44 protein-coding genes, 1 tRNA gene and 3 pseudogenes (1 of these 48 running past the window's edge) are annotated in these 57,671 nt (G+C 45.5%); 38 read left to right on the top strand and 10 right to left on the bottom strand.

Features of this window, described 5'->3' with window-relative positions; all coding sequences use genetic code 11:
- From AC6CIF_RS20940 to AC6CIF_RS20915, 6 genes and pseudogenes are all read left to right on the top strand, one after another.
- Nucleotides 1-516: the 3' portion of a GldG family protein gene (locus AC6CIF_RS20940; RefSeq protein WP_498201412.1), read on the top strand. The gene continues 879 nt to the left of window position 1, outside the view; only the last 516 of its 1,395 coding nucleotides appear in the window; its start codon lies beyond the left edge, outside the window; it ends in the stop codon at nt 514-516.
- A complete protein-coding gene (locus AC6CIF_RS20935) occupies nt 513-1,529 on the top strand; it encodes a DUF4340 domain-containing protein (protein ID WP_498201411.1) in 1,017 nt (338 codons plus the stop codon). Before AC6CIF_RS20940 ends, AC6CIF_RS20935 begins: the two co-directional genes overlap by 4 nt.
- A gap of 267 nt (nt 1,530-1,796) precedes the next feature.
- The gene (locus AC6CIF_RS20930) at nt 1,797-2,786 is read left to right on the top strand and encodes a YhcN/YlaJ family sporulation lipoprotein (protein ID WP_498201410.1); all 990 of its coding nucleotides are present in this window, start codon (nt 1,797-1,799) and stop codon (nt 2,784-2,786) included.
- A 284-nt stretch (nt 2,787-3,070) separates the two neighbouring features.
- Nucleotides 3,071-3,529, top strand: coding sequence for a type IV toxin-antitoxin system AbiEi family antitoxin domain-containing protein (locus AC6CIF_RS20925; protein WP_498201409.1), 459 nt, complete (start codon nt 3,071-3,073; stop codon nt 3,527-3,529).
- 204 nt (nt 3,530-3,733) lie between these two features.
- Nucleotides 3,734-4,409, top strand: a pseudogene (locus tag AC6CIF_RS20920) (nucleotidyl transferase AbiEii/AbiGii toxin family protein).
- Between the two features lie 173 nt (nt 4,410-4,582).
- Complete coding sequence (locus AC6CIF_RS20915) at nt 4,583-4,807, top strand: helix-turn-helix domain-containing protein (RefSeq protein WP_017692532.1); 225 nt, start codon at nt 4,583-4,585, stop codon at nt 4,805-4,807.
- A 202-nt stretch (nt 4,808-5,009) separates the two neighbouring features.
- Here the strand turns inward: AC6CIF_RS20915 and AC6CIF_RS20910 are convergent, their stop codons facing one another.
- The gene (locus tag AC6CIF_RS20910) at nt 5,010-5,303 is read right to left on the bottom strand and encodes a hypothetical protein (RefSeq protein ID WP_498201408.1); all 294 of its coding nucleotides are present in this window, start codon (nt 5,301-5,303) and stop codon (nt 5,010-5,012) included.
- A 217-nt stretch (nt 5,304-5,520) separates the two neighbouring features.
- Between AC6CIF_RS20910 and AC6CIF_RS20905 the strand changes: the two genes are divergently transcribed.
- Nucleotides 5,521-6,069, top strand: a complete 549-nt coding sequence (locus tag AC6CIF_RS20905) for a DUF4303 domain-containing protein (protein ID WP_498201407.1) — start codon at nt 5,521-5,523, stop codon at nt 6,067-6,069.
- Between the two features lie 136 nt (nt 6,070-6,205).
- Here the strand turns inward: AC6CIF_RS20905 and AC6CIF_RS20900 are convergent, their stop codons facing one another.
- A complete protein-coding gene (locus AC6CIF_RS20900; RefSeq protein WP_498201406.1) occupies nt 6,206-6,550 on the bottom strand; it encodes a hypothetical protein in 345 nt (114 codons plus the stop codon).
- 146 nt (nt 6,551-6,696) lie between these two features.
- On the opposite strand from AC6CIF_RS20900, the gene AC6CIF_RS20895 reads away from it, so the two are divergent.
- The 4 genes from AC6CIF_RS20895 (at nt 6,697) to AC6CIF_RS20880 (ending at nt 10,051) form a co-directional block, all read left to right on the top strand.
- Entirely contained in the window at nt 6,697-7,560 is an 864-nt protein-coding gene (locus AC6CIF_RS20895; RefSeq protein ID WP_498201405.1) for a MurR/RpiR family transcriptional regulator, read from the top strand.
- A 9-nt stretch (nt 7,561-7,569) separates the two neighbouring features.
- On the top strand, nt 7,570-8,298 hold the full coding sequence (nagB, locus tag AC6CIF_RS20890) for a glucosamine-6-phosphate deaminase (protein ID WP_498201474.1): 729 nt from the start codon (nt 7,570-7,572) through the stop codon (nt 8,296-8,298).
- Entirely contained in the window at nt 8,295-9,515 is a 1,221-nt protein-coding gene (nagA, locus tag AC6CIF_RS20885; protein ID WP_498201404.1) for an N-acetylglucosamine-6-phosphate deacetylase, read from the top strand. The genes nagB and nagA overlap by 4 nt, the downstream gene beginning before the upstream one ends.
- Nucleotides 9,516-9,679: 164 nt before the next feature.
- The gene (locus AC6CIF_RS20880) at nt 9,680-10,051 is read left to right on the top strand and encodes a hypothetical protein (protein WP_307416297.1); all 372 of its coding nucleotides are present in this window, start codon (nt 9,680-9,682) and stop codon (nt 10,049-10,051) included.
- A 631-nt stretch (nt 10,052-10,682) separates the two neighbouring features.
- On the opposite strand, the gene AC6CIF_RS20875 is transcribed toward AC6CIF_RS20880, so the two are convergent.
- Nucleotides 10,683-12,038, bottom strand: coding sequence for a dipeptidase (locus AC6CIF_RS20875; protein ID WP_498201403.1), 1,356 nt, complete (start codon nt 12,036-12,038; stop codon nt 10,683-10,685).
- A 215-nt stretch (nt 12,039-12,253) separates the two neighbouring features.
- Here AC6CIF_RS20875 and AC6CIF_RS20870 point away from each other — a divergent pair, with 215 nt between their 5' ends.
- The 7 genes from AC6CIF_RS20870 (at nt 12,254) to AC6CIF_RS20840 (ending at nt 24,905) form a co-directional block, all read left to right on the top strand.
- Nucleotides 12,254-14,659 (top strand): AraC family transcriptional regulator, encoded by a 2,406-nt coding sequence (locus tag AC6CIF_RS20870; protein ID WP_498201402.1) that lies wholly within the window; start codon nt 12,254-12,256, stop codon nt 14,657-14,659.
- A gap of 333 nt (nt 14,660-14,992) precedes the next feature.
- A complete protein-coding gene (locus AC6CIF_RS20865) occupies nt 14,993-15,922 on the top strand; it encodes an ABC transporter permease (protein ID WP_498201473.1) in 930 nt (309 codons plus the stop codon).
- Nucleotides 15,923-15,934: 12 nt separating this feature from the next.
- Nucleotides 15,935-16,822, top strand: a complete 888-nt coding sequence (locus AC6CIF_RS20860) for a carbohydrate ABC transporter permease (RefSeq protein WP_017692544.1) — start codon at nt 15,935-15,937, stop codon at nt 16,820-16,822.
- Between the two features lie 18 nt (nt 16,823-16,840).
- Nucleotides 16,841-18,346 carry an extracellular solute-binding protein gene (locus AC6CIF_RS20855; RefSeq protein WP_498201401.1) on the top strand — a complete coding sequence of 502 codons (1,506 nt, stop codon included), beginning with the start codon at nt 16,841-16,843 and terminating at the stop codon, nt 18,344-18,346.
- Nucleotides 18,347-18,478: 132 nt separating this feature from the next.
- On the top strand, nt 18,479-21,832 hold the full coding sequence (locus tag AC6CIF_RS20850) for a glycosyl hydrolase (RefSeq protein ID WP_498201400.1): 3,354 nt from the start codon (nt 18,479-18,481) through the stop codon (nt 21,830-21,832).
- A 17-nt stretch (nt 21,833-21,849) separates the two neighbouring features.
- Entirely contained in the window at nt 21,850-22,671 is an 822-nt protein-coding gene (locus AC6CIF_RS20845) for a polysaccharide deacetylase family protein (RefSeq protein ID WP_498201399.1), read from the top strand.
- 56 nt (nt 22,672-22,727) lie between these two features.
- Nucleotides 22,728-24,905, top strand: coding sequence for a glycoside hydrolase family 88/105 protein (locus AC6CIF_RS20840; protein WP_498201398.1), 2,178 nt, complete (start codon nt 22,728-22,730; stop codon nt 24,903-24,905).
- 190 nt (nt 24,906-25,095) lie between these two features.
- On the opposite strand, the gene AC6CIF_RS20835 is transcribed toward AC6CIF_RS20840, so the two are convergent.
- The gene (locus AC6CIF_RS20835) at nt 25,096-25,971 is read right to left on the bottom strand and encodes a DUF72 domain-containing protein (RefSeq protein WP_498201397.1); all 876 of its coding nucleotides are present in this window, start codon (nt 25,969-25,971) and stop codon (nt 25,096-25,098) included.
- Nucleotides 25,972-26,209: 238 nt separating this feature from the next.
- Here AC6CIF_RS20835 and AC6CIF_RS20830 point away from each other — a divergent pair.
- A pseudogene (locus AC6CIF_RS20830) lies at nt 26,210-26,659 on the top strand (class I SAM-dependent methyltransferase); the annotation flags it as partial.
- A 195-nt stretch (nt 26,660-26,854) separates the two neighbouring features.
- Here AC6CIF_RS20830 and AC6CIF_RS20825 read toward each other — a convergent pair.
- The 3 genes and pseudogenes from AC6CIF_RS20825 to AC6CIF_RS20815 form a co-directional block, all read right to left on the bottom strand.
- On the bottom strand, nt 26,855-30,502 hold the full coding sequence (locus tag AC6CIF_RS20825) for a P-loop NTPase fold protein (RefSeq protein ID WP_498201396.1): 3,648 nt from the start codon (nt 30,500-30,502) through the stop codon (nt 26,855-26,857).
- A gap of 802 nt (nt 30,503-31,304) precedes the next feature.
- Nucleotides 31,305-32,399 (bottom strand): FRG domain-containing protein, encoded by a 1,095-nt coding sequence (locus AC6CIF_RS20820; protein ID WP_498201395.1) that lies wholly within the window; start codon nt 32,397-32,399, stop codon nt 31,305-31,307.
- A gap of 225 nt (nt 32,400-32,624) precedes the next feature.
- Nucleotides 32,625-32,972 (bottom strand): annotated as a pseudogene (locus AC6CIF_RS20815) (DUF72 domain-containing protein); the annotation flags it as partial.
- Between the two features lie 237 nt (nt 32,973-33,209).
- On the opposite strand from AC6CIF_RS20815, the gene AC6CIF_RS20810 reads away from it, so the two are divergent.
- The 5 genes from AC6CIF_RS20810 (at nt 33,210) to AC6CIF_RS20790 (ending at nt 37,280) form a co-directional block, all read left to right on the top strand.
- A complete protein-coding gene (locus tag AC6CIF_RS20810) occupies nt 33,210-33,953 on the top strand; it encodes a class I SAM-dependent methyltransferase (RefSeq protein WP_498201394.1) in 744 nt (247 codons plus the stop codon).
- A 27-nt stretch (nt 33,954-33,980) separates the two neighbouring features.
- Nucleotides 33,981-34,964, top strand: a complete 984-nt coding sequence (locus AC6CIF_RS20805) for an MBL fold metallo-hydrolase (protein WP_498201393.1) — start codon at nt 33,981-33,983, stop codon at nt 34,962-34,964.
- A gap of 174 nt (nt 34,965-35,138) precedes the next feature.
- The gene (locus AC6CIF_RS20800) at nt 35,139-35,555 is read left to right on the top strand and encodes a hypothetical protein (RefSeq protein ID WP_076329054.1); all 417 of its coding nucleotides are present in this window, start codon (nt 35,139-35,141) and stop codon (nt 35,553-35,555) included.
- Nucleotides 35,552-36,595: an FAD:protein FMN transferase gene (locus AC6CIF_RS20795; protein WP_498201392.1), complete on the top strand. Its 1,044-nt coding sequence runs from the start codon at nt 35,552-35,554 to the stop codon at nt 36,593-36,595. Before AC6CIF_RS20800 ends, AC6CIF_RS20795 begins: the two co-directional genes overlap by 4 nt.
- A 31-nt stretch (nt 36,596-36,626) precedes the next feature.
- On the top strand, nt 36,627-37,280 hold the full coding sequence (locus AC6CIF_RS20790; RefSeq protein WP_498201391.1) for a ferric reductase-like transmembrane domain-containing protein: 654 nt from the start codon (nt 36,627-36,629) through the stop codon (nt 37,278-37,280).
- Nucleotides 37,281-37,438: 158 nt separating this feature from the next.
- Here AC6CIF_RS20790 and AC6CIF_RS20785 read toward each other — a convergent pair whose 3' ends face one another.
- Complete coding sequence (locus AC6CIF_RS20785) at nt 37,439-38,005, bottom strand: phosphatidylglycerophosphatase A family protein (RefSeq protein ID WP_498201390.1); 567 nt, start codon at nt 38,003-38,005, stop codon at nt 37,439-37,441.
- 186 nt (nt 38,006-38,191) lie between these two features.
- On the opposite strand from AC6CIF_RS20785, the gene AC6CIF_RS20780 reads away from it, so the two are divergent.
- From AC6CIF_RS20780 to AC6CIF_RS20740, 9 genes are all read left to right on the top strand, one after another.
- A complete protein-coding gene (locus AC6CIF_RS20780; protein ID WP_091037631.1) occupies nt 38,192-39,247 on the top strand; it encodes a GerMN domain-containing protein in 1,056 nt (351 codons plus the stop codon).
- 119 nt (nt 39,248-39,366) lie between these two features.
- Entirely contained in the window at nt 39,367-40,122 is a 756-nt protein-coding gene (gene rph / locus AC6CIF_RS20775) for a ribonuclease PH (protein WP_017692572.1), read from the top strand.
- Between the two features lies 1 nt (nt 40,123).
- Nucleotides 40,124-40,747, top strand: a complete 624-nt coding sequence (locus AC6CIF_RS20770) for an XTP/dITP diphosphatase (protein ID WP_498201389.1) — start codon at nt 40,124-40,126, stop codon at nt 40,745-40,747.
- 350 nt (nt 40,748-41,097) lie between these two features.
- Nucleotides 41,098-41,940, top strand: coding sequence for an STM4015 family protein (locus tag AC6CIF_RS20765; protein WP_076211268.1), 843 nt, complete (start codon nt 41,098-41,100; stop codon nt 41,938-41,940).
- 21 nt (nt 41,941-41,961) lie between these two features.
- A complete protein-coding gene (locus AC6CIF_RS20760) occupies nt 41,962-43,209 on the top strand; it encodes an STM4014 family protein (protein ID WP_076211271.1) in 1,248 nt (415 codons plus the stop codon).
- Nucleotides 43,202-43,987, top strand: coding sequence for an STM4013/SEN3800 family hydrolase (locus tag AC6CIF_RS20755; RefSeq protein ID WP_076211273.1), 786 nt, complete (start codon nt 43,202-43,204; stop codon nt 43,985-43,987). The genes AC6CIF_RS20760 and AC6CIF_RS20755 overlap by 8 nt, the downstream gene beginning before the upstream one ends.
- 47 nt (nt 43,988-44,034) lie before the next feature.
- Nucleotides 44,035-45,423 carry an STM4012 family radical SAM protein gene (locus tag AC6CIF_RS20750; protein WP_498201388.1) on the top strand — a complete coding sequence of 463 codons (1,389 nt, stop codon included), beginning with the start codon at nt 44,035-44,037 and terminating at the stop codon, nt 45,421-45,423.
- Nucleotides 45,420-46,280 carry an STM4011 family radical SAM protein gene (locus tag AC6CIF_RS20745; RefSeq protein WP_498201387.1) on the top strand — a complete coding sequence of 287 codons (861 nt, stop codon included), beginning with the start codon at nt 45,420-45,422 and terminating at the stop codon, nt 46,278-46,280. The genes AC6CIF_RS20750 and AC6CIF_RS20745 overlap by 4 nt, the downstream gene beginning before the upstream one ends.
- A gap of 413 nt (nt 46,281-46,693) precedes the next feature.
- Nucleotides 46,694-48,391 carry a methyl-accepting chemotaxis protein gene (locus AC6CIF_RS20740; RefSeq protein WP_498201386.1) on the top strand — a complete coding sequence of 566 codons (1,698 nt, stop codon included), beginning with the start codon at nt 46,694-46,696 and terminating at the stop codon, nt 48,389-48,391.
- Nucleotides 48,392-48,538: 147 nt separating this feature from the next.
- Here AC6CIF_RS20740 and asnB read toward each other — a convergent pair whose 3' ends face one another.
- Entirely contained in the window at nt 48,539-50,383 is a 1,845-nt protein-coding gene (asnB, locus tag AC6CIF_RS20735) for an asparagine synthase (glutamine-hydrolyzing) (protein ID WP_498201385.1), read from the bottom strand.
- A gap of 192 nt (nt 50,384-50,575) precedes the next feature.
- On the opposite strand from asnB, the gene AC6CIF_RS20730 reads away from it, so the two are divergent.
- Both AC6CIF_RS20730 and AC6CIF_RS20725 read left to right on the top strand, forming a co-directional pair.
- Complete coding sequence (locus tag AC6CIF_RS20730; protein WP_017692581.1) at nt 50,576-50,875, top strand: hypothetical protein; 300 nt, start codon at nt 50,576-50,578, stop codon at nt 50,873-50,875.
- A gap of 31 nt (nt 50,876-50,906) precedes the next feature.
- Nucleotides 50,907-51,263, top strand: coding sequence for a hypothetical protein (locus AC6CIF_RS20725; protein WP_036605881.1), 357 nt, complete (start codon nt 50,907-50,909; stop codon nt 51,261-51,263).
- Between the two features lie 178 nt (nt 51,264-51,441).
- On the opposite strand, the gene AC6CIF_RS20720 is transcribed toward AC6CIF_RS20725, so the two are convergent.
- Nucleotides 51,442-51,735, bottom strand: a complete 294-nt coding sequence (locus AC6CIF_RS20720; RefSeq protein WP_017692583.1) for a magnetosome magnetite crystal formation protein family — start codon at nt 51,733-51,735, stop codon at nt 51,442-51,444.
- A gap of 442 nt (nt 51,736-52,177) precedes the next feature.
- On the opposite strand from AC6CIF_RS20720, the gene AC6CIF_RS20715 reads away from it, so the two are divergent.
- The 3 genes from AC6CIF_RS20715 (at nt 52,178) to AC6CIF_RS20705 (ending at nt 57,578) form a co-directional block, all read left to right on the top strand.
- Nucleotides 52,178-52,251, top strand: a tRNA-Arg gene (locus tag AC6CIF_RS20715).
- 199 nt (nt 52,252-52,450) lie between these two features.
- Nucleotides 52,451-53,221 carry a class I SAM-dependent methyltransferase gene (locus AC6CIF_RS20710; RefSeq protein ID WP_498201384.1) on the top strand — a complete coding sequence of 257 codons (771 nt, stop codon included), beginning with the start codon at nt 52,451-52,453 and terminating at the stop codon, nt 53,219-53,221.
- Nucleotides 53,222-53,618: 397 nt separating this feature from the next.
- A complete protein-coding gene (locus AC6CIF_RS20705) occupies nt 53,619-57,578 on the top strand; it encodes a S8 family serine peptidase (RefSeq protein ID WP_498201383.1) in 3,960 nt (1,319 codons plus the stop codon).
- Nucleotides 57,579-57,671 lie beyond the last annotated feature (93 nt).

The raw sequence follows: 57,671 nt of genomic DNA, 5'->3' as shown, positions 1-57,671 counted from the left end.
GGTACACATGCAATTACGGACAAACTTGCTGCAAGCCAATTGTATCCGATGTTGTCGTTGTCGATTGCGTTGACCAGCAAAGAACAGGATAAATATACCCTTTCACCGTTAATTCATTCTTCGAATGACAGTTATGGGGAGACAAATATCGGTGGCTTATTGCAGAATGAAACAACCAATGATGCCGAAGAGGACATTCAGGGACCCGTTGAATTAGGATATGCAGCTGATACGACGGATGGTAAACCGAAGGCAGTTATTCTGGGTTCGTCCATTTTCATGCAGGATTCGGAAATTGCGAATGGTGGCAATCGGGACTTTATTTTGAATACGGTAAACTATTTGAGTGAGAAAGAAAATGGATTGACGATTCGTCCACGGGTACAAGCCGGGTATGAGATGGCATACCTGAATGGTGAACAAGCCAGAACGATTTTCTTCGTGGCTATTGTAGCATTCCCACTCATCTTTGTTATCATTGGTGTACTCTTATGGTGGAGGCGCAGACGAGTATGAGAAAATGGGTTCCAACGATTCTGGTGGTCATCGTACTAATTGTGGGCTGGGTGTACGCGGCCAGTCAAAATTATTTTCGGGAAGAAGAAGCGGTTCAAGCCAAGTTGCTTGGTATTCAATCCGGGGATGTTCAATCTATTACAATACATGACACAACGGAGGAGACATCCGGTACAGTAGCAACTTCGACTCTGACGCTTGATAATGGCGTATGGCAGATGGTTGAGCCAAAAGCCTATCCTCTGAACGGTTACAGTGTTAGCAGTTGGTTAGATGCTCTGAGTGGTGCAAATCAGGAACTGGTGGTGGAAGAAGCGCCAACGGATCTGGATAAGTACGGATTAGGAACAGATGCTACACGTATGGATATCAAACTCAAAGATAATCGGGAGATCAAACTGGCTATTGGCGGCCAGCTTCCAGCAGATGATGCACGTTATGTGCGTGTTGATTCGGGCCCTGCGGTTGCCGTGCAGACAGAGGCGATTACCAGCATAGCTTTGTCTCGTCGTGACTTATTAGACACGACACCTTTCAACATGGATGAGACAAATGTTGGGTCTCTGGAGTGGGAGGGTGAGGCAGCTACCTGGATGTTAACATCGACATCGGAGAACGATGCGGCAGAACAGACCTGGACACTGAATGGAAAAACGATTGAAGCCACAGATGCCGTATCTCTTATCGGCAAAATCAAAAACTTGTCGACAGCAGATGATGTGCGTAAAGCGTCCGAGCTGAAAGGTACTGTTCCACGATTCACCTTGTCTGTTGAACAGACGGTCAATGGGCAACAGGTTCGAGATGTGTATCGGGGACTTACGGTGCCATCCGAACCTGATCAGATCTGGGTCATTACGCCGGATGGTCAATGGGCATATGGCATGGATACGACAAGTCTAACGGAAGCCGAGAAATTCCCGGATACAATTAAAGCATCAACAACTTCGTCGGAAGAATCATCCAGTTCTGCAAATGAAGCAACGACATCATCATCAACAGACGGGAAATGAGCGGGGCGGAAGATAAGTGATATTGTTGTGTTGAGATGCAAATATGATTTCGAGGCAGTGCTGCGAACAAGTAGCACTGTTTTTTTTATTTTATATAGCGAAGAAACTCACGGTCCACAGATCAAAACTAAAGATCAATAAACAAAGACCAAAACCAGAATACCTGAATCTACAGGGTAAGGTACCATATCCTTTCAGCATATCGGTACGTACAGAAGCGCATCCTATCACTGTGACCAAAACCAACAAACATTGGAGGATGAGTACATGCCAGCAGTCAAAAAGGCAACAGCTATTACGTTATCATTATCTACTGCAATCTTTGTAATGGCCGGTTTGACAGGTTGTGGCACGAATCGGGATACCAACAATATGCATACGCAAAGTGTTCGTCAGCAAGCCAACGGCATTAACCGTTATGGTGTGGAAACAAATGGCATGGATGGCATCCGTGCGAAAAGTTATCGCATGCACAATGTTACTGACCTGAAATCCAGTGAAGAGCTGGCAAAACGTATCACGGAGATGAAGGAAGTAAAATCCGCCCGTGTCATGTTAACGGATCGTAATGCTTATGTGGCAGTTCGTTTGGCAGATGGTCATGCAGGCAAGTTGGAGAGCAAGTCCAATAGTCGTACGAGCATGCTGAATGGAACGATGCGTAATCATGCCAGTGATACCATGCGTGGGGGCAACATGAATCACGATATGGGTGGTATGCGTGTGAATGGCGGTACGGGCACAATGTCTCCGTACAGCACTAGCGGAATTGCTCCAGGACTGAACACAAATTCGGCAACGGATCGCAGCCATATGGGGAATGACCGCAGCATCTATGGAACCATGGGCACAGGCGCCGTTGGCATGATGCGTGGTCTGACAAATAGCGGTAAAGCACGTGGGACAGACGATGGGCATTATGGTATGAAAAGTGAAGGACAACGTGTAGATAGCACGGACGATAACACATCAGCTGAGATTAAGGGTAAGATTTCAGCCAAAATCAAACAGTTTGCACCAAATATCGAGAATGTATATGTATCAGCCAATCCTGATTTTGTGGAGCATGTCGAGAACTATGCCACAGATATTCGTAACGGTAAGCCCGTTAGTGGCATGATTGATACGTTCCAATCGATGGTGGAGCGAATTTTCCCAACGAACGGAACAGATACGAATAACCGTGATGGCATCCTTGACGATGGCCTGATGAACCGTAATCACAACGGTGGTGTGATGAATCGAATGAATCGGTAGTTTTTTGACATGAACAAGTGTGCCTTTGCGCAGATGGTAACATCTGCTGCAGGGGCATGTTTGTCTTACATAATCTCAAATATATAAACCATCTAATATTCTTGCACTCCTAAAAGAATTATGTTCTGCTCTTACGTCTAAGTGCAGAGTTTTTAGTGAATAATAAAGGGGATTGAAATTAGGGTGTGGAATAGTTATGGATTAGAATGAACTTGGAAAGAAAATTCTGAACAGATCCAGATAAGGCAAGAAATGCACGCGCAAATGTGAATGGTGGTGAGTGTATGAACGAGAAAATTGTAGTTGCTACAATGCGAGTATTTGAAGAACAGCATGGTTTTGCTCGAACAAAAGATTTTATAGAAGCGGGCGTATCCCCTTACTACATAAAAAAACTGGAGTCCGCTGGTGAAATTGAACGGGTAAAACAGGGGATTTACCGACAGTCTGGTCAATTTAATGAACCGCCCCATGAAATGGTTGAGGTATCCAAACTTGTTCCCAAAGGAGTTATATGTCTTCTCTCTGCGCTCTCCTTCTATGAACTGACAACTTACAATCCATGGGAATATCAGATTGCTATTCATCGTGGCGGTAAAAAGCCAAAGCTTCCAGACTATCCTCCTATTAAAGTAATCTATTTGGCAGATGCTCAATACAAAATTGGAATTGATGAAGGAAGGGCTGAGGAATTACCTTCAATCCCCCCACAAGAATATAACAAGGCTTGTCTCCTATGCTGATAAGCTACGAATTCGAACGGTTTTGCAAAAGTATCTGGAGGTGCTGATCTAATGAGTGAAATTAAAAATATTAACGCCTCTGTTTCTGAACGTTTGAAAAATATAGCTAAAAAATCAGGAAAAGCATTTGATACCTTGCTGTTGCTTTATTTTCAGGAGCGTTAGGCACGTCCAACCAAAGACGTTGATTTTCTCGCCAGACAGATTGCTAATGAACTGGATTTATTAAGAGAGTCGTTTGTCTCCATTTGCTCAATAGCGGTTCCTACGGATGGTATTGCATTTCAGTTGGATGAACTGACAACGGAGAGAATTAAAGAAGATGCTGATTATGAGGGAGTAAGAATTAAAGTAACTGCTCTTTTAGGGCGGATGAGAAAAAGTTTGCAGTTTGATATCGGATTTGGTGGTCCCGAAGCCCCAGCTTATTGAATATCCTGTTCTCCTGGATATGACAGCACCACAAGTTCAAGCCTACTCGAGGGAATCCGTCATTTCAGAAAAATTTGAAGCCATGATCACATTATCTGTGATGAATAGTCGGATGAAGGATTTTTATGATATTTATACGCTGTTAACAATGAACAACTTTGATGGTCGAATCCTTCACGAGGCAGTGTCCGAAACCTTCCAACAACGGGGCACAATATTTGAAAAAGAGCATCCTCTGTTTCATGAAGAATTTGCTGAAAATGAAGGTCGGACAAAACAGTGGCAGGCTTTTCTGCGTCGTTTAGGGGTTGAAGAACAACTTGCATTTCAGGATGTGATGGATGCTCTTGTTTCTTTTCTTGAACCTGTTTATCATTCAATAATTGATGAGAAAGAGTTTTTTAAGCGTTGGAGTTATACCGAAAGGGCTTGGAAGAACAATAACTGATTAATACATAATTTTTTTGAACTATGCACCAACTATTTTAGAGGGATGTATGCAAATTACTGCCCATTTTTCTTATAAAACTGAACCAACGCCCTTGACCTGACATAAGATGAGTTGACTGTATCCCCTTAACCTTGTTACACCAACACAACCCGAGCAAGGAGGGGTGAACATTGAAGGGTATCGATCATAAAAGCAAATTTTTGTTGACCCACCGTGAACGCGAAGTATTCGAATTACTGGTTCAAGACAAAACAACGCGTGACATCGCAGGGCAGTTATTCATCAGCGAGAAAACGGTGCGTAACCATATTTCGAATGTGATGCAGAAACTCAATGTTAAGGGTCGTTCGCAGGCAGTTGTCGAGCTGATTAAGCTTGGAGAACTGAAGATTTAGTTGCGAATTACAGTTAGGATTAAGTAGCAGCATGAAAGCCTTTCTCTATTCTTTGTCATGAAGAATGGGGCAAGGCTTTTTTGCTGCTGATTTATAGTTTATTACATCAGATGATCCGCTGTTCCGGGATTAAGTCACCCAACCATGGTGTATAAAAATAAGCCACGCAACGACAACCATTCAAAGGTTATCATTACATGGCTTATGTTGAAAATTGAACATTCATTAATTCAAAGTCAACTTTGAATGAGGCTCTTGAGAAAAATTCCTCTACAACCTCAACATCGCTTCTGCTCGTATGAAATACATATAACTCGCGTGTAGGATGGAGCTTGTGCAGGTCTTTATAACCGCTCCAGGCTTCTTGAGGATTATCATAGTTTTGAATAACTGCTATATCCTGTAGTTGACGGACACGGTTGCTGGAACTTGCCTTGATTGCTTCCACAAGCACAAAACGATCTGGGTGTAATTCAGTAATCTCTCCCCATTTCATCGGCCTCACCTCGCTTGGATAGTCGTATTTTTATTATAGCATAGTCGTTTAAGGGTGTAGGAAGTAAGCACGTTAATTGTAATTATGTGGTACCTTGTAGTTATTGAGAGACCATATAGTATCAACAGGGCGGGATTATGAATATCTCGTTAAAGGCTTTGGCCCCAATCAATGGATTGAATAGATAATTGCATTAATAATGGAAAGGATGAGCTAAATGGACCACTTTTTAAGTGAATTTGAAAATCAATTTCGAGCGGGGTTTCTACCCGATCTGGAACAAACGCTGGCTAAGGTGCAACATGAAAAAGTATACGCTTGTGCATTTGGAACGGACAGTGATTGGGTAACGCTGTTCATGGTGATAAATACAGAGGAGTCATTAAGCAAACATATTACCAATATGAAGGAACAGGGGGTGTGCGACAGCGAGCAGGACGAGATCTATTACAGATGGGGCTGTTCCGAATATCAATATGGCGAGGATACGCACTTTAACCACATCAGCCGATTGTTGTATGCAACAGAAGATGTCCAGAGGTATAAGAATGAGATCATTCGAATCATTGCCAAAGTTGTGAATGAGACAGCAGATGAAGTTTTTGCCCGATATGGACAAACCAAAGCAGACATTACGTTCTTTGTTTCTCTCACAGATGACGATCTGGCGGAGGAGATTGAGAATCAATCGGTTCATCAAATGACTGTCCCCAGCTTAGCCAGTAAGTTCTTAAAACGATATGATGCATCAACTAGAACGAGTTAACTTGAGTTAAATTGAATCAAAAGAACTGAATCGTTGTACCGCGAAAGTCTTTCCTATTCTTTATCCAAAGAAGGGAAGAGGCTTTTTTGTTTTATCGTGAAAAAATGAAACAACCGAATCCATAATAGTTTATCACTTATAGATTCCTATTCGTTTGAATGAACATCCTCCATCTTTTCTTCGAAAATGGCTGATAAAAGAGCTGCTCCAATTCCTCGAACTGTGCATCATTCAGAGAAAGATGGAGCGCTCTTTTTGCTATTTTGGCGGCAGGCTGGGAAGATTTCCGGCCTCCGGCTTTTCGTTTGATCGGAATATGAAATTGCAGCATGTCTTCAAGTTGATTCCAGCCTTCCCAACTCAGCCGACCTCCACGTTTCCAGTCGATGGCATAGAGGACATAATAGGCATGTCCTTCTGTTTGTTTGGTAGCAATAATCCAGGTGGAAGGAATGAACTTTCTCCGTTGTCTTCGATTCATTGAATTGCTCCTTCTTTTGATATTGCAAAAGTCATGTTAAATTCCTCTTGATTTGCATCATCGTCTTGATTAGAATAAAGTTATAAAAATGATTTTCTTAATTTATTAAAAATAAACAAAAATAATTTTCATAAAGCGAGGTCCTCATGGCAGCCATATTACGTGCGTTGCAACAAGAACTGAATAACCTTCCGTCTCAGGAGCGACGTATCGCCGAAGTCATTATGCAATCTCCATCGGACATTCCCGGCTGGACGATTAGTCATCTGGCAGAGCAGAGTGGCACAAGTGCGGCGACGGTAACCCGCTTTTGCAAGTCGTTTCATTTCAAAGGTTTTCCCGATTTCAAAATGAAACTCGCCGCAGAATTGTCCCACGCATCTGATGAAACGGCGTATCAGGATATTGTAGCGGGCAATTCCCTATCCAAAATTGTTGAAGCTATCGAAGCCAACCACCTCGCGTCTATTGCAGATACCACTCGTTTGCTGGATTTGGGCAGATTGGAGCAAGCCGTTCAATTATTGTGCCAGGCTCGCCGCATCGATCTGTACGGGGTGGCTACCTCTTCGATTGTTACACAGGATTTCTATCAGAAACTGGTGCGGATCGGCAAGAGCTGTACGGCTTTCTCCGACTCACACATGCAGATTACATCCGCATCTTCGCTCGCCGAGGGAGATGTGGCGATGGCCGTATCCTATTCAGGCGAAACACCAGAGACCATCGATGCCCTGCATTGTGCCAAACAGGCCGGAGCTTCTACGATTTCACTGACTTCCTATGGCAGTAACAAGCTTGCAACTGTATCCGATATCCCACTCTTTACGTCCTCTCTGGAAGAAGGTATGAGGCGTGGAGATATGGCTTCACGTATTGCGCTGCTGCATGTGATCGATATTTTGTTCACAGGTATGGTAAGTGCCGACTTCGACCGTTTTATCCCCAGACTGGAACAATCCTATCATAATGTGCAGTCCTATCGAGTCCAACACAACGGAGGTGCCTGACAGATGAAGATGAATATACGAATTTTTGAAAATGAACAAGATCTAAACACCACGGGTGCTGGCCTCATTGCCAGTTTGTTGCAAACCAAACCACGGGCTGTATTGGGGCTCGCGACAGGAAGTTCTCCTGTAGGCATATATAAACAGCTTATCACGTTGTACCAGAAGGGGCTGGTCAGCTTCTCACAGGCTTCTTCTTTTAATCTCGATGAGTATGTCGGACTTCCAACAGAACATCGCGAAAGTTACCGCAGTTTCATGAACGAACAATTATTCAATCATATCGATGTAGATATTGCTAGAACGCAAGTGCCTGATGGTCAGGCTGCCGATCTGGAACAGGAATGTAATTCCTATGAGCAACGGCTGGACGATCGTGGACCGGTAGACCTTCAACTGCTGGGCATCGGACATAATGGTCATATTGGCTTCAATGAACCGGGAACTGAACTTACAGGACGAACGCATGTCGTGGATCTGAAAGACGAAACGCGAAAGGCAAACGCACGCTTCTTTGACAGCATCGATGAAGTTCCGGCTCAGGCGATTACAATGGGTGTCGGTACCATTTTGAAAGCCAAACAGATTCTGCTCATTGCCCGTGGCGAGGAAAAAGCCGAGATTATTCGCGAAGCTTTTATGGGCCCAATCACAACGGCCTGTCCTGCATCGCTTTTGCAATGTCATCCAAATGTGGTGGTATTGCTGGATCATGCCGCAGGGAGGCTGGTGAGATGACCGAGGTGAATAGCCGTGAACCTAGAAGCCAGCGTGATGAAAATATTTCTCTTCTTCGGGGCAAGCTGCTACTTGCAGATGAGATATTGGAAGATGGTGTATTAGCTTGGAGGGATGGAAAAATCCTCTATGCTGGGATACCGGAAGGTCTTCCTGAACAGATTCGGAGCGAGGCTTTGCCGCTGTCAGTACCGGAACGTGGTCTCATCGTGCCTGGATTCATTGATATCCATGTGCATGGTGGGAACGGAGAAGACTTTATGGACGCAAGCCCGGAGGTGTTGGACAAGATCACTTCTTTCCATAGTACCCAGGGAACAACAGCGATGCTTGCGACTTCCATGACGGCTCCAAAAGAGCGATTGGATAACGTACTTGCTGAGGTCAACCGCTACCGTTCCGGTGAAATGCCATATGCACAGCTTGAGGGAGTACATCTGGAAGGCCCCTTCTTCAGTCCGAAATGGCCTGGTGCGCAAAATCCGGAACATATCATACTGCCTGATGTATCTTGGCTCGAAGCATGGGAGAAGCAATATCCTGGCCTGATCCGTCAAGTTACGTTGGCACCGGAACGTGAAGGCGCACTGAAAGTCATCTCGTGGCTGCGTGAACAGCGGATCACAGCGGCACTCGGCCATACCGATGCGACCTATGAAGAGGTGGAACGGGCAGTGGAAGCAGGACTTCATCATGCCGTTCATACGTTCAATGCCATGACACCGCTGCATCACCGGCTACCGGGAGCTGCCGGAGCCGTGCTAAGTGATCCGCGCATCAGCGCCGAGGTGATTGCCGACGGCATTCATGTTCACCCTGCGGCTATATCAATCCTCGCTCAGCTGAAGCAACATAACAATCAACTCGTGTTGATCACGGATGCCATGTCTGCTGCCGGTTTGGATGATGGGGAGTACAAAATCGGCGACCTGCCCGTAATCGTGAAGCATGGCGAGGCCAGACTGAAGGACGGCGGCGCACTGGCGGGAAGCACGCTGACAATGATTCGCGGTTTCCGTTACCTGATACAGGAAGTGGGCTTGAGTCTGAACGCTGCATCACGTGCAGCAAGTCTGACCCCGGCACGCCTGCTGGGCATTGATCACCGGACAGGTTCCCTGACTCAAGGAAAACAGGCAGATATCGTTTTGCTGAATGCGGAGCTGGATATTGAGGGTGTGTGGGTGAAGGGCAGACGGATCGGCGAGTCATATTAGATTTAGAAAATTAGTATCGTGCTAATAACTCTCATTTGTGATAGATCAGTCTTCGGAGTTAAAACTTGGCTTTTATCTGTGTAGAGGCAACACCTTGCGCAATATGTTAAAATAGATCTCAAAAAGACGGGATCTGCGGATCACGCATAACGGAGGCGTGAAACATGGAACGTAACGCTATGCTCGAACATGATCCGTTCATCACAGTGTTGGCGGAGAAGTTGCACATACACGGATATTATGCCTTTTATGGCGAGCATTACAATGAGACCGATATGGAGCTGTACCGCAGGCATCTGTTCACATCATTCAGCAACATCGTATGGGTAGAGCTGGATGCACGCAAAAAGTATATGATTGTCGATCATCGTGGACGCAACACGGTCATGAAACTGATTGAAGGTATGCTGAACACACGTAGAACGCTGCGAGCAAATCAGGCAATGGCAGGTACAGACACCTCTGGAGTCCAGCAGGAGATCGCACACTTATCCCGGCTTGTGCACATGCTGAAGTTCACAACATTCCGCACATAATGGGGATGAGGGGAGTAGAATCTGGAGGATGTCCCGAAAGTGGGTTACTCCTTCTAGTTACAGGGCTAATGAACGTCAGCCACGTTATTCCGGTAGAAAATGGATGAATGACATGCAAAACGAGGAAATAAAGCGTCTACGATTCGTTATATCGTCAAAACTGCGGATTTTCGTCGAATAGCAAGTGCGCAGTTCGTTAAAAAGTAAATACCGAACCATTGAAACGAATAGATCTAGATCACCAATTATAAAAGGGGTGTACCGTCATGAAGTTGGACGGCACACCCCTTTTATATACTTTTATACCTACCTACTACCCTTCATTTGTAAAGTAGGCTCAATCTTAAAATCAGTCTGCAACAAGCTGCAACGTAGTGGAGGGGACGAAATCGATTCAAACAAAAACGATGACCTGTAGGCCACCGTTTTTGTAATATCTATCTGCCCCTACTCTATGAAGTTGAGTAAATAATTTACACGTTAACGGAGTGGGGAGAAAAAAGCTGAAGAAGCGGAGCGTTCGCCTTTATCACCCGAATTTCTCCCTTTAGAAAAGGGGATCAAAGAAATCGGGGGATAACAGCGATCGGAAGCTTATTCTCCCCGCGTAGTGACCTCCGTGTAAGAGTGTTTACAAACTCTTCAAAAACTGAACAATCGTCAACAACCCTTTATCAAAGTTCTCCAGGTTGAAGTGCTCGTTCGGTGCATGCAGATTCTCATCCGGCAAACCAAAGCCCATCATAACAGCAGGGATTTCGAGTACACGTGAGAGTTTCTCAACAATCGGAATGGAGCCGCCATCTTTGGTAAAGAGGGCACGAACGCCATACACGTGCTCATACGCATCTGCCGCTTTTTGCAGAATTGGATTCGAAGGATCGGTATTGAAAGCAAAAGCTTTCTCGATCTGTTTCACATGCAGCGTTGCACCTGGTTGAACGTGAGCGCGCAGATGTGCTTCGATACGATTCAATACATGCTGTGGATCTTGATCCGCTACGAGGCGGCAGGTGATTTTGGCATGAGCTTCCTTTGGAATAACCGTTTTGCTGCCTTCGCCCTGGAAACCACCCCATACGCCGTTGAGTTCCAATGTTGGACGAGCGCCAACACGTTCCACGAACGAGTAACCTTCTTCGCCATACAATTTCTCCAGCTCGAGGTCTTGACGAAGCTGTTCTTCATTGAAGCCCTGTTTCACAAATTCTTCTCTCATCTCAGGAGACAACGGCAGTACGCCATCATAGAAACCATCTACACTTACACGGCCTTGCTCATCATGCAACGAAGCGAGCAGGGATACGAGTGCGTGCAGTGCGTTCGGTACACCGCCACCAAATGAACCGGAGTGCAAGTCGGTATTGGCTGTGTTCAGATCCACGTGAAGCGAGCAAAGGCCTCGCAGGCCAGTGGAGATTGCCGGTTTTCCTTTTTCAAGCAGGGAAGTATCCGAGATCAGTATCATGTCTGCACGCAGCTTGTCTGTATGTTCATTCAGATAGATGGGCAAGTTCGGGCTGGAGATTTCCTCTTCGCCTTCAATGCAGAACTTGATGTTAACTGGCAGTTCTTTGTTTTCGGCGAGAATGGCTTCAACTGCCTTGATATGTAGGAAAATCTGTCCTTTGTCGTCCGTTGCACCACGGGCATACAGCTTGCCATCACGAACGGTAGGTTCGAAAGGAGGCGTGTCCCACAGATTAAGGGGGTCTACAGGTTGTACATCATAGTGTCCATAGATCAGAGCTGTCGGTTTGCCGGGTGCATGCAGGTGATCTGCATAGACAATCGGATGTCCAGCCGTTTGAATGACCTCAACGTTTTCCATGCCTGCACGTGTGAGCGCATCTGCTGCCCATTGTGCTGCACGATTAATATCCTCTTTATGCTCTGAAATGGCAGAGATACTTGGAATGGACAACCATTCATTCAGTTCTGCCAGGTGTTTTTCTCTATTTTGTTCAAAATAAGTCTGTTCTTTCATTAAAAAGGCCTCCTTCATGTTTGCTATATCTCATTGTAATCCATTTTGTCATGTTAATAAAACATTGGTTAAAAAAATGATCGGTTACAGATCGTTTCATTCACCTGAGGATTGTGCGTATAATACAAGAAAAGGATTTCATCCATATATTCTCAGGGGAGTTGAGGAAGTTTCCATGACAGTCAGACCCGATGCAAGCAGGCAGGTGAGCAGCGATGGAACCGACTAGGAGCGATCGAATATTTGGCAGATTCAAGCGGTTATCCGATTTGAAGGCTGGAAGGCATAAAGGACGATTTTATCGAAACAGCCTCATGCTTATTTTACTCATTGCCAGTATTCCCGGACTAATCACAGGTATCGTCATGTATCAACAGGTTGTTGGCCGGATGGAAACCGAGTTCAATCAGATGCATCAGAACCAGATTGAGAACCGGGCACGTAATGTGGATGACCAGCTGGCTTATCTGGAGATGAACTTATCCCATTGGGCTTTTGAACCGAGGTTTGGCAATGCACTGCGAACGCTGGATTTTGTGTATTATTTTAATGAAACGCAGGAGATTGTGACTACCTTATACGTATTACAAGGTTCCCATCCGCTGATCAAGTCAGCACAACTGTATTTGCAGGAACCGAAGCCAATCTTGTTTAATCGGGATTATACCGAATTGAACGATGAAGCGAAAGTACAAGCCTATGATCGATACCTTTCCATGGGGAACCACGTGTACTGGACAGACTGGGTTTCCAGCATCAACAGTGATACCGAGCCTTCGACCAATGATAGTCCACTGCATACGGATGCAGGCAATGCACTGGTTCTAGTACATAAGATACCGGGGGAAAGCATTAATCCGTTTGGTGCACTGATCATCACGCTGGATAACGAGAAAGTCGCCAGTTTATTGAAAACGCTTACTCCTTATGGCGAAGGGTTAACGTTCCTTATGGATCAAGAAGGAAACACACTGGTTACCGGGAATCCGGGAACGGCGGGAGAGACTTCTGCTTTTGAGCAGCAGCTAAAAGAAGAAGTAGTCCTGCATGCGGGCAGCCGCTCATTCCTGTTCCGATATGAGGACCAGACCTATTCCGTCTCGTACGGCTCATTGAGTCGGATCGATTCGGACTGGACTTACGTCTCCGCTGCGCCTTTAACATCAGTCACTTCGCCGGTCAAGCTGGTATCCAAAATCATCGTCATTGCGAGTGCAGGCAGTCTCATCCTGGGATTGTTGTTATCCTGGTTTGCCTCCCGCCGCATCTATTCGCCTGTAGCACGGATGCTGCATCTGCTTACGCCTGGCAGAAGCGAAACAACACCAACGGATGCCAAGCTGGACGAGTTTGAGCTGCTGGAGCAACAGTGGAACGAACTGACCTCTCGCAGTGTCACGGCACATCGCCAATTGCAGGAGCAGCTTCCCCATCTGCGCGACAGTTTTGTCTTACAACTTGTACAGGGGCATCTATATGCCTATAACGAGCAGGATCTTCAGCAACGGATGCGTCATCTGGGATTTGAGTTGGAGGGCCAGCAGTTTTTGCTGGTACAGATGTATTTTACGGGGTACGAGCAGTTGCAAGGCAGATTTGGAAGCCAGGACACGGGATTAGTCACCTTTGCAGCAGTGAATATCACTCAGGAAGTTGCGAAAAATTATTTCAGGCAGATCAGTGTCATGAACTTTCATGACTTGTCTTCCGCTATGCTAGTGATCGCTCCTCAGGACGAACCTGTGAAGTCACAAGCGCTGTTATGGGGACAGGAACTGGTGGAAGTCATTGGACGGACGCTCAAAATGAAGGTGACCTTGATGGTCAGTCGCCCGGCAGCTTCACTTCAGGAACTGCCCGGACGATTTGTCGAGATGGAACAGGCCGTGGCTTATCGCAGTGTGGAGGAAGGAAGTCAGATTCTCGATCTGGAGGATGAGGCGTGTTTCCGCAGAAATGAAGCAGCTTCCTATCCGCTTGGGTTGGAACGCGAGTTGTTACAGGCGGTCAGGCTGGGCAAACAAGCCGAAGCGGAACGTGTGCTGGAACAATTCATGAGTGAGATTACGCGGACGGGCAGTACCGAATTCCAAGTTCAGCAAATGATGCTTCAATTGCTCGGCAGTATTCAGCACATGATGCTGCAAACGGGTGTCACACCTTATAAGCTGTTTGGTGGTTACAACATGTATGAGCAACTATCCGGTATTCGTGAACCTGTACAGATGAGGCAGTGGATGATGAATGAGGTATTCATACCTTATATTCAAGAGGTCGAGGTACGATCGCAGGAACCGCTGAAGCTGGTGGTGGAACGAACGATGTTGTACATCGATACACATTACCGCAGCGACATTTCGCTGGAAAACTGTGCTGACGAGGAGCAGATGACACCCTATGCACTGAGCAAGGCATTCAAACAGGTATCGGGCATCAACTTTATTGATTATCTGACACGTGTGAGAATGGATGCGGCGAAGCAATTGTTACGGGAGACAACGATGAAAATTAATGATGTTGCGGCGGCTGTGGGATATCAGCATAGTTATTTTAATCGGATTTTCAAGAAACAGGAGGGAGTTACCCCGAGTCAGTATCGCGATCAATGGTTCGGACAATAACCGTTTATATATTTGTCATTTCAAACCGGCATTCAGCTTTAGTGAATGTCGGTTTTTTCTTTTTTTTACCGTGATACAAAGAAGGATAAACCCGCAAAAATGTGCAATTCTACCCGCTACGTTATGTGCAATTTCTTGTGAAATTGGCGTTATAGCGGGCTTTCCGACCATCATGCCGTAGTGATGCAAAAAATGAAGGTTGCCGGAAAAAGTTCGGCTGTATAGTCTGAGTATCAGGTTAATTGATAACGCTTACATCATTGAGGGAGGGGAGACATGATGAACGGGAAGACGGACTGGAATACTAACGCCACTGCAACTGCTCAAGCGAATATGGCAACAAGACCATTAAAACAGGAGTCCAATTGGAAAAGGCAGATTAAACGAAACAAATGGTTATATGTGCTTGTGCTTCCCGGCTTTTTGTACTTTGTCATCTTTAAATACTTGCCCATGTGGGGGATCATCATTGCCTTTCAGGACTACCAGCCTTTTCTGGGCATCCGGGATAGTAACTGGGTAGGGCTAGAGAACTTTACGAACTTTTTCTCCAACCCGGACTTCTTTCGACTACTACGCAATACGCTGGTTCTTGCTCTGTATGATCTTATCTTCTTTTTCCCGGCACCGATCATTATCGCTTTATTATTAAATGAAATTCGGGTCGCTTTCTTCAAAAGAACGATTCAAACGCTGGTCTATGTACCCCATTTTGTATCCATGGTGATTATCGCGAGTATCACGTACGTGTTCCTTACTCCGCAAGGCGGGGTATTATACGATCTGATCGCCTGGATTACAGGCAAGCCCATTGATGTGCTCTCCAGTCCGGGTTCATTCCGTCCGCTCATTATTGTGCAGATGATGTGGAAGGAGATGGGATGGGGCACAATTATCTTCCTTGCAGCCCTCGCAGGTGTAGATACGGAACAATATGAAGCCTCCATTGTGGATGGTGCAGGACGGTTACGGCGGATGTGGCATATTACGCTTCCAGCCATTCGTACGACCATAGTCATTTTGCTTATTCTCAGACTGGGGAACTTCCTCGATACCGGATTTGAGCAGATCTATCTGATGACCAACTCCCTCAACCGGGATGTCGCAGATGTATTTGATACGTATGTGTACACGGTAGGGATTACGCAAGGTGCATTCAGTTACAGTACCGCTGTGGGACTATTCAAGTCTGTGGTGGGGATCATTCTGGTACTTGGCAGTAATAAACTTGCGAAAAAATTCGGCCATCCCGGAATTTATTAAGGAGGAGCGCCCATGAACAGCCGTCTATACAACAGCCCTGCCGGCAAGGTATTTGATATCTTCAATTACGTCATGCTGGGGATTCTGGGCATATTAACCGTCCTTCCGTTCCTGTATATTATAGGGAATTCTTTCGCAACGGAAGCCGAGATCACCGAACGCAGTTTTTTCCTCATTCCGAAGGTGTTTTCCTTCAGCGCGTATGAGTATATCTTTTCATCGTCCACGATCTTTCGCAGCATTGGTGTTTCCATTTTCATCACGGTGGCAGGTACATTGGTTAATCTGTTCTTCACACTAACGATGGCCTATCCACTATCCAGAAGTGACTTCTGGGGCCGTAATGTCATGATGAACATGGTGATTTTCTCGATGTTATTCGGTGGTGGGATGATTCCAACGTATCTCGTTATTCGTGGACTGGGACTGCTCGATTCTTACTGGGCCCTTATGCTTCCTGGCGCGATCAGCGCTTTTAACTTAATAGTTGTCAAAAACTTTTTTCAGCAAATGCCGCCCGGGCTGGAGGAAGCGGCCCGCATCGACGGCTGTTCGGATCTTGGGGTGCTGTGGCGAATTGTTCTGCCTTTATCCAAACCGGTCATTGCCACGTTTGCCTTGTTCTACGCCGTAGGCCACTGGAACAATTTTTTCTCGGCACTGCTGTACATTTCCGACAGTGACAAATGGCCGCTGCAAGTCATGCTGAGACAGATCGTGTTACTCTCGCAAGCCAGTGTCGGAGATATGGCAAACATGGACCCCAATTTTGTGCAGCCACCAGAGCAGTCAATCAAAATGGCGGTGATCGTTGTAGGTACCATTCCGATTTTGCTGGTGTATCCGTTTTTGCAGAAGCATTTTGCCAAAGGTGTCATGTTAGGTTCAATCAAAGGCTAAAGCCAAGGGGGAGAACGTATGGGACAAAAAACGGGATTCAAAAAAGGTGCACTGTTACTCTCTGCGTCACTGGTACTTAGTACGATCTTAGGAGCATGCTCCACGGACAAAGAAAGTTCAGGAACCGCTGCGGGTGGCACCGATCAGATTACCATTATGCTTCCGAACTTCGAAGCGGAGAATCCGCCGGAGAACAGCCCGGTCATCCAGAAGCTTGAAGAACTGACCAAGGTGGATGTGAACCTGCAGTGGGTGCCAAGCAGCTCGTATGAAGACAAATTCAACATTACACTGGCCTCGGGAAAGCTGCCTCAGATTATGGTGGTGTTAGGGAAGTCTCCAAGTTTTATTAATGCGGCACGAACCGGAGCATTCTGGGAGCTTGGTCCTTATCTGAAAGACTATCCGAATCTGAGTCAAATGAATGAAATCATTACCAACAATGCGTCAATTGATGGCAAAACCTATGGGATCTACCGGGCACGCGCCTTAGGACGTAATGGGGTCACAATCCGAAAGGATTGGCTTGAGAAGTTGGGGCTGGAAGAGCCAAAGACGATTGACGAATTTTACAATGTATTGAAAGCGTTCACGAAGGATGATCCAGACGGTAACGGCAAGGATGATACGTACGGTCTGGTTGCCAGCAAATTCACGGGCCCGTGGGATAACATGCAGGTATGGTTTGGTGCACCCAACAAGTGGGGAGATGATGGCAGTGGAGGCCTGATCCCGGCGCATGAGACACTAGAATACATGGAAGCCCTGAAATTTTTCCGTCAAATTTATAGTGAGGGTCTGGTCAACAAGGACTTTGCCGTGATGGATGCGACCAAACTGCCTGATCCATTTGTGAATGGGCAAGCCGGTGTCATGGTGGATGTAGCAGATAATGCGCAGCGGATGGATCAGAAAATACTCGATAAAGACCCAAATGCGACAGGACGTGTGGATGTGCTGCAAGCGATGGAAGGTCCAAAGGGATTGCGTGATATGCCAACGTCTGGCTACTCCGGCCTGATTGCGATCTCCAAAAGCAGTGTCAAAACGGAAGAAGACCTGAAGAAAGTACTGAGCTTTCTGGATCAGTTGAATGAACCGGAATTGCAGGCATTGTTGTACAACGGACTGGAAGGCAAGCAATACGAGAAAAAAGAAGACTACATCATACCAAGCACTGACAAGCTTGCGCTCCGCGACCTGCAAGGCTTAAATCAGATTTTGATGTTTGTGCCGGAAGACAGAACGCTTCGTGTACAACAGACACCTGTCCGTGAAAAGGTTGCACAGGTGCAGAAAGCCAACGAAGAGATTGTCATCGCCAATCCTGGCGAACCGCTGATCTCTGATGTTTACGCTCAGAAAGGACCGCAGCTGGACAATATCATCAACGATGCGCGAATCAAATTCATCGTAGGACAGATTGATGAGAAAGGATTCGAAGATGCTGTTGCCCTGTGGAAGAACAACGGCGGAGACGATTATGTAAAAGAAGTTAATGAACTGTACGCTGCACTGAAGTAGTTGGAAATTATGACTTCCTGAATATGGTTTTTGATGTATAATCAAAACAAAACATACCTATATGAACTTAAATGAACGTTATTGGTAAAGCTGGATACCATACACTCTTGAACAGGCAGGGAGGAAGGCAACATGTGGAACGGGGATGCATTTGAAAATCCCGAGGCGCAGTACAGGGTCCATCCCTTTTGGTTCTGGAACGGGAATATGGAAGAAGAGCAGATTAAGCGGCAGGTCGCTGAGATGGCCGCGCAAGGTGTAGGCGGATTCTTCATCTGTCCGCGTCAGGGACTACAGATTCCCTATCTCTCTGAAGCATGGTTCGATAAGGTGCGGGTTGCAGTGCAGGCAGCTGCCGACCATGGCATGCAGGTATGGTTATATGACGAATATCCATATCCAAGCGGGATGGCTGGCGGAGAAGTGACCCTTGATTTCCCTGAAGCGAAGCAGCGACAGCTCGTGCATCATCAGTTGGTGGTTCAGGGCGGAGAAGCTGTGGATCTGGAGTTGCCATGGGGACGAGTGTTGGTTGCCAAGGCGATTCCCAAGGACTCAGAGGGCAAACGGTTGTGGCATGAATCCATTGACTTGCGCAGTAAAATCGGCAATTTCCAGACCGATCAAGTCTATCAGGAGACAGGACTCACTTCGTATAATCGCAAGCGGTTTTTCACCTACCGAACAGCGTTCCGCTTGTTGTGGGATGTTCTCCCAGGTGATTGGGAGTTGATTATATTTCAAGAAATGGAGATCGACGATTTCAAATATTACGGCAACTTTGTTGATCCTTGCCACAAGGAAGCGATGAGTCGTTTTATTGAGCTGACACATGAGCGTTATAAGTCAGCGGTTGGGGATCAATTTGAAAGCGTGATCAAAGGCGTGTTCTCGGATGAGATTGCACCGCTGGGTCGTATCCCCTGGTCGCAACAGCTTCCCCGTTATTTCAGCGAGCGTTGTGGTTATAGTCTGATCGATTCGCTACCGGCGCTGTTATATGGTGATGTTCCGGACGCGCATCGTATTCGGTATGACTATTACCAGTCACTGCACCTGCTTCTCAGGGAGTCCTATCACAAACAGGTGCATGACTGGTGTGAAGAAGCAGGAATCCAGTACGCGGCTGAGGTGCCTGGGGTACGGATGACCACCCAGTTGTTCAGCCATATGCCAGGGGGTGATTCGGCACATGAGAAAATCGGACGGTCCTTATCATGGATTCTGGAACGGTACGGCCAAAAGATGCGTGACAACCCCAAGATGGTCAGTTCGCTTGCCCGGCAGTTGGGCCGAGGCCGCAATCTGATTGAATGTTTTCACAGTGTAGGCTGGTCCATGACGCTACAGGATGCCAAGTGGATGATTGATCGCATGGCCGCCATGGGCACCAATTTTTATAACTTTCACGCCTTTTTCTATACGATTGGTGGGCTGGCAAAGCATGATGCACCGCCATCTCAATTTTTACAGAATCCCTACTGGAAGCATTTCCGGCAGTTAGGGGATTACACCGGACGTTTGAGCTATCTCATGAGCACCGGAACAGCAGACATTCGTATCGCCGTACTTGACCCAACGACGACATTCTGGAGTCTGATGGGGAATCCGCTGCATGGATTTGAGTATAGCGGCGAGGACGAATTAGAACGGGCGCAACTGGAGCGCCTGACGAAGGACTGGATGCGGATTACTACCCATCTGCTCGAAAACAGACGGGATTATGATCACCTTGACCCCGAATTGTTGGCTGAAGCTGACTTAACGGATGGCATCATTCGGATCGGCGTTGCCCGTTATGACGTACTGATTCTGCCACCGATGCTGAATCTGGAGGCCGCGGCCTGGGAACAGGTGAAGCGATTTGTTCGGCAGGGAGGAACTGTCATCTCTGTTGGGATGCCTCCACATATTGCGATTCAGCCGGGAAGTCCAGAGGGATATGAAGCTGCCGAGTTCTTTGGCGCGGGCGAGCAGCCTCAAGAAGTGTACTGGGGCCGTAACGTGACAACAGATCATGATAACCGTGAAACCATGTGGCATCAGGGTGAGGGAAGTGCTTATTTTCTACCCGCAGGAACAGGGCAAGGAGATGACTTTTCGCTGGAGCTGATCTCTCTCCTGCTCGATCAGGTATTGCCCGAACCCATCTGCTGGATCATGGAGGAGGAAAGTGCCTCCCTGCTGATGCACACCCGTCAATTGTCGGCTGGAGAGCACATGGTTTTCTTGACCAATCAGGAGGGTCAGGACCTGATTGGTCAATTGAAGCTGGTCGCCAGACAGCTGTGGGATGGAACGGAGTTGACAGAGGGTGCTTGTATTGTGGCAGAACGACTTGATCTGGAGACAGGGCGGCTTCAGACATTGCCGTATACGAGCAGCGGCGGGGAATGTTGCATTTCACTAACACTGGCGCCTTACGAAGCGCATGCTGTACGCCTTACTTTACAAGCTGCGAAGAAAGAGGCATTAACAACGAAGTTAGATGTAGCAGACAAAATGGGTTCAACGTTCGGAGCGGATATTTCGGCAGGGGTGAATCAAGCCAGTAAGATCAGAATTCCTTCAGAAGGGCCATGGCGACTGGAAACGGTGCAGCCTAACATCTTGCGAATGGGACAATTCCATCTTCAGGCATTCAATGCTAACGGTGTAATTCTGGAAAGTCAGCATGTAGCTGTAAAACCATTTATTGATCAGGCGGCAGAATTATCTGAGCAGCAGCATCTGCCAGTCCAGTTTAATCAGGTATTTGGCACACCGAAAAAGGCATCCGTTGCTTACCCGATCGAGTGCCGTTATACGACCACATTTGAGCTGAGAACGGCATTGCCTGCATGCCTTTTATTCATGGACAGAGCGGCGATCTCAGGCACTTGGTCGATGGAGATTAATGGGCAACCTCTTGGGAAAGAACAATTCGATCCAATTGAAATAACCGACCACAATAACATCGGTTGTGATATCACAGAGCTGCTGCACAGCGGTCTCAACGAAATGACGGTGATTGTGCAGGTAACGAAAGATGAGGATGGCATCGTGGATCCCTTGTATCTACAGGGAAGATTCGGCGTGGAGTTTCATCATGAAGGCATAGCTTCGCTCGTGCGGGAGTCGGACACGGCCCTTCGTATCGGACCTGAACCGCAGCCACGGTATCCCCATTTTGCCGGGGAAATGAGTTATACACGCACGTTCTGGCTGGATGAGCCAGGGGAAGATATTACCTCGTTAGAACTGGAATTTAGCGATTGGCGTGTGCAGGATGTGGCGGAAGTGCGGGTGAACGGACATAGCCTGGGTGTGAGATGCTGGTCTCCGTATCTCTGGAAGGGAGAGGCCTCCTGGTTGCGTCCGGGAGATAACGACATTGAAGTGCGTATTACCAACACATTGATCGGCCTGCTGGAAGGTACGTATTTTGATTCAGAACATCATCAATTACAAGATGCAGGTCATGTACCTGTTGAAGAATTCGGATAAAGGAGTGGAAGCAGGGGATGGGACGTCGTATTCAGTTTGACCGCTATCCAGGTGGTGTGATGAAAGCGTTAACGCTCAGTTATGACGATGGAGTGGTGCATGATCGCAGACTGGTGGAAATCTGTAATCGGTATGGCCTGCGGGGAACCTTTAATCTGAACTCCGGTACCCTGGGTACTCCAGGCCGCATTGAGGCTGGGGAAGTCGCTGAACTTTATACGGGACATGAAGTAGCCGTTCACACGGTTACTCACCCTACGCTGCCTTATGTTCCGAATGAACTATTGACCGAAGAGATTATCGAAGACCGAAAAGCATTGGAGCAGCTCGTCTGTTATCCGGTACGAGGCATGGCTTATCCCAACGGAGGGTACGACCGTGCGTTAAGTACAAAGCTGGAGTGGCTTGGCATTGATTATGCCCGTACCGTTGAATCACATGGCAGATACATGTTGCCAGATCGGTCGCTTGAATGGCATCCGACGTGTCATCATAACCATGATCTGGCGGGGCATGCCAAACGTTTTATCCAACATTCCAAAACAGGTACACCACTATTACTCTACGTCTGGGGTCACAGTTATGAGTTCAATGACAACGACAACTGGGAGATCATCGAACAGTTTGGTGAGCAGATTGGCGGCAGGGACGATATCTGGTATGCCACGAACATCGAAGTGATTGCCTATTGGAAAGCGGTGCAACGATTGGAGTGTTCAGCAGATCGCTCCATCATCCATAATCCGTCTGCCATCCCGGTTTGGTTCACCGCAGATCAGCAGGTTGTTGAAGTGCACGGTGGAGAAACATTGCGGCTAAGCGAACGAATCAAGGTATAAGGAAGGGGCTGACGATCATTCGTTATTTTCATGAGAACGAGGCGATTGCAGGCAAGGTGTACGATTCAATTCCGGATATATTGACAACGGTGGCTCAGCGTTATATTGGCGATCATCCGAAACATTCATTTTTTTTCAGAGCCTATCATCAGGGAGGTTTTCGCAGGCTAGGGGACTATCGTTACAACCTGAATCTGAATGAGAAATGCGTGGAGGCGCGTGCAGGTCAATACGTGTATGTATGGGGCAAGTTATGGAGCGAGCAGAATACAACGTTAAATACGGGCCTGAACTGTTATAGTCCGGTGACGATTTACGTGAACGGTGAAGAGGTGTTCAAGTCCGAGTTGTTGCAGGAGTTATTTCCCGAGCGAAGAACCCAGATTCCGATTTCCGTGAACTATGGCTGGAATGATGTATTGCTGTGTTTTGTCAAAACAGAAGTAGGATTCGGCGGTATCTACGGAACAGCCTCGTTTAAAAATTTCCCGCTGCACTTCCTCACTCCTGGGGCAGATCGTAAGGGTCAGGAAGGCTGGTTATATTCGGAACCCGTCGATGAACCTGTAGTATCTCTTCCTCGTGACGGCATGACGGAAGAAGAAACGGGCCTTTCCTGGTATCCGCGCAGGGGCTGGACAGATGAGGAACAGAGCATGGGTTCTTTTGCCCGCATCTTTGGTACAGAAAAGCCCGCTGTTGCCTACGCATGGTCCAGATTGGATGTAACTTTGCCAGGAACATCACCAGTTATTTTAAAAGGTCGTCATGATGGAGCTTTGACCCTGTATGTGGATGGCACGGAAGTATACTCTGCTGGAAGCAGCGGTAATTTCCGCGTTGAAATTCCTCGCCGTTACGGTACATCCGATCTGGTGGCGAAAGGTGAAATTCAGGCAGTCGGCGGCTCATGGGGATTCACGTTGGAATATGCCGAGCGTTCGGGTTCCACAGGCTGGAGACTGAAATCGCCTCATCCGGTTGCGGGATGCTCTGACCCTTGGCTGTACACGGGTGTGTTTGCTCCCGGTGCTGAACCATCCCGCACCGACATCGTGCGAACCGATACCGTATTTGATGATGGCGCACAAGGTGTGTATTGGCGGGTAGATCTTCCCGACACCCATGTCCGTCCTTACCTGGAGAATACACATTACGGAAAGTGGAATTATCCGCTTGGCGTTACCCTGCTTGGACTGCTACAGACGGGACAGGAATTGGGACGGGATGATTACATTCAGTATGTGCTCCAACATATTGAACTGAGCACTTCATTTGACCGTTATGGTCTGTGGGATCGGGAAGGGTACGGTGCGGCAGGGATTAATAATCAACTGTCTGCCATCGACAGTCTGGATGATTGCGGTTCGTTTGGGTCTACGCTGCTTGCTGCGATGGAGTTGGGCGATATTCGTGGGGGAAGAGATACCGCGGATCGGATTGCGGGCTACATTACGGATGAGCAGGAACGTCTCGAGGATGGTGCCTTTTACCGGGTTCGCGGCAGTGGAGAGATGCGTCAGGAGACGATGTGGTGTGATGACTTGTACATGAGTACACCTTTTCTGATGCGTTATGGTCAGTTGACAGGAGATGTGACGTATTGGGATGATGCGGTTAATCAGTTCCTGATGTTCCGTAAATACCTCTACCTTCCCGAACAACAGATCATGTCCCATGTGTATGATTTTGTGCGTGGTCGGGCGACAGGTATTCCATGGGGACGAGGGAACGGCTGGGTGCTATTTTCATTAACCGAATTGTTATCCATCCTGCCACATGATCATGTGAAACGGTCGGAACTATTACAGTTCTATCGTGATTTAAGTGAAGGTTATTTGGCGCTGCAAGGGGAAAATGGGCTTTGGCATCAGGTGCTGAACCGCCCGGATTCGTATGAAGAAACCTCCTGCACGTCCATGTTCATCTACGCATATGCCCGTGGTATTCGGGAAGGCTGGCTGGAACAGCCAGAGCCCTATCTGGAGGCAGTGCGCAAAGGATGGGAAGGCATGACACGTTTGTCGATTGACTATAAAGGCAATATATACGGGGTATGCCGCGGTTCCGGATACTCGTTTACCGCCTTGTATTATCGCGATGATCTGGGATGGAATCTGAACGATACCCATGGGATCGGCATTGTGCTCTTGGCAGGCATTGAAGCGCATAAAATGAACCAGCAGCTCCGTGAGGTGCATATCGATTCTTCGGTTACAGCCGCGCAGCGCTGAGGTTTGACGCAACGGAACGAATGTATGTGGATAGCCTTCTATAGGTAGATTACCAGCTAAAGAAAGCGGCAAAGCCCCCGGGCTTGCCGCTTTTAGTTTGTTTCCAATTTCGAATCCGATCTGCATGATAGCAATGATAAATACACTTACCTTCACCCAATAATATGAATAACTCCGTTTTTAGAACGTATTAAAATAATTCCAGCTGCTCCGGTCCTTCTTCCTTCTCCGGTTCAGAACGGTCAGGGAAAGGTTTCACCGGCTGATCCAACAGGTCCATCATCATCTGGGCATTCGCCGCTGCATCTCCACCGGAGTTGTTATTGAAAATAACATAGACATCCTTGCTCTGCTCCTGCAATTGCTCCAGATATCCTTTCCATTCCAACAATTCTTCCTTGTTGTAACGGTATAAATAACGGGTCTCGCGCCAATTAGGCGCACCATTCTGATGCCACCCGGACACATTGCGTCCGTGCATGCGAACCAGCGTCATCTCCGAATCCGTGGCCTGTGGCACGATGGGGATAGAACCTAGACCTGCCTGAGGTTCGTCACAGACACTGTGAATCCAGCCTTGCTCTTTCAGGAACGCAAGCGTGCGCTCTCGCATGCCACCTTCATACCAGCTGCGATGACGGAATTCGAGGGCACACGGAATACCCTCCATTCGAAGTTTCACTTCACGAAGTTCTTTCACGTTGTCTTTATTGCACTCAAACCAAGGTGGATATTGAAACAAGGCTGCCTGCATCTTGCCGGCTTCAATGACCGGTTCCAGTGATTCCCGAAAAGCCTTATACATCTCCGACGTGCTGGTGAAGTAGGGTTTGCCTCGCAGATGTCCGGTCATTCCCTGATAGGCTTTGATGATAAAAGCAAAGGATTCGGGTGTCTCGGCAGCCCATCGTGCCATTCGATCCCGCGGCTGAACGGCGTAGAAGGAACTATCCACCTCCACGGTGGAGAAGTATTGTCCGTATAGACTGAGCTTGTCTTTGGCTTTGGTACGGTTTGGGTAGAGATCTTCCTGATCCCCCCATCCGGTAAGTCCGATGCGAATCATAAGAACACCTCCTGTTGCTTTTTGAACAACCTCTTATAATTAACCGATTCGCAGGGGTATGCGTATGCTTAACATTATATCGTTTGCATTTTGCCTCTTCAATGTTGGAAACTTACTGGGATTTTTTGAGTTTGCAGAATAAAGACGTTACAATACATTAAAGCTAGGGGAAATGATCAGGCCTGTACAAAGTGCACTACAGATAGAGAGCCAGTGACCAAGTGGAGGGCGAGAATGGATGACGGAATGGTATGAAAAGAGTTTTGGAGAAGATTATCTTCTCGTATATAAGCACCGGGATGTGCAGGGTGCCCATCAGGAAGTACATAAAATGATCAATTGGTTGAAGCTTGAGCCCAATGCTGAAGTACTGGATCTATGCTGCGGTATGGGACGGCACTCCATGGCACTTGCTGACGCAGGTTTACGAGTGACCGGAGTTGATCTGTCCGATGTGCTTTTGCGCGAAGCACGCCTAATGGACACTGAACACCGAGTATCTTGGTGTCACGCAGACATGCGTGAACTCCCGCTGAAAGGCGGCTTTGACGCTGTAGTCAATCTGTTCACATCGTTTGGTTATTTCCTGGAGGACGGAGAACAACTGAAAGTATTACGTGCCATTCATCGCATGCTTCGCCCAGGTGGCAGCTATATTATTGATTTTATGAATACAGCTTTGATGTCCATGACAGAGGACATACACCGCGTCAAAACTAACATGTCGTTTCCCTTGCGATGGGTCAAGTTATGTGTTGTCTGAACCGAATGGAACGATTACCAATATAGATCCGGGACCACGTAATAGAAGAGAGCAGATGATTTTGTCATCTGCTCTTTTCATCCAGTGTCCATTAAAGCGTGTTATTGTACATTACAGCTATTAGAATTTTCTCCACTTAAACTCTTTCTTAACTTCTTCCACTTCATCAGGATAGGTGTCTTTCAATGATCCGATCGAGCTTCTCAGCGTATTAGCCACGTTCTTATTCTTCTTAAGAATATCAAGTGAAAGAATGGATCTCTGATCTTTCAGAAGTAAGAGAGTGTCTAAAGTTTCTTTTTTAGGAATATCAAGATCATCTCTGGTGCGTGCAGCTTTTAATAAAGCAAACATAGTCCATTTGTCCATTTCTTTTATGATTTTTAAAATGGATTTTTGGAACCAACTATTAAGTTTTTGTTCATCAACTTTTTGGATAGTTGTCATTACTATTTTCTGAGAGATATTATCTTTAAAATTCCAGGTGCCGAGTTCGTCTATATATTTCAAACTTGGTTTTATTTCAATCATGTTTGCTAGTTCGATGCCAAACTCATTTCGACTATCAATAGAATCATATTTTTCCAGATAGGTCTTTCTTTCTTCGGGATTAAAGAAATCCCATCTACGGATAGCAATATCTCGATGATATTCACTTTCTGAATTATGATGTGTAATGAAGAAATCAATATACGTCTCATTATCAAGTTCTAATTTTTTGCCTAATGTAATTAGTAATGAATCCATTGTATCAGGATCAAGATGATCTATAAGTTTTTCTTGAATAGCCTTTTCTAAGAAGGATTTCCAATCAATTTGTTCACTATTTAATAATCGATTTAGAATTAGATTGATGTAAATGGTGTGATTGTTTCGGTAGTTAGTATAAGCAACTCCTAAAAATCCATTTCGTACCTTCAATAAATCAAAGATTGAGAGTACGGTCCAATCAGCAAGGTCATCATTGATTTTTAGAAACGATACAAGCAGATCAGCCCTATCCTCTGCTACGATCGGCGGCCATTGAAGCCAAATAGTTGTTGCATCTGGAGGGAAAAATTCTGCAATTAATGATTGGAGTTTTTCTGCCCATAAAGAGTCAGTAACTAGCAGATCTATTATAGTATTTGCTGTGGTTCTTCTATGATTATTTGAAGCATCGGTTAGTTCGGCTTTGATTATAGTAACAATACTATCAAGTCTCTTCTTGATAACTGCGGAACGTCTCGATATAATTTCTGTCCCCAATTTCAATATTTTCTCTTCTAATGCAAATGAAAAAATATCACATGCAAAACTTGCAATCCCGGGGGCATCCGACCATTTATCCATTAAACTAAATGTTTTTTCTTCATCTTCTTTCCACCATGAGGAGAAAATGTTACGAACACGGCTTGAAATAGCTTTGTATTCGAGTTCATCAAATTGACTTGCAAGATAATTAAGATCTTCCTCAGTAAATCCAGAAAAATTTATTGAGTCCATCAGATCTAATATTGAATTCATGTCTGCTTGCTTAGAATCAGATACCTCATATAACTCACACCATAAAGTACCAACGCCCTCTAAGTAGGTAGGATTCTTAAAATTAAATGCAGCAAGCAGTTCATTTATAATAGATGTTGTCAAAAGTCCCTCAGTTTTTTGCGCCCATATAGGAAGCAAAGTAGCCAATGGAATATCCGGTAGGTCGTCGGATGTAACTGCATTTAAAATAGTATTGATCCAATCAAATGTTTGATTCCTTAAGATTGAATTATTATGGCTAATACTAGGTAGTTTATTGACAGCAATATGGGATTTATTTTCACTCTTTAACGTAGATATAATGCCTTGGCCAATTTTAGATAAGCCTAGGTTGGTTACATAGTTTGGATGTTCAACCCATAAATTGAATATTAATTCATGGTTAACTTCATCAGAAATCGCTTGGCCATAAGTTTTCCACACGAAATCTCCACATTGTAATTTCTCAAGACCTAAGCAAATGTCTAAAGTAGCAAGCTCAAAAAAATCATCTGTGTGTGTTATATTCTCAACTATAATTTTTTCCCAACGGTTTAGATCTATTTCTTTTATGAATTTTAAGGCTTCTTGATCTGCAAAAAGGACTTTTAAGACATTGCCAGCAAAGATGTTACTTGTAGTATCGATGTCTTCTAATGTTGAAGACAAGACAATTTGCATATCCTCGAATGAAAGTTTATAAAATTCCTCATGAAACTCATCATCTTGTCCATTCAGAAGATATTCTTTCGTATTTTCAAGTTCAGGTCTTCCTGTTAAAGGATTGAGTAACTGATTGTTGAAATAAATGAAAGGACGAGGATCAGCGGGCATATTACCTTTAACTCGGGAAAGAAATGCCTCGAGATCATGAGTTGATTCTTCAGAATTTTCGTTTTCTTCAAGGGGTGGTTCATCTTGATAATAGATTTTTCTGATTTGATCTTTTATAGGTTTTTGAATTATAAATGGATTTTGACTAACTGCATGATAATAGTTTGGGAAATCGGTCTTCAAAACAGTGAAAATGGCAATATGATTAGAATGTTTACTAAGAAATTCTACGCCAGCTTCAGCATCACGTTTAAGTGCTAAGTACCAGTCAAAAGCATAGGCATTTAAGATCTTCTTTACTTGTCTTGGAGTTCGGACTCCAGTGTGAATTAGTATCCCTAATAGCCTGTCCACAGGTATGTTTTCATCTAGCGTCCACTTCACCTGTTGTTCCGAAAGTATGTTTTTTGCATATGTTCTCATATTGACTTTTTCTACATGTGGTAGATGGAGTTGTAAATCAAATGTTTTATTTAAGAATTCACTTACAGAAAGATTAGACATCTTTTTTTCATTGAATGCGGAAGATATCCCTTCTAACAAGACCTCTTCATCACAGGGAACAATAAAAGCACATTGATTTGAACGTAAGAAGGTTTTAATGGTATTTAAAGCAGCAACGAGTTGCTTTGGAGGAAGCCTATCTAAATCATCAAAAACCAGAATTAATTTCTTACCTTTATTGGCTTTAAGATATTCACTGACCGCACTTTCAAAGCGATGCTCAAATTGATCTCCATGCAGGAGAGCTAGTTCTTTTTGTTGCGTTTGATAAGTAAGTTCTAACCCATTTTTGTTTAGAAGGTTATTCGCAATTAAAATGGCCAATAAGGAAGTTGTGCTTGTAAATGAAAGTGCCCAAGGGTCTTTGAAATTGAACAACCATTCGTACAGAACAGTTGCAATAATGAGTGTTATTACATATAGAAGTATAATTATTCCATGCTTTTTCCATAACTCTTTCTGAAATATTGACCATACTCCAGATGTTTTTTTTATTTGTTGTATAGTAGTTTCGTGACTTATTCCTTCTTTTTTTTCCACTTTCAATTCTGCTTCTACTTCTCTTACAATCTTTCTATGTAAAGAAGGAGCATCATCTGCAAATTTCCACACATTGATAAACTTCAATAAGTATTTGCGTTCGCTTTTTCTCTCGGCATTTACCTTGGTTTCAAGCAGCCGTAAGACTGAGGTTTTACCTGTTCCCCATGAACCCATTAAACCAATGTGTAAGGGGAGTTGCCCTTCTTCTAATAGTTCGTAAATGATATCGGCCATCTGACCATACTGGAACTTATCTTCTTTTCTATTGGTGACTGGTGAATCTTGTAAATATAGAGGTGTTTTATTTACTATTTTCTTCCGTCCGACAGGATTCTGAAAAGGAAAGCTTTTAATTATATTTTTTATAGTATTTTTCCTCATTTTTATGTGCCCTCTTTTTTTGATGGTGTTAATCCTCAATATTACCATTATATTCTTTAGGTTTGCCGATATCATTATTTAATTTTGCTAAATGGAAGTTAGCTGCAAGATAGAATGAAATATTTAGGATTAGACTATACTCATGCACTTTTTTTTATTTATTCGACTAGAAAATCAAGAGAAATTATAATTATTGTACATCTGATTTTATGTAGATACATTTCATTGTCTGGATGAAGATAATGAAATAAACTTCTTTGATACAATTAATACTAAAGCTAAAGGCATTGGAACCTATTAAAGCAGTATTTGCGACGTGAAAAGACGATTATAGTTGGATGGCTACTGAACTAATACACGTCCCGAAAGCTCTTTCCATAATATTGGGAGTATCATTGGTAAACGTACTCGAGGAAGGCATGTTACTCTCCAGAATCTGTATATAACACTTCTTCAAAGAGCAAAAATTTTTAGGTATGACCAACTAAGATCAAAGATTTTTTGCTAATGAATGGATTAACTATGGTGATTACCGTATAACGCATGAATTATGACTTGTTGCAGAAGTATGTGAACAGACTTACTTCTTTAAATTGGCTTCAGAAGAATCTTTACCGTATAAAAGGTGTGAGTGGATCAAAATTTTAGCAATTGTTTTAATTGGCCTGATGCTAGCTTCTTCTTAGTTGATTGTAATTAATTCAAATAAATAAGAAACCAAATTCTTGTATTTAGTAAAGACAAGAACTTGGTTCCAGTGATCTACTGAATTTATTTTCCGGTTTTCCGCTTCAAGCAATTATTAAAATTTCTTCTTGTTTAAGTAGGAGGCTATATTATCAAAATCTCCATAAATACTTTTGAGATTAATTCCGATGAAGTCTAATTCTTCAAGTATATATTCCTGATCTTTTATTATAAAAGTTTCATCAGGAATATATTTTTGTTTAATAATTTCATTCGGTATATTTTCATGTGTAGTCGAAAAAGATTGGAAGAGTTGCGATAAGAAAACACCATCCTGATTACGTATTCTATCAAACTTATAAGGTGTTTTATATAATAAGTATGGCATATTGGGGAACGCGGGTTCACTCTTTAGGCCATAAAAGGAGCTTGAGTACACTCCTTTAAAGTATTCCGTAAGTAGGATTAAATACAAAATTGATAATATAGACATGCTCGTATATTGTATACCTAGTTTTGATTCATATTTTCTTAATAATTCTTCAAGTTCTGTGGAAAGGTTATCTGCTATTCCATAAATACCATACTGACTTGTTACTAGATATTGCAGATCCTTATCAATTTGGATATCTGGTATCACTCTTAAATATAGATCAATAATGTTTATTAAGTAAGGTTCAATACTGTTTTCCCAAAAAAAATCAGAAAAATATTTTAATAATGTATTGATTATTGAACTATCATTTCTTAGAAATAAGTCCACAATATTATATGAATGAGAGGGAGCCATCATATGTTTGTTGATTAAACTCGAAATATCAATAGTTAAATCTTTATCAAATAAATATACATAACCAGTATTATTAGTATTCTCAGTACCAATGTTAAACGAACAAGCAAAATATAGAGCAATCAGAGGAGACGTTGTTAGATCAATTAAATTTGTTGATAAACCATGATGTTGACTGAAAGCCAAAAAATTCTTACGTTCAAACTCTCCTATATCTGAAGCAATTTCTGAATAATAGTCATTCACCAAATCTTCGTAAAAATTGAATTTTTCACTTCTTAAAAGTTGCATATTGTCTTTTCTCAGCAAAGAGGAAGCAATTAAAGGGTATTTGTTATTTTCTCCACGGAAATAATATTGATTGTTCCTTAATTCTTTAACAGCAGTAATATATTCATTTAAAGTGTAGATCTCGTTCAAGAAAATTCTCCTTATTTTATGATTTATTATATTAATCGTCTTTTATATGTCATTATTTAAGCCTAGGCTAGATTTTATTTTTTGTCCTTATTTATGTACACGTTCAGAATCATAAAGCTATTTAAGTACGGGTTTATAATTATGTACAACCAAAGTAATGATCATTTCTGTAGAAACAATAAAGAAAAAAATGAAATTTATATTTATGTACGAATTGTTTTATATAAATACTGGCGGATATTGAAACAAGGCTGCCTGCATCTTGCCGGCTTCAATGACCGGTTCCAGTGATTCCCGAAAAGCCTTATACATCTCCGACGTGCTGGTGAAGTATGGTTTGCCTCGCAGATGTCCGGTCATTCCCTGATAGGCTTTGATGATAAAAGCAAAGGATTCGGGCGTCTCGGCAGCCCACCGTGCCATTCGATCCCGCGGCTGAACGGCGTAGAAAGAACTATCCACCTCCACGGTGGAGAAGTACTGTCCGTATAGACTGAGTTTGTCTTTGGCTTTGGTACGGTTTGGATAGAGATCTTCCTGATCCCCCCATCCGGTAAGTCCGATGCGAATCATAAGAACACCTCCTGTTGCTTTTTGAACAACCTCTTATAATTAACCGATTCGCAGGGGTATGCGTATGCTTAACATTATATCGTTTGCATTTTGCCTCTTCAATGTTGGAAACTTACTGGAATTTTTTGAGTTTGCAGAATAAAGACGTTACAATACATTAAAGCTAGGGAAATGATCAGGCCTGTACAAAGCGTACTATAGATAGAGAGCCAGTGACCAAGTGGAGGGCGAGAATGGATGACGGAATGGTATGAAAAGAGTTTTGGAGAAGATTATCTGCTCGTATACAAGCACCGGGATGTGCAGGGTGCCTATCAGGAAGTACATAAAATGATCAAATGGTTGAAGCTTGAGCCTAACTCTGAAGTATTGGATCTATGCTGCGGTATGGGAAGGCACTCATTGGCACTTGCTGATGCGGGATTAAGAGTGACCGGGGTCGATCTGTCTGATGTGCTTTTGCGCGAAGCCCGACTAATGGATGACGAACACCGGGTAACGTGGTGTCATGCAGACATGCGTGAACTCCCCCTGAAAGGTGGCTTTGATGCCGTAGTTAATCTGTTCACATCGTTTGGTTATTTCCTGGAGGACGGAGAACAACTGAAAGTATTACGTGCCATTCATCGGATGCTTCGCCCCGGTGGCAGCTATATTATTGATTTTATGAATACGGCTTATGTGACTCGTCATCTGGTACCGCACTCCGTCCGAGAGGATGAAGGACAGCGTATTGAGGAGTTCCGCAAGATTGAGGATGGATTTGTGCAAAAGGAAATTCGTATTACGGATACTGCATCCGGACATGAACCGCGGGTATATCAGGAACGTGTGAAGTTGTATACAAAGGATCAATTGAGTGAGCTGTTAAGTAAAGCTGAACTTCACGTAGATCAGGTACATGGCGGCTATGACGAAGAGAAATATGACGAGCAGACTTCTCCGCGTATGATTTTTGTTGGTCATCGTCCTGTGGAGTGAACAGAGACAGTCTGGAAGGGGGATAACATGAAGCGCACAGAAGAGATGCCCATGACAGAGGGTATACACCGGGTTAAGATCAGCATGTCGTTTCCCTTACGATGGGTGAACAGTTATGTGTTATCAGAATCGGATGGGAAGATAACTATTATAGATCCGGGACCGCGTAATTCGGAAACAGAACAGGAGTGGAGTGAAGCGCTGGCAGATCTCGGCCTGACCTTTAGCGATATTCATCAAATTGTACTCACCCACCATCACCCCGATCATCTTGGGTTGTCGGGTTGGATGCAACAGATGACGGGGGCACCCGTTCGAATGTCCACACGCTCCCGCCAAGAGGCCGACTATATGTGGGGACCTGATTCACGTATTAATACATTATTACCTGATTATTATGGAAGCCACGGAATGCCGGAAGACAAGACTGAGCAGATACATGAACATATGAAGGCATTTACTTCGCAGATCACTCCACTTCCGAATGTCACACCCATTGAAGATGGCGAGTGGCTTAATATGGGCGGGAAACGTTGGGTTGCTGTGGAGACGGGGGGACATGCCCCAGGCCATTTATCCTTTTATGCGCCGGAGTCCATGGAGATTCTGTGCGGAGATGCAGTTTTGCCACAGATTTCACCGAATATTAGTCTGCAACCCGGCAGTGACCCACAGCCATTATTGTCTTATATGGAAGGATTGCAACGTCTCGGGGGGCTAAATGTCAAACAGGCGTATCCAGGGCATCGGAATCCTTTTGCCCAGTTCACCGAACGGACAGTACAATTGCTCGCTCATCACGAGGAACGTCTTCAGAAGATGACGGAACGAATTCAGGAGTCACCGGCGAATGCTTATGACATCTGTGTGCACATGTTTGGCAATCGGCTGGGTACCCATCAACTGCGGTTTGCCATGAGTGAGACGTTAGCCCATTTGCAGGAGTTAATTCGACGCGAACTAGTGAAGCAAGAGCAGCAACCGGATGGGACGTTCTATTTTCAAATCTAAACGGAATGATGATATCGATATGGAATGATAATACGATCTTATATAGAGGCTCGGGACAGGAAATTCACCTGTTCTGGGCCTTTTTAGCCTCTCTTAACGGTTCATTCATCTATTTTTAAGCCAGCGCGCCTATGATACATCTATGAACTTCGCTAAAGAAAGCAGGGAAGAGCGATGACCAGAAGAAAACGGAATCAATGGAGAAAATGGCAAGCTTCAGCGGCAGCAACGTTGACTGTGGCTGCACTTTTTCAATATGTAAGAACTTCGGATGCCTTTGATGTGGCCTATGCAACAGCAAATGGCACAGATACAAGCGTTACTGCTTCAAGCCAAGTGGATACGCATGATGATGTGATGGATGAATGGATCAACAGTACAACGGACAGCAACAACTGGAACACGCAGGACAATGACAATAATGATAGTCAATATAATGGAACATCCGATAGCACACAAGCAGCTCGGCCAGATCAGAGCACGAGTAACGAGGGGAATTATTCAGATTCTCAGCGTATCGGGCAAAATAACCAGGGTACAGACTCCGGATACAGCAGTGGCAACTATCAGTCACGTACAGGTGCGTCATGAGCCGCACGGAGCAAGTTGCTCGTCCGCTCCGGATTCAATTCCGTGCGATGAACACGGATGTTGAAGTACAACTGTCCGCTGGGCGGGAAGAAGCTGAACATGCAGCAACCGTGGTGAAGAATTGGTTTGAGACGCAGGAGCAGCGTTTCAGCCGATTTGTGGCAGACAGTGAACTGAATCGTTTGAATGGTTCAACCGGATGGATGCCCATCTCCGCTGCGATGGATGAGGTTTTGAGTCTGGCATATGGATATATTGGCCTGACCGAAGGGATTTTTCAACCGGGTATCTCGCAGGCTCTTCAGGCTTCGGGATATGATCTAAGTTTCGAGAAGGTGCAGCAACGACAATTGAAACGTCCATTAATTGAACGTGTATTGCGAACGAGAACACCTGAATCATCAGGCTGGATGGAAGATCGATATGACCACAGCCGTCCGAGCTGGATCCAGCGGGAAGGTAGCCGAATGGTTCATCTGGACCCCGGAGCTGAGTTGGACTTGGGAGGCATTGTTAAGGGCTGGGCAGTAGAGCGTATCGCAGACTGGCTGCAGCGAACATTGCATATTCCAGCGGGTTTGATTAACGCGGGTGGAGATATTCAAGTATGGGGTTCACCAGACCATTCCCAATGGACCTTGCAAGTAGCAGATCCTTTGCAGAATCAGGGTGCTGTGTCGGGAGCGATCCGTATACAGCGAGGAGCTGTTGCCACTTCGAGTATTTCCCGCAGACAATGGCAGAATACGGATGGAAGCTTTGCACACCACCTCATTGACCCCCGGACGATGGAGCCTGCAGATACGGATGTATTGCAGTGTACCGTTATGGGACAGCATGCTTCGCAATGCGAGATCATTGCCAAGACGGTATGCATTCTGGGAAGTGCCGAAGCCGTGGGCTGGTTAAACCGACATTACGATCGGCATGACGTCCTGTGGATGACACGGGATGGGAGTATTTATTTTAGAGGGAATACGGATACGCTTGCTGAGCACTGGCCTGGTTTTGATCCGGATCATCGCTTCAGTCTGATCTAGGACAAGTCTAACAGATATGGGGGAGCCGGTTATGGCACAATGGATTGTAGATTACCTGCCAACGTGGAATATCATTCGAATTAGTGGAATTGCTGCTTATGTGCTGCTCTTTGCCGGGGTGTTTCTGGGTATTGCGCAAGGGATGCCTATGGCCAAAGGCAAACCAAAAGCAGACATGTTCAAATGGCATACTCGAACGACCTGGCTCGCCTTCGGACTTGGACTCGTGCACGCATTAACGTTATATATTGATCATTACAGCCCATTTACCTGGGGAGAACTTCTGATTCCTTTTACCGCCTCCGTGCATCCGATCGGCAGTGGTCTGGGAACGTTAGCCTTCTACGGATTAGTGATTGTCCTGTTATCCAGTGATCTGCGGAACAAGCTGGGCCGTAAATGGTGGTTCATGTTCCACATGTTGTCCTATCCGGTGTTCATTGGTCTGCTGGTTCACGGCATGGTGACCGGAACGGATTCTGGCAACATCATCATGCGGATGATGTATGTATTTACCGGACTCAGCATCGTTGGCATCACTGTGCTGCGTGGCATGTTGAGAGAACGCAAAGGCCCGGAAATCACGATTGGACCGAAACGGGCAACATCTGGTTCACCTTCCGAGCAGAATTGGGTTGAAGGTTTTGGTTTGGTGAGAACGGTACGACCTAAGCATCTGAAATAATAACATGTGGATCATCAAAAAAGTATCGTACACATGCAAAAAAGCGGCCATCAGGCCGCTTTTTTCATAAATAGTTATTTCCTCAACAGTTATTTCACCAAGTATCCACACACATGTCCAATGTTCCACATGATTTTAGATATGAAACGAGTTACGCGTTATACCGTTTCATCGCTGACAGGTTTTTCTCCCAGTGCTTCTTCAAGCTCGGATTGTTTGCGATGGGCGATCCGACTGCTCGCTGCCGATGCAATCGCACCGACAATATCGTCGAAAAACGTGTGGACAGGGCCCAGGCTCTTGTCATTCAGTCGTTCAAGCACCCCTGGTTTCAGCTTGTCCACATAACCATAATTCGTAAATCCAATACTGCCATATACATTGACGATGGAGAATGCCAAAATCTCATCCACGCCATACAGTCCTTCATCGTTCTCAATCATCTCCTGCAAAGGAGATATGAGCTGCCCCTGTTCTGCCAGAATATCAAGCTGAATCCCGGTCAGAACGGCGTTCTGTACCTCACGTTTACGGAGAACCATCTCCACATTTTCGATACATTCTTCCATCGTTAGACCTGGATAATATTTTTGCTGCAATAACATGACCAGCTCTGCGATCTCAGGGATCGTGACGCCCCGCTTATGCAGCCATTCCCTTGTTGCCTCCGCCACCTTGCGGCTATTCAGGCTGTAAGGGATTTTTTCTTGCTCAGGATGTTCCATGGGCGATTCCTCCTCTGAAGTTAGCAATGTCCCTACTCATGCTTCCTAATACGTTATTAACCTGTTTACGTTTCTTAAAGATAATTATAAGTTTTCAGCGAAGCGATTATCTTTTAGTTATTTTTTGGACAAAGGCTCGTATACATGGTAGTACAAACTGTAAAAATGATGAGGGGGAACGTGATCATGAGAAAGATCCAATCTTTGCGTACGGTATCGGCAGCAGCGCTGCTGAGTATTCCTATGGTATTGTCAGGCTGCGGCATGTTTGGAGCACAGTCTTCCGAAGCTGTTGATCCACCACCGCCCATTCAGGAAGCAGCCATGATTCAGGCAGCCGAAGGAAATGGTGCACTCGCAACGCTCCCGTTAACGACGGTATATCTGCAAGACCAGCAGGGGCTGCTCGCTCCGGTATCCCTGACACTTCCTTCTGGAACAGATGCCAGCAGTCCAAAGACAGCATTGGATACACTTGTCACAGGCGGGGCCTATGCGGGTATGCTGCCTGAAGGATTCCAGGGCGTTCTCCCGCAGGGAACGGTTGTGCAGAATGTAACGATTCACGCGGATGACAAGCTGGCGGTTGTTGAGTTCTCGGGTAATTTTGCCAAGTATGATGCGAAGGAAGAACGGAAAATGCTAGAAGCTGTCACGTGGACATTGACGGGAACACCTGATGTGGAGAATGTGCAGATCTGGGTGGATGGCAAAAAGTTAACGCAAATGCCGGTAAACAGTACGCCGCTGCCTGAACCGCTGAATCGGGCTGTGGGAATCAATCTGGATCTGGGTGATACGTTTGTGACGAACAGCAGTCCGGTCACGGTCTATTTCTCCGCTGCTTCACCAGCAGGCATCCAATATTATGTTCCGGTGACACGTCTGGTTACACCTGGTGAAGATCGGGTGCAGGCAGCATTGAACGAACTGATCAAAGGACCTGACAAAGGCGGAGAACTGGAAGAGGTCATGACAGGCGGAACGGAGCTGCAATCGGTCAAAACGGCAGAGGATGGCACGGTCACGGTTGCCTTGAAAGATGATATGTTTGCCGAAGGGGATATCGTGCCAAGCGAGCTGTTACAATCTGTCGTATTAACCACTGCGGAGAACACAGCCAGTAAGGATGCCAAAGTACAGATCGAATGGAACGGCCAAAAAACGGTCATGGGTGACGACAACAGGGATTATAGTGCGCCAGTTTCCAAGCCTGAATATATCAACGAAATTCCGATTTAATGAACGAAGGAATGCTTAAGGATGCTTTTAACCGAACTCTTTGGTAAAATATAAGGGATTCGTAAAAGTGTGAACAAGCTCAACATTACAGGATGCTTAAGTCGTAGGAGGCAGAAAATATGAGATCAAACGGACGAACCAGCGAACAGCTGCGCCCGCTGAATTTAACAGTGAACACGAATAAATACGCCGAGGGCTCTGTACTGATTGAAGTTGGAGATACAAAGGTGATCTGTACAGCTACAGTAGAGGAACGTGTACCTCCCTTTATGAAAGGGCAGGGTAAAGGCTGGGTAACAGCTGAATATTCCATGTTGCCACGTGCAACACATACCCGGAACCAACGTGAAGCCAATCGCGGCAAATTAACTGGACGCACCATGGAAATCCAGCGTTTGATTGGTCGGGCGCTGCGCTCAGTGGTCAATTTGCAGGCACTTGGTGAGCGTACAATTACACTGGACTGTGATGTTATTCAAGCCGATGGAGGCACACGCACAACGTCCATTACCGGTGCCTTTGTAGCGCTGGCGCTTGCTGTGAACAAGATTTCCCAACAACACAAACTGCAAGTGTTCCCGATTACGGATTTCATTGCTGCGGTAAGTGTGGGTGTTGTGGGTGAACAGCCTGTACTGGATCTGAACTATGATGAAGATTCCAAAGCCAAGGTGGATATGAACCTGGTGATGACAGGTGGCGGTAAATACGTCGAGCTTCAGGGAACAGGTGAGGAAGCACCATTTGATCGCCGTGAGCTGAACGCCATGTTGGAACTGGGCGAACAGGGAATTCTGGAAATGATCGAGCGTCAAAAAGAAGTGCTTGGACCGATTGCGCTCAAGATCGGCGCGCGTGGATTAGGGGAAGCCTAAGATGAGTTTGGACAGCCCAATCCTCATTGTTGCAACCCGTAATGCGGGTAAAGTCCGTGAATTCGCTCATGCTTTCGCACCGCTTGGCAAAGAGGTTAAGAGCATGTTTGACTACCCGGAGCTGCCGGATGTGGTAGAAGATGGCGTAACGTTTGCGGAGAATGCCTGGAAGAAAGCCAAAGCGGTTGGTGATGCGCTTGGTTTGCCCGTTCTGGCAGATGATTCAGGTTTATGTGTAGACCTGTTGGATGGTGATCCAGGGGTATATTCAGCGAGATATGCAGGCGAAGGAGCAACGGATGCACAGAATAATGCGAAGTTGCTGGAGAAGCTGGAATCGTTGAAATCCGGTGAGGACACCGAGCAGCCGCTACTAAGTCCGGCTCGTTTCGTCTGTGCGCTGGTCCTGTACGATCCGACAACAGGTGATAAGTATGAAGCAGAAGGCACTGCGGAAGGCTGGATCACGGCTCAAGCTGCAGGTGCTGGCGGTTTTGGATATGACCCACTCTTCTATGTACCTGAATACGAGATGACAATGGCAGAGCTGACGCTTGAGCAAAAACAGGCGATTAGCCACCGTGGTCACGCGCTGAGAGCGCTTGTATCCAGACTTGAAGGCTGAGACTAAACGAAACATCTTGATTTAACTTCATGATATGAGAACATCAAAGCGTTAATGGAAGGACAGAAGCATTCCGATGGGATGGTTCATCCGCCATTAACGCTTTTTCTATGAAATGAAGTATTTGATCGGGTTTGGTGAAGGTCCATCCATATACCTAATTGAAGATAGCTATTTCTGCGACTACATATCAGAACGTATGTTCTTGTACCTACATGAGAAATGGTTTACATTGCACGATTGGGAATCTCATTGGGACTGGAGTTGGAAGAAGTTGCAAGCCTTGTGTGGTATGGGTTAACATTCAAACTAACGAATCACATATGAACCTTAAACGGAGGGATCTACTCATGCAAGAAGTGAAGCTTGTTGTATCTTACGATGATTATGAGGACGGCATTCGTATGGAAAAGTTAATTAAGGAACTGGCAGCTAAACCGGAGGCTAGCTCATTGGAAAGTCTGGTCATCGGAGATTGGGGACAGGCTTATGAAAATTCGCCTGATGAGTTTATGGGTACGCTCGTCGAGTCGGCTCCAAGCTTTCCGTCATTGAAGAAACTGTTTATTGGAGATATGGGATTCGAAGAATGTGAAGTATCGTGGATTATCCAGACAAATCTCACACCACTGTTAGGTGCTTTTCCACAATTAAAATCATTCTCTGTAATGGGCAGTAGTGGCCTCAGTCTGGAACCACTCCAGCATGCCAAGCTTGAAGAATTAATTATTATTTGTGGTGGTCTCCCGAAAGAAGTATTATCTTCAATCACCCATGCCAAGTTGCCTGAATTGCGTAAACTGGAACTGTACCTGGGTGTGGATAATTATGGTTTCAATGGATCACTTGAAGATGTACTTCCTTTGCTAGAAAAAGGATTGTTTCCAAAGCTGGTTTACTTGGGTCTAAAAGACAGTGAAATTCAGGATGAGATTGCCAAAGCAGCAGCTGAAGCGCCTATTCTGGATCAACTTGAAGTACTGGATCTATCGCAAGGAACGTTGTCCGATGAAGGGGCTGAGGCGTTGCTTGCCAGTGACAAGATCAAGAAATTGAAACATCTTGATCTAAGTTACCATTACATGACCAATGAAATGATCAGTCGCTGGAACCGATCGGGTATATCTGTAGATGTTAGCGACCAGCAACAGAGTGATGAGGATGACTGGCGTTATCCATCGTTAACGGAATAGTCGATGTCAGGTGTAAAGGAAATGAATGAAAGCCTGCATCAACCAATAAATGTAACTGATCTAACGCAAGATCAGCCCTTTTTATTGGTCGGAAACCCTGATAACCGACGAACACGAGGGCTGCAAGAGGCGAGGCATAGATTGGGTTTGAAACCTGCGGTTGTACTGCCATATGCTCAATTGCTGCAGAATTGGAGACACGGTCGAACCATCGCTGATACAGTAGATTTCAATCTGCCTGTACCCCTGATTCGGATTGATGCTCCTGGAGAGGATTGGGACGTGGAGCGTGAACTACTGTTCCTTGGAGCTATGAATGATTCGTCAACATTAACGGCTGGGATGGGTACAGAAGCATTTTCCGCAGAACAGGCACTTGCGCTGGAACAGGAGTGGGGAAGAATCTACGCTCCTGCTCAATGGTTCCGTGGCTGGAAAGCATGTCTGGATCGAATCGGCCGTGAGTCTCGGGAAATATGGCCTGAAGTCCGATTCATGAATGATCCCGCCGATATCCAATTGATGTTTGACAAGAGAACATGTCAGCAGCATCTATCTTCACATGGAGTTGATGTACCCCCGGCGCTTCAATCTTCGCAGCCAATCCGCAATTATATGGACTTGTGTGCCTCAATGAAGGCTGCCGAAATGCATCGTGTGTTTGTGAAGCTTGCGTACGGCTCCGGGGCTTCAGGAGTTGTTGCCTATCAAGTCAATCCCCGAACGGGTGATGAAATCGCTGTAACAACGATGGGGATGGAACAGAGACAGGGCAAGACGATTTTCTTCAATGAAGGACGTCTACGCAAGTATACCCGCAGTGAAGAGATTGCTACGCTGATGAACTGGTTATGTGCAGAAGGTGCACAGATTGAACGATGGATGCCAAAAGCCACGCTTGATCAGCGGGCCTATGATATTCGCCAACTGGTTGCAGGTGGACAGGCAGGTCACGCGATTATGCGGCTGAGCCGTACCCCGATTACCAATCTGCATCTGCGCAATGAGCGTATGCTGCCTGCTGAAGCAGGCCTGGATGAACAGCGGATGTCGCTGGTACGGTTGGCAGCGCAAGCAGCCATGTCTGCATTTCCCAACTCGTGGTCAGCTGGGATTGATGTGATGCTTACTAGTGGTTCGAATCCGCGTGCCTATGTGCTGGATGTGAATCCATTTGGAGATCTGTTATACAGAGTTGAGCATCATGGCCTCGGAACCTACGAGTGGGAAATGGAACTTTTACGAAAGGAGCCTATTCAACATGCCTGATATGAACACCATTGTGGGCTCCCATGATCTGTTAATGATTACGCTGGATACGTTACGCTATGACGTAGCCAAGCTGGAAGAGGAGAATTGTCCTAATCTGTGTGGTTCGGGTCCGTGGGAGAAGCGCCATACCCCAGGCAGTTTTACATATGCGGCACACCATGCTTTTTTTGGTGGTTTTATGCCGACTCCTGCCAATACAGACAAGGCATCTCATGTAAGGTTATTTCATTCCCGGAATACCGGACTCAAGACACATCCGCACACCTGGCTGTTTGATACACCGGATATCGTATCCGGGTTCGCAGCTGAAGGTTACCGTACCATCTGTATTGGCGGCGTCATCTTTTTTACGAAAAAAAACCCACTTGCGAAAGTATTGCCTGACTATTTCCAACACAGCTACTGGAGAATGAACTTTGGGGTAACCAACCCCAAATCGACAGAGCATCAGGTACAGCATGCATTAAAGCTACTTGAACAGACAGCGCCGGATGAAAAGATATTTATGTTTTTGAACGTGTCCGCCATTCATGGACCCAATCGTTACTTTGTAGAAGGAGCGAAGGAGGACTCGGTGGAGACTCAGCGAGCTGCACTTCGATATGTAGATGAGGCTCTTGGGCCATTGTTCGAGGCGATGAGGAGACGCGCCCGGCCTGCGTATTGCCTGGCTTTTTCCGATCATGGTACAGCTTACGGTGAAGACGGGTATCAAGGACACCGGCTTGCGCATGATGTCGTCTGGACGGTGCCTTATCGTGAATTTTTAGTATAGAATGTATTGATCTTATGAGGACAACAACCGGAGACAGGAGGAAACCGATGGAGAAACATATACAACATATAACAACAGGCCATTCCACACAGTCCGGATCCAATATAGCTACAAGTCTCAGTGAAGTACTGGCATTCCCTTATCGTTCTTACTTATACTCGTACCCACACAAGACCGCCTATCGGGAGCTTGACCCACCACTGCCGTTAGGGCCACTGTGGGAACGAGAAAATACCGATACGTATTTTTTGTATATGCACATTCCCTTTTGTGCTGCTCGTTGCGGATTCTGTAATCTGTTCACACTGCCGGATCGCCGTGATGATACGCATGAACGCTATGTAGATGCGCTGGAACGTCAAGCGAAGCAGTGGGCACCTATTACATCTCGAAGGCCGTATTCGAGGTTTGCGATTGGTGGAGGAACGCCTACATTATTAAATGAGGTTCAGTTGAATCGTCTGTTTGATATTGCTGAACATGTGATGGGGCTGGACCCTGCGCAAGCATCGATTTCGGTGGAAACGTCGCCGGATACCGTTACGGAAGCCAAGCTGGCCATCATGAAGGAACGAAGTGTGGATCGTATCAGTATGGGCATCCAGAGTTTTATTGAAGCTGAAGCATCTGCCATCTATCGTCCACAAAAACCGCAGGAGGTCGAACGTGCGCTTGAGAAGCTTACTCGGTATGATTTCCCGTTGTTGAATCTGGATCTGGTCTATGGTCTGCCAGGTCAAACGGTGGAATCGTGGATATATTCACTGGAAAGAGTTCTGGCCTACGAACCTGGCGAAATCTTCATCTATCCCTTGTATACACGGGAAAATACAATCGTGAAGCCTGATGACATTCGCCGTCAGGGACCTGATATTCGGATGGAACTGTATAAAGCTGCACGTGAGACTTTAAAAAGTAAAGGCTATGTGCAATATTCGATGCGCAGATTTGCCAAAGAACAGTCGTTCTCCAAAGTGCTTCTTCCTTATAGTTGTCAGGAGGAGGGCATGGTTGGTCTGGGATGTGGCGCACGATCTTATACGAGTGAAGTACATTATGCTTCCAAGTATGGCGTGAGTTACAAGGCCACACAAAGCATCATTGCCGATTATGTGGCAACTGAGCGCTACGATGTGGCGGATTATGGCATCGTGTTAAGCCGTGAGGAACAGAGACGGCGCTTTATTCTGAAAGCCTTGCTGCATCGGGAGGGATTGACGTTGTCTGACTACCAACAGCGCTTTGGTACCGATGTGATGTCCGACTATGTCTGGTTGGCTGAACTGTTGACAGAGGGCATGGCGGAGTTGGAGAGCGATGAGGGCAAGCAGGTGCTGCGTCTGACAGAAGAAGGACTGGGTTACTCCGATGCGATTGGAGATTGGCTTATATCTGCCGAAATTCGTGAACAGATGGAAGGGTTTGTTTTCTCATGAGAGCGACTTTGTATTATCGGGGGAAGTTGTCTTCCTGTAATTACGACTGTCCCTACTGTCCTTTTAGCAAAACCGTGGATTCCAAAGAGACGTTGGAAGTGGATGAACAACAATTGCGTCAATTTGTGAATTGGGTGAGGGAGCAAGAGAGTGCCGGGCATCAATTTTCGATTTTCTTCAATCCCTACGGTGAAGCTTTGGTGCGTCGTTGGTACCGGGAAGCGATGGTTGAGCTGTCACATATGCCACATGTGGATAAAGTTGCAATTCAAACCAACCTGTCCGTCAAGCTGGATTGGGCGAGGGAGCTGGATGCGAGCAAAGCAGCCTTTTGGGCGACGTATCATCCTCGTGAGACAAAAGAGGCTTCTTTTGTTAAACAATGTCTGACCTTGCGTCAGATGGGACTTGCTTTTAGTGTCGGTACTGTCGGACTCCGTAGTGCTTTCCCCGCAATCGAGTCCATGAGACAGGCTTTGCCGGATGATGTGTATATGTGGGTTAATGCCTTCAAAGATCGACCCAAGTATTACACACCAGAGGAAATTCAGTTTTTACGTGGGCTTGATCCGCTTTTTGAAGGTAATCTGCAGGATTATGAGAGCTTGGGCAAACGATGTGCTGCCGGTTCGGAAGTGTTTTATGTACAGGGGTCCGGGCATGTGAAGAGATGTTACAAGGATCGTCGAATCATTGGACATCTATATCGCGATGGTTTGCAGGCTTTGGCTGAGGATCGGCCTTGTCGCATGAAAAAATGTGGCTGTTACATCGGTTATATTCATATGGAGGATTCCCCTTTCAGAGAAACGTTTGGCAGCGGGCTGCTGGAACGTAATCCGGTATTGATTCGTTGACCGGCATTTTTATATTTAACTATTCCACTGGGGAGTTGGAATATGTTTATCCGGTTTTAAACCACATATCAGCGTAACTTCAAACGCATCTTTTAGTATAGGCAGGATCAGACCTTTGGTTTGGACTTGCCTTCTGGAAGGTGTTTTTTTTGTTTTACCGGACCAGAGTTAGTGTTTGTGTTCTTTATTAAAAGGGCCTTGACAATTTTGAAAAATAATATTTTTAAGTTTATGATTCAAATTTTATATTTTTTGGGTTAGTATGAATAGGAAAAAAGACCCTGTTATGAATAGTATTTGTACATATAATCGCGAATTATATTTTTAATTGGGTCTAAAGTCTCAATTTAATTGAAAGGAGGGTGGATGTAGGAAGTATCATGCACGTTATCTGAACTTTCGGGGGAGTACACATGAAAAAAATTTCAATTAGCCGTAAATTACTTATGGGTTTCTCATCTGTGCTGTTATTATTGGTGGCTATAACGGTTATATCATATACGCAGTTTATAGCCGTTGAGAAAACGTATACAGAATTAATTAATGATAGAACAAGCAAACTACTACTCATTAAAAATATGTCGATTGATCTTAAATCACAGCAGATTGCTTTGAGAAATTATATTCTGGAAGACAGTGCGGAGAACGAACAGGCATTTAATAAAGCTTATGAAGATTACATAGCATTAAATGAAGAATTAAAATCATCAGTTTCAAGTTCAAAGATGAAAGATTACCTTTCACGATCGGATGAAGCGATGAGCCAATATTATGAACTTGCGCAGCAGATTATGACATTGACAAGACAGGGGGATAACAGTGAAATCTCAAGATTACTGAAGGATACAGCCCCAAGTCTGATCTCTGAATTTGAAGGCATTGTAGAAGAGATGGAAACACATCAACAAGATGCCATGAACTCAGGCGTTGTGGAGGCTAATCTTCAGATTGTGCAGGTCCTTAGGTGGATTGCAATTATAGGAGTGACTTCTCTTCTCATCGGGGCACTTGTGGCGTATGTCATTGGCAGAATGATATCCTTACCTGTTGCTGCTATTGCCCAATCCGCGAGCCGGATTGCAGACGGAGATCTGACTGGTGAGCCTATTGTGGTCCGTAACAAGGATGAGATTGGTGATCTCGCCCAAGCCTTTAATACCATGTCTGCCAATTTGCGTACACTCATTCATCAGGTAGGAGACAGTGCAGAACGGGTAGCTGCCTCTTCAGAGGAGTTGACAGCAAGCACCGAACAGACAGCAACCGCCACAGAGCAAGTGGCCATCACAATGGGTGAGATTGCAACAGGTATGGATACACAGGTTCGAATGGCGAGTGATGGATTCCAGACGATGAATGAGTTAACGACAGGCTTTCAGCAAGTTACGGAGAACACACTCCATATGTCTGAAGAAGCTACCAAAGTCTCCGTAAAAACAATATCGGGTAGCGAGTCAGTTCAGTCTGCGATAGGTCAAATGAATTCTATACAAGGGACGGTGTCGAATCTGTCGGTCGTGATCCAGGAACTGAGCAGACACTCTCAGGATATTGTGAAAATGGTGGACAGCATCTCGGAAATATCAGCACAGACGAATCTCCTATCCCTTAATGCTGCTATTGAGGCTGCACGAGCTGGCGAACAGGGAAGAGGGTTTCAAGTTGTTGCTACAGAGGTTCGGAAGCTGTCTGAGCAGTCTGCGCTTTCTGCTAATCAAATTGTTCCATTGGTGGCATCGATTGAGAAGGGAATGCGAAATGCTGCTGAATCTATGGTGGTTGTATCCACAGAGGTTCAAGAGGGGATTACACTTGTTCACCAAGCGGGAGCCACATTTGATGAAATTCGTGAAGCGGTTGGGGGCGTAGCGGGGCAAACACAGGAAGTCTCTGCTTCAATTGAGCAAATGTCAACAGGTGTAGAACAGATCAATAGGTCTATGAAAACAATCATGGAAGTGACCGAAACGGGAGCCGCTGGAACAGAAGAAGTGAGTGCATCTTCAGAGGAGCAGTTGTCTGCGATGCAGGAGATCGCTTCCGCAGCCAATGATCTCTCCTTGATGGCAGAACAGTTGCAACAGACCGTCAGTCGTTTCAAAGTGCAATAAATTGAACTGAGTGGAATGTGGATGAAGAACGAGCGCATACGTACAGAGATTCTTATAAAAAAGTAATAAAAGGGTGTCCAAACACAGTAGTTACTGTTTGGGCACCCTTAAATAATTCATCATGCTGAATCAATGCATAACAAGATCTTAACGAATAGCGACTTTATATGTCCGCAACCAGGTATTGATCTGAGTCAGATAAGCAAATAACTGTGGCCCCGACATTAACTGTCCGAACCAGGGAAGATTGGAAGCTGCATCTGGTGAAGACGCAAGATTCCGGATCTGAGTTTTGTCAATCAAAGGCAAAATAGGTGATGTGGGGTCATCCAGGATATCAAGTACCTGTTGTTTGACCGCGGCCAGATATTGCGGATTATGTGTTTTCGGGTACGGACTTTTTTTACGATATAACACATCGTCAGGCAGGACACCTTCAAGTGCTTTACGCAGAATACCTTTTTCCCGTCCACCCGTTATTTTCATTTCCCAAGGGATGTTAAACACATATTGGATCAGACGATGGTCACAGTAAGGTACCCGCACTTCCAGTCCTGCCCCCATGCTCATCCGGTCTTTGCGATCCAGAAGTGTAGGCATGAAACGTGTAATGTTCAGGTAGGACATCACCCGCATTTGTGCGGCTTTACCCGTTTCCCCGTCCAACAGAGGCACTTCAGCCACTGCATCCGAATAACGGTCTGACAAATAATCGAGTGGCCGAATCCATTCCCGAATATCCGGGGATAACAACGCTGCTCGCATATCAGGCGCTACAGACCACGGAAACGTACCGGAGTTCAGCATATCTTCTCGATGGAACCAGGGGTAACCGCCAAACACTTCATCTGCTGCTTCGCCTGAGATGGCAACCGTGGCCCCTTTTTTGATTTCTTTACAGAACAAATAGAGCGAGGAGTCTACATCTGCCATACCTGGCAGATCCCTGACTAACATGGCCTGTGTCAGTGCATGAATCAGTTCTCCGTTCTCAATCTCAATCCAGTGATGGTCGGTCTTGAGTTCATCCACCATTCGCTTAATCCAGGGTCCATCTGCACCCGGCTGAAAGGAATGCGCCTGGAAATGCTTGGCGTTATCCACATAATCGACAGAATACGTACTGATTTGGCCTTGCCCGGTTCGCTTGTAATAATCAACGGCTAATGCAGACAAGGCGCTGGAGTCCAGTCCTCCTGATAAAAGAGAGCATACTGGAACATCCGAAGCCAACTGGCGCTCCAGTGTATCTTGCAAGAGAGAGCGTACCTCTGCTGCCGTCTCTTCCAGGTTATGTTCGTGATTCTGGCTTTCCAGTTTCCAGTAGGCATAGGTTCGGATACCGTTTCGGTTATAGATCAGCGCGTGCGCAGGCTTGAGTTCGCTTAGTGAAGAGTATACGCCGTGTCCTGGTGTCCGTGCAGGCCCTACGATAAACACTTCGGCCAATCCTTCCGGGCCTACAGCGGCTTCCACATCAGGGTGAATAAGCAGAGCTTTGGGCTCTGAACCAAATACGAGAGTGTCTTTGTTATTACTGTAGAACAGAGGTTTCACGCCAAGGCGATCTCGTGCGATAAAAACCTGTTCGCGTCCCCCATCCCATATGGCAAAAGCAAAAATACCGTTAAACCGGTCAACACATGCCGGTCCCCACTCAATATAAGAGGCGAGCAACACTTCCGTATCACATTGCGTGCGGAACTGATGCCCCCGCTGGAGCAATTCCTTTTTCAACTCGGGTGCATTGTATAGTTCTCCGTTATACACGACGGTATAGGAGGTATCTCCCTGTAACGCATGCATGGGCTGTGCGCCGTTCTCGGGGTCCATTACACTAAGACGCCGATGTCCAAAGGCACAAGGATTGGAGATCCATGTACCTGAAGCGTCGGGCCCCCGGTTCGACAAGCTATCCGTCATACGGACCAGCAGCTCTGATTCCTGGGTCAAATCCCGATTCCACTGTATGAAGCCGGTAATACCGCACATGGTTTGTTCATCCTTTCTTGGTCGAGTCATTCATCCGTATGGCTGCTTAGTTACTGGCAACCAGCAAATGTTGTCTTTTCGTCAGAGGTCGTAACAAATATATGCCGAATGCAGGCATAAAATGTCTGTCCTCTTCGGAAACTAGTTCTAGGGACAACGGCCTCAACATGCCTGTGAAGGAGAGAACATGCAATGGACAGTATGAAGTATTATGTGTCTGTCATGGGCCGCTCCGTTATTCCAGATCCGTCGGTAACATCATATGAATGGATCATTCAGGCAACGCCGCAGGAAGCGGAGCAATTACTGGGACTGCTGAGCCTCATGCAGGAAAAGGAGGAAGAGGCCTTTCCTGGCATGGTATTCCCATGGCCAGATACACCGGAGGAGTCCGTAAACCGAGCTTATGAAACGGTATTACAACAGGTGTATCGGGAGATTTATCGATTGGGCACACCAGAGACACGATACCAGATTGAACAAAGTACATGATAAGCACAAAGGAAAAGGAGCGCGATAACGAATGTATGCCATTCAAGATGCCAAAATACGCAGATTAACCGAGGTAGATGGATTGTCTTGTGCAGAGGTTGAAGTGCAGCCTGGAAATGCCGGAGACCCGTCATTACTTGTATACGTGGCCTCCACTCAGCCCGGAAATTCGCTGGAAGTTGTTCGGATTGTACGCAATCACTCCGATTCGGCGATCGACTGGTATAACAATAATATGCATACTGCGTTTGAAGAGGCGACAGATACCGCATTTGAGAACAGCGAAGGTATGACAGTAGAAGAAGATAAAGCTCGGTTTCAAAGTGAGTTGTTTTCCTTTGGTTTGCTTGGTCCAACACTTCAGCGTTATCTGATCGGGCAGGCTTAACAGGTAACGCTCCAGCAACACATGTGGCGATAGTGGGATAGAGTTCGATGTTGAGCTATATGTAGATGTGACCTGTTGCTGTTGCTGGTTGCTCTGACTGTATCTGTAACTGGAAAAACCCGCCGTTGTTGAACGGCGGGTTTTGTTATGCGATGATCAGAACAGGTGGGTATGTTGATCAAGCATACTCGCGCAGCACTTGAATCCCTTTGACCACGTTGTACACAAAGCTTAATCCGTAGATCACAAAGAATAGAATGACAAACCCAACGGCGGAACCCAGACTATGCGCAGTCACGAAGAAATAAAATAACGGAATGGCAGCGAGAAAGGGGAATACATGTGAGAATAAGGCGCGTTTTGCATGTCCCTCAATGTAATCATCCTTGGCAACAATCCATATAATGATGGGAAACAGGAACGGAGCAAAGAAAATACTGAAATAGGATAGGGCTGATAAAAGTTGTCTCATGACGATTCTCTCCTTCAATGGATCATTGAAATGTATGTATGCAAAAGATTACCCAGCAATTCTGACATTGAAAATGTCTGATGTTAATCTTACTCTAAATGTCCCAATCTCCTCAATATAACCTGGTTCAAGCTATCATATTCTCAAAGGGACTGGAGTATGAGAATAACACCGAAAAGTACATTTATCGCCTTTGATTACGAATGATGCCTAGTGGCATCATCAACATCGAATATGGAATTCAGCCGAAATGTCCGTTGCTCACGTAGTTTGCCTACGCTCCGCTACTCCATTTCTACCTTCATTCCATCTTCTCGGTACTGAAAACCGGAGTTTTTGAGCCCGCGTTTAAGTATAATTATTAATTTTTTTATAAAACTATTGAAAAATATAGAAATCAGAGTATAATAAGAACCGCGCCGAAAATTTATTATACATATTTGTCTCAGTAGCTCAGCTGGATAGAGCAACGCCCTTCTAAGGCGTCGGTCGGGGGTTCGAATCCCTCCTGGGACGTAAAGAACAAGAAGCTTCCTTCGGGAAGCTTCTTGTTTTTCGTTCAGGGGAAGAGAACCCCCAATGGTTCGTCGGAGCATCCCCTTCGTTAGTACTTTTATTGGTTATACCTATAAACAATATAGAATCTATATATTTAAAGAATAAACAATTCTGTGCCACAATGAGGATATCAATAACGAAAGCGACGGTGGTATCCATGAAATCATTAAATCAATGGCAAGCAGATGAGTATGACAACAAACTGGCTTTTGTGTCCGGATACGGCAAAAACCTGATCTCATGGCTTCAACCCCAAAAAGGGGAATATATCCTTGATCTGGGTTGCGGGACGGGGGATTTGACGCATGAAATTTCTCTGGCCGGAGCTGAAGTTATTGGCATGGACGCATCGCCAGACATGATTCGCCGGGCAAGGGAAAAATTCACTGAACTTGAGTTTGTGGAAGGGGACGGTCATCAGTTTGAGACGAATAGACTGTATGATGCTGTTTTCTCCAATGCAGCCCTGCACTGGATGCGAAGCCCGCGATTAGTGGTGGATAGTATATGGAAATCTTTGAAGACCGGAGGGCGTTTTGTCGCAGAATTTGGTGGTAAAGGGAATGTGCAGACCATTGTGAATGCATTAGAGCAGGTTATGGAGCGAAACACGGGCATTCGTGCATCGGAACGCAATCCTTGGTATTTTCCTTCGATCGGAGAATATAGCCATATTTTAGAACAACGTGGATTTGTGGTGCGACAGGCCTATCACTACGACCGTCCTACCAGACTGGCAGATGGTGAGCAGGGTATAGTAGGCTGGTTGGCTCATTTTGGAGGGGACTATTTTGAGGGTCTCAGTCATGAAGAGATACAACAAATATGCGATGAAACCAGTCAGATCGTGATGCCTCGCCTTTGGAAAGATGATGCTCTGTATGCCGATTATAAGCGTCTGCGTATTGAAGCCGTGAAGTCAGAATAAAGTGAAATTTTGCAATATATAGCGATTTTTATAGTTGTTAAACAAATTATTTCGATCCTTTATATGATAACCAAGCTTCGCCTATACACCAAGAATCTCTTTCGGATAAAGAGGCTCTTGGTCTTTTTTTTGATGCATTATTTTAAAAATGAAATATTCAAACGACAAATAATTACAAATGGATATTTTTATCGTACTCAAGACCCATATAAGTAATTTCTATATCATATTTGTAAGTATTTAGAAGGAAAATGTGGTATTTTGATAGAATAATTTACCAAGGGTCAATCTTCTTGCAGATAGGCGGTGAAATTGGAGTGCGTATTGCAGTACGCACAAACACAGCAGGAACCCATCATTTGGTGACGTATTCACATTTAAAAGGAGGGGCAAAGCCTTGAGTAAACGATTGATATCCACGTTATTAAGTGTTCTGATGGTCTTTTCCATTATTCTCCCCGCGGCTGGAGCCGCTCCCACAGATTCAGCTATTCAGCTTGAGAATTTACCAAGTACGGCCGAAGCCAAACAATGGAGAGAGATTCTTGCAGGACGAGAAGCAAAACTTGCCGCAGATCCATTTTTGGATAAAAGCTTGGAAGGCCTGGGTGGAGAGAACACCCGAGTGATCGTTGAGCTTTCCAATAAACCTGTTGCAGTAGCGCAAGGTGAATCAACCCTCTCCGGAAAATCTTTTACCTCCTCTATGGAAACAAAGGCTGTGACTCAAGTTGAACAACAACAACAGTCATTTGTACATAGCCTCACTCAGAAGAAAATCAAACATGAAGTATTGGAAGAATATGCATATGCCCTGAATGGTGTAGCGATTGAGCTTAAAGGAAACCAGGTGGGACAATTGCTTCAAATACCTGGCGTGGTCAGCGTATATCCTGACCTTGAAGTTACAATAGCGCCCGAGACAGATGAAGTGAACCCGTACATGAAAGACACAGCGCCTTTTATTGGCGCACCTGAAGTATGGGATCTGGGTTACAAAGGAAATGGAATCAAAGTGGGTGTCATCGATACAGGGATTGACTATGAACATCCTAATTTGCAGGAAGCCTACAAAGGTGGATGGGATTTTGTTGGAAACGACAATGATCCGTATGAAACAACATATCAAGAATGGAAAGGATCAGGCGAGCCTGAGCTTAACGAGCTTGGAAGCCCCTATTATACCTCCCACGGTACGCACGTAGCGGGTACCGTTGCTGCTCGCGAAGCAGGGGACTACGGTATTGTTGGTGTGGCTCCTGAAGCAGATATCTATGCTTACCGTGTACTTGGACCGTATGGTAGTGGTCAAACCTCATGGGTACTCGGCGGAATTGATCGTTCTGTTCAAGATGGCATGGACGTAATCAATCTCTCGTTGGGTAACGCCGCCAACGACCCGAGTTATATCACTTCGGTTGCCCTGAACAATGCGATGTTGTCTGGTGTGACAGCGGTTGTAGCAAGTGGTAACAGTGGACCTAACCGTTATACACTCGGTTCTCCGGGTGCGTCTGCAATGGCCATTACGGTAGGTAACTCTACAGGACCTAGCCAGCTGATTACAGCCGATACTCACTTCTGGATTGGTGAGGAAGGCGAAGAGGCACAACCTGAACAACAACCGGTGCCAGAGGTTGAACAATCTCCTGAACTGGGGACGGCACCTGGAACAGAAGCACCAGAAGTTTCAGAGCAAGTTGTACCCGCAATTGCTGATGAGGAAAGTGCAGCAGCTGTGGAGGACACAGTTTCTAATGAAGCTGAAGTTCCGAATGTAGGAGAAGCTACAACGGAAGAAAATACTCCATCCGCATCACCTTCTGCACCCGTTGAAGCTTCTCCTGAAGCTGCCCCTGTGGAAGAAGAGTCTGTAATTGCTCCGACTGAAGCTCCACTGGCTATTACAGAGTCGGTTTACCGTCTGGATCTGATGGGATGGAGCCTGTCGGCAGACCCTGAAACTGTTTTGACAGGGAAATATGAGCTTGAATATGCAGCACTGGGTAAGCCAACTGATTTTGAAGGTAAGGATTTTACAGGTAAAGTGGCATTAATACAGCGTGGTGAAATCGCATTTGTAGAGAAAATCGCCAATGCTAAAGCAGCCGGAGCCTTGGCTGTTATTGTATATAACAACATTCCCGGTCCAATCGGTGTAAGTCTGGGCGATAACTTTGAACTTATTCCAACACTGAGCATGTCCAAGGAAGATGGAGATGTGATCAAGGCTGAGCTGGACGCAGGCCAAGCCGTTGAAGTGAGCTTTAGTGATTTTGAACGTTCCCAAACTCCGGGCGATGAAATGAGTTCATCCAGTTCACGTGGACCTGCTAAGGTAACGCTGGACATCAAACCGGATATTGTTGCACCAGGTACAAGCATTTTGTCTACGATTCCTGCCTACGGCAAGGATGAGCTAGATGCAGATTACGCACAAGCTTATGATCGTAAATCAGGTACAAGTATGGCTACACCTCATGTAGCAGGTTTGATTGCGTTGCTGATCGAGAAGCATCCGGAATGGACACCATTTGATATCAAAGTTGCACTGATGAACAATAGTAAAGTGCTGGATACAACCAAGTTTGATGTATTTGATCAAGGTGCTGGCCGTATTCAGGCTGTCAACACCATTGATCCTGCTGCTTTTGTCAAAGTGCTTGATGTGACTCAATACACAGAAAGTGGCTCTGTTGTTGAAAAGGAGAATATCACCGGAAGTATCAACTACGGTAATTTCTTAAGTACAGATGAAAAGACGATTACCAAAACGATTAAAGTTGAAGCGCTGAATGGTAGTGGCGGGGATTACACCGTAAATGTGAATCCAACTCGTAACGTCGCTGGTGTATCCGTTGCGGTAGACAAGAGTTCCTTCACACTGAATGGTGAGGAAGAACTTGCAGTAACAATCACCGTTCCAAGAGGGGTTACTGCGACTACAGAAGCACAAGGATACATTGAATTCTCAAACGGAACCAATACTTTTACTGTGCCATATGTTGCTCATTTCAACGTTACGTTGAGTGGGGTTAAATATATTGAAACCGTAAAAGGCACTGAAAAAAATCCATTCCACTATCCATTGAAGGCTGATGGTACGTTGGATACCCTTAATGTAGCGATGGAATTCTATAATCCAATGACTTTTGCCCTGATTGAGATCTATGATGGTCTTAATCCGGAAGGTGGATATTATCAAGATGGTTATATCGGCTCCATCTTTGGTAACTATTTTAACTTCAATGCCAATGCAAGATACAACCTTGCTTGGGACGGCTCATATGCAGATTACACAACCGATGAAGTGACTGAGATTCCGGATGGTTTATATACGGTAGACATCACTACTATTGGTACGGACGGCAAAACCTATAAGGAAGACACTTCGCCATTTTTGGTGAAAAAGACAGCTCCGGCTGTAACTGCACCAGAAGCATTGGAGTTCAAAGAGGATGAGTCTGCTGTACTTAATGGTAGCGTGGAAGACTTGTACTTCCGTGTAGCTCCTGCGCTTGCCAGCGGATGGAACATCACGTTTGATCCGGCCGCTTCTCTGGAAGCAACGTATGTTGTGAAAAAAGAGGATGGTTCGGTTTATAAAGAAGGAGTCTTTGAAGTACAAGCTGATGGTACCTTCAACCTTCCTTTGGAGGGAATTGAAGCAGGCGATTATGCTGTTGAACTTACAGTAAAAGATCAACAGGGGCTTTCGGGTACAGCCAATACGGCATTGAAATTGGAAGCCGTGGAGACCGAACCTGAAACTCCGGCAACTAAGGCCCCAGGTACGCCTGTATTGTCTCACAATAACTGGGTAGGCAACGGCTTACCAGAGGGCGCGTATATCGTTACAATGAACCTGTGGTGGGGCGAGAACGCAACTAGCTACAAGTTATATGAGGACGGGGTTTTGGTTGATACGCAAAAGTTGACTTACAACGCACCTTGGGCGCAGTTTGCTCAGACGAAGATCACGGGCAAAGCCAATGGCACGTATACGTACGTGGCTGAGCTGACTAACGATAAGGGAACAACACGTAGTCAGACGTTGACTGTTCAGGTTACCAACGCAACGCCAGGCAAAGCGGTTCTCTCTCAGGATAACTGGGATGGCGACGGCCATTATAAGGTGACCATGAACCTGTGGTGGGGGACCAACGCTACAGAGTATCGTCTCTATGAAAATGATAAGTTGATCGATACACAAGAACTCCGTTCGGCTACACCTTATGCGCAAAGTGCTGTGACTACACTGTCCGGGAAAGCATCGGGCACGTATACGTATCGGGCAGAGTTAATTAACGCAGCCGGAGTTACCAGCACAGACACGATTAAGGTAAAAGTGAAGTAAGTTCATTCCTCATTGAAATTGATTAAATTAATGAAGGAATTGTTCTATGCATAAACGGCCTCCATCTTGAATTTGATATGCTCCCATCACAGG

This window comes from Paenibacillus sp. GQ49 (assembly GCF_059759055.1).
This window is presented reverse-complemented; position numbering and strand designations above follow the sequence as displayed.

Bases quoted from the DNA above. Each gene is read 5' to 3' on its own strand.
- AC6CIF_RS20755 (WP_076211273.1), top strand. From the start codon at position 43,202: ATGCCTGATATGAACACCATTGTGGGCTCCCATGATCTGTTAATGATT.
- AC6CIF_RS20865 (WP_498201473.1), top strand. From the start codon at position 14,993: ATGGCAACAAGACCATTAAAACAGGAGTCCAATTGGAAAAGGCAGATT.
- AC6CIF_RS20725 (WP_036605881.1), top strand. From the start codon at position 50,907: ATGTATGCCATTCAAGATGCCAAAATACGCAGATTAACCGAGGTAGAT.
- AC6CIF_RS20780 (WP_091037631.1), top strand. From the start codon at position 38,192: ATGAGAAAGATCCAATCTTTGCGTACGGTATCGGCAGCAGCGCTGCTG.
- AC6CIF_RS20905 (WP_498201407.1), top strand. From the start codon at position 5,521: ATGGACCACTTTTTAAGTGAATTTGAAAATCAATTTCGAGCGGGGTTT.
- AC6CIF_RS20850 (WP_498201400.1), top strand. From the start codon at position 18,479: ATGTGGAACGGGGATGCATTTGAAAATCCCGAGGCGCAGTACAGGGTC.
- AC6CIF_RS20925 (WP_498201409.1), top strand. From the start codon at position 3,071: ATGAACGAGAAAATTGTAGTTGCTACAATGCGAGTATTTGAAGAACAG.
- AC6CIF_RS20790 (WP_498201391.1), top strand. From the start codon at position 36,627: ATGGCACAATGGATTGTAGATTACCTGCCAACGTGGAATATCATTCGA.
- AC6CIF_RS20910 (WP_498201408.1), bottom strand. From the start codon at position 5,303: ATGAAATGGGGAGAGATTACTGAATTACACCCAGATCGTTTTGTGCTT.
- AC6CIF_RS20800 (WP_076329054.1), top strand. From the start codon at position 35,139: ATGACCAGAAGAAAACGGAATCAATGGAGAAAATGGCAAGCTTCAGCG.
- AC6CIF_RS20810 (WP_498201394.1), top strand. From the start codon at position 33,210: ATGACGGAATGGTATGAAAAGAGTTTTGGAGAAGATTATCTGCTCGTA.
- AC6CIF_RS20895 (WP_498201405.1), top strand. From the start codon at position 6,697: ATGGCAGCCATATTACGTGCGTTGCAACAAGAACTGAATAACCTTCCG.
- rph (WP_017692572.1), top strand. From the start codon at position 39,367: ATGAGATCAAACGGACGAACCAGCGAACAGCTGCGCCCGCTGAATTTA.
- AC6CIF_RS20855 (WP_498201401.1), top strand. From the start codon at position 16,841: ATGGGACAAAAAACGGGATTCAAAAAAGGTGCACTGTTACTCTCTGCG.
- AC6CIF_RS20760 (WP_076211271.1), top strand. From the start codon at position 41,962: ATGAATGAAAGCCTGCATCAACCAATAAATGTAACTGATCTAACGCAA.
- AC6CIF_RS20900 (WP_498201406.1), bottom strand. From the start codon at position 6,550: ATGAATCGAAGACAACGGAGAAAGTTCATTCCTTCCACCTGGATTATT.
- asnB (WP_498201385.1), bottom strand. From the start codon at position 50,383: ATGTGCGGTATTACCGGCTTCATACAGTGGAATCGGGATTTGACCCAG.
- nagB (WP_498201474.1), top strand. From the start codon at position 7,570: ATGAATATACGAATTTTTGAAAATGAACAAGATCTAAACACCACGGGT.
- AC6CIF_RS20765 (WP_076211268.1), top strand. From the start codon at position 41,098: ATGCAAGAAGTGAAGCTTGTTGTATCTTACGATGATTATGAGGACGGC.
- AC6CIF_RS20880 (WP_307416297.1), top strand. From the start codon at position 9,680: ATGGAACGTAACGCTATGCTCGAACATGATCCGTTCATCACAGTGTTG.
- nagA (WP_498201404.1), top strand. From the start codon at position 8,295: ATGACCGAGGTGAATAGCCGTGAACCTAGAAGCCAGCGTGATGAAAAT.
- AC6CIF_RS20935 (WP_498201411.1), top strand. From the start codon at position 513: ATGAGAAAATGGGTTCCAACGATTCTGGTGGTCATCGTACTAATTGTG.
- AC6CIF_RS20795 (WP_498201392.1), top strand. From the start codon at position 35,552: ATGAGCCGCACGGAGCAAGTTGCTCGTCCGCTCCGGATTCAATTCCGT.
- AC6CIF_RS20710 (WP_498201384.1), top strand. From the start codon at position 52,451: ATGAAATCATTAAATCAATGGCAAGCAGATGAGTATGACAACAAACTG.
- AC6CIF_RS20730 (WP_017692581.1), top strand. From the start codon at position 50,576: ATGGACAGTATGAAGTATTATGTGTCTGTCATGGGCCGCTCCGTTATT.
- AC6CIF_RS20825 (WP_498201396.1), bottom strand. From the start codon at position 30,502: ATGAGGAAAAATACTATAAAAAATATAATTAAAAGCTTTCCTTTTCAG.
- AC6CIF_RS20805 (WP_498201393.1), top strand. From the start codon at position 33,981: ATGAAGCGCACAGAAGAGATGCCCATGACAGAGGGTATACACCGGGTT.
- AC6CIF_RS20875 (WP_498201403.1), bottom strand. From the start codon at position 12,038: ATGAAAGAACAGACTTATTTTGAACAAAATAGAGAAAAACACCTGGCA.
- AC6CIF_RS20770 (WP_498201389.1), top strand. From the start codon at position 40,124: ATGAGTTTGGACAGCCCAATCCTCATTGTTGCAACCCGTAATGCGGGT.
- AC6CIF_RS20845 (WP_498201399.1), top strand. From the start codon at position 21,850: ATGGGACGTCGTATTCAGTTTGACCGCTATCCAGGTGGTGTGATGAAA.
- AC6CIF_RS20785 (WP_498201390.1), bottom strand. From the start codon at position 38,005: ATGGAACATCCTGAGCAAGAAAAAATCCCTTACAGCCTGAATAGCCGC.
- AC6CIF_RS20740 (WP_498201386.1), top strand. From the start codon at position 46,694: ATGAAAAAAATTTCAATTAGCCGTAAATTACTTATGGGTTTCTCATCT.
- AC6CIF_RS20750 (WP_498201388.1), top strand. From the start codon at position 44,035: ATGGAGAAACATATACAACATATAACAACAGGCCATTCCACACAGTCC.
- AC6CIF_RS20835 (WP_498201397.1), bottom strand. From the start codon at position 25,971: ATGATTCGCATCGGACTTACCGGATGGGGGGATCAGGAAGATCTCTAC.
- AC6CIF_RS20870 (WP_498201402.1), top strand. From the start codon at position 12,254: ATGGAACCGACTAGGAGCGATCGAATATTTGGCAGATTCAAGCGGTTA.
- AC6CIF_RS20720 (WP_017692583.1), bottom strand. From the start codon at position 51,735: ATGAGACAACTTTTATCAGCCCTATCCTATTTCAGTATTTTCTTTGCT.
- AC6CIF_RS20860 (WP_017692544.1), top strand. From the start codon at position 15,935: ATGAACAGCCGTCTATACAACAGCCCTGCCGGCAAGGTATTTGATATC.
- AC6CIF_RS20930 (WP_498201410.1), top strand. From the start codon at position 1,797: ATGCCAGCAGTCAAAAAGGCAACAGCTATTACGTTATCATTATCTACT.
- AC6CIF_RS20745 (WP_498201387.1), top strand. From the start codon at position 45,420: ATGAGAGCGACTTTGTATTATCGGGGGAAGTTGTCTTCCTGTAATTAC.